Annotated in this window: 49 protein-coding genes and 3 pseudogenes (1 of these 52 cut by a window edge); 24 read left to right on the top strand and 28 right to left on the bottom strand. The window is 71.4% G+C overall.

Features of this window, described 5'->3' with window-relative positions; all coding sequences use genetic code 11:
• Window positions 1–335: 335 nt before the first annotated feature.
• Window positions 336–858 (top strand): annotated as a pseudogene (locus tag ACIBQ1_RS46895) (TetR/AcrR family transcriptional regulator).
• A gap of 126 nt (window positions 859–984) precedes the next feature.
• Here the strand turns inward: ACIBQ1_RS46895 and ACIBQ1_RS46890 are convergent.
• Window positions 985–1839, bottom strand: a complete 855-nt coding sequence (locus ACIBQ1_RS46890) for a polysaccharide deacetylase family protein (RefSeq protein ID WP_397287825.1) — start codon at window positions 1837–1839, stop codon at window positions 985–987.
• Between the two features lie 462 nt (window positions 1840–2301).
• Window positions 2302–2583 (bottom strand): DUF3040 domain-containing protein, encoded by a 282-nt coding sequence (locus ACIBQ1_RS46885; RefSeq protein ID WP_397287823.1) that lies wholly within the window; start codon window positions 2581–2583, stop codon window positions 2302–2304.
• Window positions 2584–2717: 134 nt separating this feature from the next.
• Here ACIBQ1_RS46885 and ACIBQ1_RS46880 point away from each other — a divergent pair, with 134 nt between their 5' ends.
• The 3 genes from ACIBQ1_RS46880 to ACIBQ1_RS46870 all read left to right on the top strand — a co-directional run bounded on the left by ACIBQ1_RS46880 (window position 2718) and on the right by ACIBQ1_RS46870 (window position 6173).
• Complete coding sequence (locus ACIBQ1_RS46880; RefSeq protein ID WP_397287821.1) at window positions 2718–3752, top strand: Rv2578c family radical SAM protein; 1035 nt, start codon at window positions 2718–2720, stop codon at window positions 3750–3752.
• A 408-nt stretch (window positions 3753–4160) separates the two neighbouring features.
• Window positions 4161–4361: a hypothetical protein gene (locus ACIBQ1_RS46875; protein WP_397287819.1), complete on the top strand. Its 201-nt coding sequence runs from the start codon at window positions 4161–4163 to the stop codon at window positions 4359–4361.
• A gap of 258 nt (window positions 4362–4619) precedes the next feature.
• Entirely contained in the window at window positions 4620–6173 is a 1554-nt protein-coding gene (locus tag ACIBQ1_RS46870) for an endonuclease/exonuclease/phosphatase family protein (protein ID WP_397287817.1), read from the top strand.
• Between the two features lie 321 nt (window positions 6174–6494).
• Here the strand turns inward: ACIBQ1_RS46870 and ACIBQ1_RS46865 are convergent, their stop codons facing one another.
• Entirely contained in the window at window positions 6495–6953 is a 459-nt protein-coding gene (locus ACIBQ1_RS46865; protein ID WP_397287815.1) for a hypothetical protein, read from the bottom strand.
• Window positions 6954–7212: 259 nt separating this feature from the next.
• Between ACIBQ1_RS46865 and ACIBQ1_RS46860 the strand changes: the two genes are divergently transcribed.
• On the top strand, window positions 7213–8172 hold the full coding sequence (locus tag ACIBQ1_RS46860; protein ID WP_397287813.1) for a S1C family serine protease: 960 nt from the start codon (window positions 7213–7215) through the stop codon (window positions 8170–8172).
• Between the two features lie 192 nt (window positions 8173–8364).
• On the opposite strand, the gene ACIBQ1_RS46855 is transcribed toward ACIBQ1_RS46860, so the two are convergent.
• The 4 genes from ACIBQ1_RS46855 to ACIBQ1_RS46840 form a co-directional block, all read right to left on the bottom strand.
• A complete protein-coding gene (locus tag ACIBQ1_RS46855) occupies window positions 8365–9870 on the bottom strand; it encodes a glycosyltransferase family 4 protein (RefSeq protein WP_397287811.1) in 1506 nt (501 codons plus the stop codon).
• Window positions 9871–10028: 158 nt separating this feature from the next.
• On the bottom strand, window positions 10029–13154 hold the full coding sequence (locus ACIBQ1_RS46850; protein ID WP_397287809.1) for a PDZ domain-containing protein: 3126 nt from the start codon (window positions 13152–13154) through the stop codon (window positions 10029–10031).
• Between the two features lie 179 nt (window positions 13155–13333).
• Window positions 13334–13459, bottom strand: coding sequence for a hypothetical protein (locus ACIBQ1_RS46845; RefSeq protein WP_355377634.1), 126 nt, complete (start codon window positions 13457–13459; stop codon window positions 13334–13336).
• An 86-nt stretch (window positions 13460–13545) separates the two neighbouring features.
• Window positions 13546–15399, bottom strand: a complete 1854-nt coding sequence (locus tag ACIBQ1_RS46840; protein ID WP_397287807.1) for a GTP-binding protein — start codon at window positions 15397–15399, stop codon at window positions 13546–13548.
• A gap of 279 nt (window positions 15400–15678) precedes the next feature.
• Here ACIBQ1_RS46840 and ACIBQ1_RS46835 point away from each other — a divergent pair.
• The 3 genes and pseudogenes from ACIBQ1_RS46835 to ACIBQ1_RS46825 all read left to right on the top strand — a co-directional run.
• Window positions 15679–15939, top strand: a pseudogene (locus ACIBQ1_RS46835) (transposase); the annotation flags it as partial.
• Window positions 15827–17191 (top strand): reverse transcriptase domain-containing protein, encoded by a 1365-nt coding sequence (locus tag ACIBQ1_RS46830; protein WP_397287806.1) that lies wholly within the window; start codon window positions 15827–15829, stop codon window positions 17189–17191. The pseudogene ACIBQ1_RS46835 and the gene ACIBQ1_RS46830, both read left to right, overlap by 113 nt.
• A gap of 82 nt (window positions 17192–17273) precedes the next feature.
• Window positions 17274–18635, top strand: coding sequence for a transposase (locus tag ACIBQ1_RS46825; RefSeq protein WP_397287804.1), 1362 nt, complete (start codon window positions 17274–17276; stop codon window positions 18633–18635).
• 114 nt (window positions 18636–18749) lie between these two features.
• On the opposite strand, the gene tnpA is transcribed toward ACIBQ1_RS46825, so the two are convergent.
• A complete protein-coding gene (gene tnpA, locus ACIBQ1_RS46820) occupies window positions 18750–19166 on the bottom strand; it encodes an IS200/IS605 family transposase (RefSeq protein WP_397287802.1) in 417 nt (138 codons plus the stop codon).
• Window positions 19167–19193: 27 nt separating this feature from the next.
• Here tnpA and ACIBQ1_RS46815 point away from each other — a divergent pair, with 27 nt between their 5' ends.
• On the top strand, window positions 19194–20567 hold the full coding sequence (locus ACIBQ1_RS46815) for an RNA-guided endonuclease InsQ/TnpB family protein (RefSeq protein WP_397287800.1): 1374 nt from the start codon (window positions 19194–19196) through the stop codon (window positions 20565–20567).
• A 40-nt stretch (window positions 20568–20607) separates the two neighbouring features.
• Here ACIBQ1_RS46815 and crcB read toward each other — a convergent pair whose 3' ends face one another.
• A complete protein-coding gene (crcB, locus tag ACIBQ1_RS46810) occupies window positions 20608–20964 on the bottom strand; it encodes a fluoride efflux transporter CrcB (protein ID WP_397287798.1) in 357 nt (118 codons plus the stop codon).
• Entirely contained in the window at window positions 20961–21422 is a 462-nt protein-coding gene (locus ACIBQ1_RS46805) for a CrcB family protein (RefSeq protein WP_397287796.1), read from the bottom strand. The genes crcB and ACIBQ1_RS46805 overlap by 4 nt, the downstream gene beginning before the upstream one ends.
• 72 nt (window positions 21423–21494) lie before the next feature.
• On the opposite strand from ACIBQ1_RS46805, the gene ACIBQ1_RS46800 reads away from it, so the two are divergent.
• Complete coding sequence (locus ACIBQ1_RS46800; RefSeq protein WP_397287794.1) at window positions 21495–22208, top strand: HNH endonuclease family protein; 714 nt, start codon at window positions 21495–21497, stop codon at window positions 22206–22208.
• An 8-nt stretch (window positions 22209–22216) separates the two neighbouring features.
• Here the strand turns inward: ACIBQ1_RS46800 and ACIBQ1_RS46795 are convergent, their stop codons facing one another.
• Window positions 22217–23050, bottom strand: a complete 834-nt coding sequence (locus ACIBQ1_RS46795) for a GDSL-type esterase/lipase family protein (protein WP_397287792.1) — start codon at window positions 23048–23050, stop codon at window positions 22217–22219.
• Window positions 23051–23266: 216 nt separating this feature from the next.
• Between ACIBQ1_RS46795 and ACIBQ1_RS46790 the strand changes: the two genes are divergently transcribed.
• On the top strand, window positions 23267–24496 hold the full coding sequence (locus tag ACIBQ1_RS46790; protein ID WP_397287790.1) for an isochorismate synthase MenF: 1230 nt from the start codon (window positions 23267–23269) through the stop codon (window positions 24494–24496).
• Here ACIBQ1_RS46790 and ACIBQ1_RS46785 read toward each other — a convergent pair whose 3' ends face one another.
• Window positions 24497–25117, bottom strand: a complete 621-nt coding sequence (locus tag ACIBQ1_RS46785; protein ID WP_355377622.1) for a YigZ family protein — start codon at window positions 25115–25117, stop codon at window positions 24497–24499. It lies immediately after the preceding gene.
• 80 nt (window positions 25118–25197) lie between these two features.
• Here ACIBQ1_RS46785 and ACIBQ1_RS46780 point away from each other — a divergent pair, with 80 nt between their 5' ends.
• The 4 genes from ACIBQ1_RS46780 (at window position 25198) to ACIBQ1_RS46765 (ending at window position 28397) form a co-directional block, all read left to right on the top strand.
• Window positions 25198–25539 carry a hypothetical protein gene (locus ACIBQ1_RS46780; protein ID WP_397287788.1) on the top strand — a complete coding sequence of 114 codons (342 nt, stop codon included), beginning with the start codon at window positions 25198–25200 and terminating at the stop codon, window positions 25537–25539.
• Window positions 25540–25558: 19 nt separating this feature from the next.
• Entirely contained in the window at window positions 25559–26395 is an 837-nt protein-coding gene (locus ACIBQ1_RS46775; RefSeq protein ID WP_397287786.1) for a metallophosphoesterase family protein, read from the top strand.
• Window positions 26396–26517: 122 nt separating this feature from the next.
• Window positions 26518–27105: an ArsR/SmtB family transcription factor gene (locus ACIBQ1_RS46770; RefSeq protein WP_397287784.1), complete on the top strand. Its 588-nt coding sequence runs from the start codon at window positions 26518–26520 to the stop codon at window positions 27103–27105.
• Window positions 27105–28397, top strand: coding sequence for an MFS transporter (locus ACIBQ1_RS46765; RefSeq protein ID WP_397287782.1), 1293 nt, complete (start codon window positions 27105–27107; stop codon window positions 28395–28397). Before ACIBQ1_RS46770 ends, ACIBQ1_RS46765 begins: the two co-directional genes overlap by 1 nt.
• On the opposite strand, the gene ACIBQ1_RS46760 is transcribed toward ACIBQ1_RS46765, so the two are convergent.
• The 11 genes and pseudogenes from ACIBQ1_RS46760 to ACIBQ1_RS46710 all read right to left on the bottom strand — a co-directional run bounded on the left by ACIBQ1_RS46760 (window position 28398) and on the right by ACIBQ1_RS46710 (window position 40983).
• Window positions 28398–30026, bottom strand: coding sequence for a hydantoinase B/oxoprolinase family protein (locus tag ACIBQ1_RS46760; protein WP_397287781.1), 1629 nt, complete (start codon window positions 30024–30026; stop codon window positions 28398–28400).
• Window positions 30023–30544: a hypothetical protein gene (locus tag ACIBQ1_RS46755; RefSeq protein WP_397287829.1), complete on the bottom strand. Its 522-nt coding sequence runs from the start codon at window positions 30542–30544 to the stop codon at window positions 30023–30025. The genes ACIBQ1_RS46760 and ACIBQ1_RS46755 overlap by 4 nt, the downstream gene beginning before the upstream one ends.
• A 60-nt stretch (window positions 30545–30604) precedes the next feature.
• A pseudogene (locus tag ACIBQ1_RS46750) lies at window positions 30605–32086 on the bottom strand (hydantoinase/oxoprolinase family protein); the annotation flags it as partial.
• Between the two features lie 111 nt (window positions 32087–32197).
• Window positions 32198–33715 carry a PucR family transcriptional regulator gene (locus tag ACIBQ1_RS46745; RefSeq protein ID WP_397287779.1) on the bottom strand — a complete coding sequence of 506 codons (1518 nt, stop codon included), beginning with the start codon at window positions 33713–33715 and terminating at the stop codon, window positions 32198–32200.
• The gene (locus ACIBQ1_RS46740) at window positions 33712–34764 is read right to left on the bottom strand and encodes a DUF917 domain-containing protein (RefSeq protein WP_397287777.1); all 1053 of its coding nucleotides are present in this window, start codon (window positions 34762–34764) and stop codon (window positions 33712–33714) included. The genes ACIBQ1_RS46745 and ACIBQ1_RS46740 overlap by 4 nt, the downstream gene beginning before the upstream one ends.
• The gene (locus ACIBQ1_RS46735; protein WP_397287775.1) at window positions 34761–35681 is read right to left on the bottom strand and encodes a hypothetical protein; all 921 of its coding nucleotides are present in this window, start codon (window positions 35679–35681) and stop codon (window positions 34761–34763) included. The genes ACIBQ1_RS46740 and ACIBQ1_RS46735 overlap by 4 nt, the downstream gene beginning before the upstream one ends.
• Window positions 35678–36985 (bottom strand): MFS transporter, encoded by a 1308-nt coding sequence (locus ACIBQ1_RS46730; protein ID WP_397287774.1) that lies wholly within the window; start codon window positions 36983–36985, stop codon window positions 35678–35680. Before ACIBQ1_RS46730 ends, ACIBQ1_RS46735 begins: the two co-directional genes overlap by 4 nt.
• 168 nt (window positions 36986–37153) lie before the next feature.
• Window positions 37154–38110, bottom strand: coding sequence for an alpha/beta hydrolase (locus ACIBQ1_RS46725; protein WP_397287772.1), 957 nt, complete (start codon window positions 38108–38110; stop codon window positions 37154–37156).
• Between the two features lie 103 nt (window positions 38111–38213).
• Window positions 38214–38969 (bottom strand): ATP-binding cassette domain-containing protein, encoded by a 756-nt coding sequence (locus ACIBQ1_RS46720; protein WP_397287770.1) that lies wholly within the window; start codon window positions 38967–38969, stop codon window positions 38214–38216.
• Complete coding sequence (locus ACIBQ1_RS46715) at window positions 38966–39997, bottom strand: ABC transporter permease (protein ID WP_397287768.1); 1032 nt, start codon at window positions 39995–39997, stop codon at window positions 38966–38968. Before ACIBQ1_RS46715 ends, ACIBQ1_RS46720 begins: the two co-directional genes overlap by 4 nt.
• Window positions 39994–40983: a sugar ABC transporter substrate-binding protein gene (locus ACIBQ1_RS46710; RefSeq protein ID WP_397287766.1), complete on the bottom strand. Its 990-nt coding sequence runs from the start codon at window positions 40981–40983 to the stop codon at window positions 39994–39996. Before ACIBQ1_RS46710 ends, ACIBQ1_RS46715 begins: the two co-directional genes overlap by 4 nt.
• A gap of 118 nt (window positions 40984–41101) precedes the next feature.
• Here ACIBQ1_RS46710 and ACIBQ1_RS46705 point away from each other — a divergent pair, with 118 nt between their 5' ends.
• On the top strand, window positions 41102–41740 hold the full coding sequence (locus tag ACIBQ1_RS46705) for a TetR/AcrR family transcriptional regulator (protein ID WP_397287765.1): 639 nt from the start codon (window positions 41102–41104) through the stop codon (window positions 41738–41740).
• Window positions 41741–41780: 40 nt separating this feature from the next.
• Here ACIBQ1_RS46705 and ACIBQ1_RS46700 read toward each other — a convergent pair whose 3' ends face one another.
• Together ACIBQ1_RS46700 and ACIBQ1_RS46695 are read right to left on the bottom strand one after the other, a co-directional pair.
• Window positions 41781–42608: an HpcH/HpaI aldolase/citrate lyase family protein gene (locus ACIBQ1_RS46700; protein WP_397287763.1), complete on the bottom strand. Its 828-nt coding sequence runs from the start codon at window positions 42606–42608 to the stop codon at window positions 41781–41783.
• Window positions 42605–43825: a CaiB/BaiF CoA transferase family protein gene (locus ACIBQ1_RS46695; protein ID WP_397287761.1), complete on the bottom strand. Its 1221-nt coding sequence runs from the start codon at window positions 43823–43825 to the stop codon at window positions 42605–42607. The genes ACIBQ1_RS46700 and ACIBQ1_RS46695 overlap by 4 nt, the downstream gene beginning before the upstream one ends.
• Window positions 43826–43895: 70 nt before the next feature.
• Here ACIBQ1_RS46695 and ACIBQ1_RS46690 point away from each other — a divergent pair, with 70 nt between their 5' ends.
• The 3 genes from ACIBQ1_RS46690 to ACIBQ1_RS46680 all read left to right on the top strand — a co-directional run bounded on the left by ACIBQ1_RS46690 (window position 43896) and on the right by ACIBQ1_RS46680 (window position 46144).
• A complete protein-coding gene (locus ACIBQ1_RS46690; protein ID WP_397287759.1) occupies window positions 43896–44549 on the top strand; it encodes a GntR family transcriptional regulator in 654 nt (217 codons plus the stop codon).
• Between the two features lie 124 nt (window positions 44550–44673).
• Window positions 44674–45414: a hypothetical protein gene (locus tag ACIBQ1_RS46685; protein WP_397287757.1), complete on the top strand. Its 741-nt coding sequence runs from the start codon at window positions 44674–44676 to the stop codon at window positions 45412–45414.
• Window positions 45415–45439: 25 nt separating this feature from the next.
• Window positions 45440–46144 (top strand): HAD family hydrolase, encoded by a 705-nt coding sequence (locus ACIBQ1_RS46680; RefSeq protein ID WP_397287755.1) that lies wholly within the window; start codon window positions 45440–45442, stop codon window positions 46142–46144.
• Window positions 46145–46173: 29 nt separating this feature from the next.
• Here the strand turns inward: ACIBQ1_RS46680 and ACIBQ1_RS46675 are convergent, their stop codons facing one another.
• Window positions 46174–46947 carry an inositol monophosphatase family protein gene (locus ACIBQ1_RS46675; RefSeq protein WP_397287753.1) on the bottom strand — a complete coding sequence of 258 codons (774 nt, stop codon included), beginning with the start codon at window positions 46945–46947 and terminating at the stop codon, window positions 46174–46176.
• A 104-nt stretch (window positions 46948–47051) separates the two neighbouring features.
• Here ACIBQ1_RS46675 and ACIBQ1_RS46670 point away from each other — a divergent pair, with 104 nt between their 5' ends.
• Window positions 47052–47792, top strand: coding sequence for a GntR family transcriptional regulator (locus tag ACIBQ1_RS46670; protein ID WP_397287751.1), 741 nt, complete (start codon window positions 47052–47054; stop codon window positions 47790–47792).
• On the opposite strand, the gene ACIBQ1_RS46665 is transcribed toward ACIBQ1_RS46670, so the two are convergent.
• On the bottom strand, window positions 47736–48383 hold the full coding sequence (locus tag ACIBQ1_RS46665; protein WP_397287749.1) for a DedA family protein: 648 nt from the start codon (window positions 48381–48383) through the stop codon (window positions 47736–47738). The two genes, ACIBQ1_RS46670 and ACIBQ1_RS46665, sit on opposite strands and share 57 nt — an antisense overlap.
• A gap of 69 nt (window positions 48384–48452) precedes the next feature.
• The gene (locus ACIBQ1_RS46660) at window positions 48453–49442 is read right to left on the bottom strand and encodes an aldo/keto reductase (RefSeq protein WP_397287747.1); all 990 of its coding nucleotides are present in this window, start codon (window positions 49440–49442) and stop codon (window positions 48453–48455) included.
• A 211-nt stretch (window positions 49443–49653) separates the two neighbouring features.
• Between ACIBQ1_RS46660 and ACIBQ1_RS46655 the strand changes: the two genes are divergently transcribed.
• The 4 genes from ACIBQ1_RS46655 to ACIBQ1_RS46640 all read left to right on the top strand — a co-directional run.
• Window positions 49654–50013 carry a hypothetical protein gene (locus ACIBQ1_RS46655; protein ID WP_397287745.1) on the top strand — a complete coding sequence of 120 codons (360 nt, stop codon included), beginning with the start codon at window positions 49654–49656 and terminating at the stop codon, window positions 50011–50013.
• A 132-nt stretch (window positions 50014–50145) separates the two neighbouring features.
• Window positions 50146–52059: a glycoside hydrolase family 127 protein gene (locus tag ACIBQ1_RS46650; protein ID WP_397287743.1), complete on the top strand. Its 1914-nt coding sequence runs from the start codon at window positions 50146–50148 to the stop codon at window positions 52057–52059.
• Window positions 52056–53756 carry an ABC transporter substrate-binding protein gene (locus ACIBQ1_RS46645; RefSeq protein WP_397287741.1) on the top strand — a complete coding sequence of 567 codons (1701 nt, stop codon included), beginning with the start codon at window positions 52056–52058 and terminating at the stop codon, window positions 53754–53756. The genes ACIBQ1_RS46650 and ACIBQ1_RS46645 overlap by 4 nt, the downstream gene beginning before the upstream one ends.
• Window positions 53757–54591, top strand: partial view of an ABC transporter permease gene (locus tag ACIBQ1_RS46640; protein ID WP_397287739.1) — the 5' portion only. The gene runs 80 nt beyond the window's last position; the window shows 835 of its 915 coding nt (coding positions 1–835); the start codon lies at window positions 53757–53759; its stop codon lies beyond the right edge, outside the window. It begins immediately after the preceding gene.

The raw sequence follows: 54591 nt of genomic DNA, 5'->3' as shown, positions 1-54591 counted from the left end.
TGTCACCGCGCGACAGGGCGGCCTCGACGAAGTTGCGGCCCAGGCCGCGGGACGAGCCGGTGACGAACCAGACCTTCTGCATGGTGTGCTCCTTGTTGCCGGTTTCAGCTGTTACAACCCCCAGACGAGACAGCCCGGCACGGATGTGAGCTCGGCCGAGTGTGACCTGCGACACTTTGTCACTTTTGTCCGGCAATGCTGATATCAATAGTCGGCGTGACCCGCACTGAGGAGTTCCAGGAGCTACGGCCGCTGCTTTTCGCGATCGCCTACCGGATCCTGGGCAGCATGAGCGACCACCGCGCCCTCGCGCCGACAACCGGACCGAAACGATCATGCGGGCCACGCTGGACCTGGCCCGAGAGGTCGGTTACGCCAAGCTGAGCATCGAGGGGGTCGCGGCCCGCGCCGGTGTCGGCAAGCACACGATCTACCGCCGCTGGCCATCGAAAGGCCTGCTGTTTCTTGACGCGCTCCTGTCACGGAACGAGCCCGTACTCGACTATCCCGACACCGGCGACATCATGGCCGACCTGCGCCGGCAGATCTACGCGGCGGTCGACCTGCTGGGCGCTCCGCCATGGGGCCCGCTCTACCGGGCACTGCTGGGCGAGGCTCAGCATGATCCCGCAGTCGCCGCCGCGCTTCATCGGCCCGCAGACGGAAAAGACCGTCGCCCGCCTCAAGGCGGCCCAAGATCAGGGGCAGATCTCACTCGACTTCAACCTCGACCTGGCCATGTCGATCCTGTCCGGCCCCCTGTACTTCAGATTTCTGATCATCCAGGAGCCCGTGACCCACGACTACGTTGATCGCATACTCCAAGGCCTTTTTGCCGGTATGGGTCCGAGGCCTTGACGCGAAAGCAGCCGCCGTGTCCCGCGGCACGAAAGGCTCCGGCCAGGCCGCGTGCATGGCCTACGCAGCGCTCGATCGGGCGAGCCGGCGGCGGCGCATGACCGGCGTTCAGTGCGTTGTGCGATGTCAACGGGCTCCAGCGGGGCCTCGCCTCACCCAGAACTCCCGCAGGACTCGGTAGTCGAGCACGATGATGCCCTCGCTCCGCAGGGTCTCGCGCGCCTCGGGTGAGGTGAGGAACTCGTAGTCGGTCCGCCGCACGCGCCACCCATCGGGCTCGATCGCTTGCGCGTCCTCGCCGCCCAGCCCCGGGTGGACGGCCCATTCGCTCAGCCCGGCCGGCACCTCGCGCAGCAGCCTGGCGTACGTGGCCGCCTTGTCGTCGAGGTCGAGCCGGAAGCTGTCCAGGAAGTCGTGGTCGACCACCGGCAGCCCGCGCGCCCGAAGTTTCGCGCGTGCCGGGTCGAGCCAGGCCCGTACCGCCAGGCCGTACTCCTGGGCCAGCGCCACTGTCAGATCGAAGATGTCGGCGCGCCCGCCGTCCGCCAGGCAGTGCCAGTCCAGGTGGGTGGGCGCCGGCCCGGCATCCGTCACGGCGGCGATCTGTGCGCGGAACTCCCGCTCCACCTCGTCAAGGCGGGCCTGAGCGAGCAGTTCCGGTATGCGGTCGGGGGTGAACAGCTCGCCCGCCTCGTCGAGCAGTGACGGCACTTCCTCCCTGGCAGCCAGTGGCCCCCACCGGCGGCGGGGCGTGTCGCAGACCAAGGTCAGATGGATCCCGAACGGGATCTCGGGCCGCTCCCGCAGCAGGCCCATGGCGTGCTCCGCGCCCAGGCAGGGCGTCATCAGACTGCACGAGCCCGAGATCCCCTCCTCGATCGAGCGTACGACCGCCTCGTTGACCGCCTGGTGCATTCCGAAGTCGTCGCTGTTCACGATCAGCAGGCGCGCGCCGGGCTCGAACCCGGGGAGATCGCTCATGATCCGAGCCTGCCGGGCACGAAGGGTGGCGTCCAACCGGTTTCCACCCAGGCTGTCACTGTCTGGTTGGGTACGGCCCCGGCCCGTTCATTCGGCACCACATCCCGTCGGATTTCGGGGCAACCAAGCTCGGCAGGGCTCGTCCGTGATCGTCGCGCCGAGCGGTTGCGCCCCCGTTCCGGGCAGAGGTCCATTTCCGGGAGGCAGAACCGCGTACGGGCATAAACGCCCACCTCGACAACCACGGCACTCACCGAAGACAGGCCGCGGCCTTGAAGCTGGTGCCCCCGATGACCGGCATGAGACGGCAGCCGCCCGAATGCGTCCGGCGGGAGCCGCTCCGGAACGGATTGATGGCGGCCTGGAATGCAGCGGGGAAACGGTTCGAGAACGAACCGTGACCCAGCGTGCGGAAGGCAGCGCAAGACGGCGCCGGAAAGGCGCCAACCCGTAACGGAGCGGCTAGAAGGTGGCGGCCAGCGCGAGCGCTGCGGCGGCCTCGTGGCGGAGCACCATGATCAGGAGCGTGGCGACCAGCGTGGCGATGAGCAGCCAGCTGATCAGGATGATGACCGTCGAGCGGCGCGGCCTGCGCCTGCGGCCCGGTTGCCCCTTGACCTTCGCCTCGCTGCGACGCACCCGCTCGTTGAACGACTCCAGTCGTGCGACGAGTCGCGGATCGTCGGCGACGAGGTGCTGCTCGATCTGGGCCAGCATCCGCTCCTCGTCCTGCGACCAGGCCATTGGCGCACCTCCCGAACGCAAGCTCTGCGACGTCTTTCTGCCCAACCCTGAAGATCATTAGCCCCCGGCTGACCAGGTAATTGCAACCTCTTTTCGGTTTGCGATCATGCTCGAACTCTTGTTCTAATCATGGCATGCGCTGGGACAACCTGCGCCTGGCCGGGCCCGGTCAGGACGATCCGGCCGTGCCGCTGTTCGCTCGCGGCGCGGTCACCCGCACGTTCGACACGCCCGAGTTCAGGGGGATGACCTTCTACGAGATCCAGGCCAGATCCATCGTCAACCGGGTCCCGGGGGCCAGCCGGGTCCCGTTCGAGTACACGATCAACCCCTATCGCGGGTGCACACATCGCTGCATTTACTGTTTTGCCCGAAAAACGCATGAGTATCTAGATTTTGATGCCGGAGCAGACTTCGATTCGAAGATCGTCGTCAAGGTCAACGCCGCCGAGCTGGCCCGTAAGGAGGTGGCCTCGCCGCGCTGGGGCGGCCACCACGTGGCCATGGGCACCAACGTCGACTGCTACCAGCGCGCGGAAGGCCGCTACCAGCTGATGCGCGGCATCCTGTCCGCATTGCGCGACGCGCGTAACCCGTTCTCCATCCTCACCAAGGGCACGCTGATCCTGCGGGACCTCGACCTGCTGACGGAGGCCGCGGACGTCACGGAGGTGAGCACCAGCGTGTCGGTCGGCTTCGTCGACCCGGGGATGTGGCGCGCGGTGGAGCCCGGCACCCCCAACCCGCGCAGGCGCCTCGAGGTGTGCGCGACGCTCAACGACAACGGCATCGCCTGCGGCGTCCTGATGGCCCCGATCCTCCCGTACCTCACCGACTCCCCCGCCCAGCTGGAGACCACCGTCAAGGAGATCGCCGCCTCCGGCGCCACCCACATCGCCCCGATCGTGCTCCACCTGCGGCCCGGGGCGCGGGAGTGGTGGCTGGGGTGGCTGTCGCGCGAGCATCCGCGCCTGGTGCCCCGCTATCTGGAGCTGTACGGGCGCGGCGCGTACGCGCCCAAGTCGTACCAGGAGCGGGTGACGGGCCTGGTCAAGGAGCTGGCCCAACGCCACGGCGCAGGCCGCGCGACCCCGGCCATGGCCCGCCGGCTCCCACCCCGGCCCGCGGCACCGGTCCCGGACGAGCCGGAGCAACTACGCCTGCTCTGAGAGCCCCTTTCGGCACCATGACCGCTTCGACCTGATTGGCGCGAGGTCCGATGAGGGGACGGCGACCGCGAGCCGGGGATGCCAAGCATGGTGGCGGCCGAGGGGCACAGCCACCGGGATGAAACCTCGGCCGACTGAGGTGGCCGAGGTGCATGCGCACGGGGTCGCGCTGGAGGGAGCCGGCCCGGGTTTCGTGAGGCCGCGTCGCTCATGCTCAGCCGCAGACCGCTGCGCACCAACCGGTAGGACCCCACGACCATCGCCGCCATCGGCCTCTTGCTCGCGCCGGGTTCGAACCCGTCCTGGCGACTCGTGATCGGCCTGTTGGCTCTGGGCGCGATCGGAACCGGGCTCGCCTACATCTGGAACACCTGGGTGATCGCCGCGTGAGGCACCACCGTCACCTATGTGACGCCGGTCGTCGACGTCGTCCTGGGCATCCTCGTCCTCGTCCTCGTCCTCGGCGAGACCATCCACTGGAACCAACCCGCCGGCGGCGTGCCGGTGATCCTCGGCATCCTGATCAGCCAAGGACGGCTCACCCCGCGCCGTCCTGACCGCAGCGCACGCCACGACGCCGACCGTCGTCCGCAGCGAACCGGCCCTTGATCGACGCCGCCCCCGAAAGGCGGCGTACCGGCTCGTTCGGGCGTGAGGTGGCACGACGAGAAACGCTGTGGCGGCGGGCGATGTACCGGGAAGCGGGGGTGAGTTTCGGCGCCCCACCAGGGTCGGAGACCGGCGCGGACGCCTTGCTCTGCGCTCGTGGCACAGGTTTCCGCCGGCCGCCGGCGGTTTGCCACGGCCCGTTTACATGATCTTCATCAGCCCGCACCACGCTGCACGAGGTCGGTCAAGGAGGCGCGGATGCGTTGGCTCACGTCGCTCGGCATAGCGATGCTCGTCCTGTCAGCTGGAGTGCTCCCGGCGTCGGCGTCGGCGTCCCCGGACGGTACGCTGACGGTCGCCTCGGCGACGGTGCGCAGCGGTGAGCCGATCAAGGCGTCCTACACCACACCCCGCCCCCACCCGACCAACTGGCTCGGCCTCTACACCGATCCTGGCGACGGCCCGGTGGACGAGAAGTTCGTGGGTCCCTCGTTGCGCTGGACCTACATCACCGGGGAGAGCGGTGAGGCCGCCCTGCCGACCGACGGGCTGGAGCCTGGCAATTACATCGTCTTCGCCCTGGCGCAGGACGGCTACCAGTGGCTCGCCTCGCCGGTGAAGGTGCGGATCGCGAGCAACGCACCGCTGCACTTCATCACCGACGCCTTCGACCTGCGCAACGCCCGCGCCCTCACGCCGTACCAGGCGAAGGTGGGGGGCCTGGTCCGCGGGGACACCGACGGGCTCACGTTCCGCAAGGTCAGCGGGCCGCGGTGGATCACCGTGTCGGCCGACGGCGAGGTCACTGGGACGCCGCGCCTGCGCGACTCGCTGCGTCCGGCGCCCCTGCGCGTCGAGGCCCGCAACGCGCGGGGTGAGACCGGCACGGCGATGGTCGGCATCGACGTACGGCGGCCGGGCCAGGACCTGGTGCCCGAGCTCAGGGCCATGAGCTTCAACCTGTGGCACAGCGGCAGCCAGGTCGACGGCGGCCGGGAGAAGGAGCTGCGGTTCCTGCTCAAGTCCGATGTGGACGTCGTGGGTCTCCAGGAGACCTCGGCCGTCTCCACCCGCGAGCTGGCCGAGGCGCTGGGCTGGGACTATCACCAGTCGGGCACCGACATCGGCGTGATCAGCCGGTACCCGATCATCGAACGCAAGGCCCCGGTGGACAGCGGCCCGCTGTCGGTGGCGACGAAGGTCCGGGTTCGGATCGGCGAGCGCCAGGACGTCGTGGTGTGGAACGTCCACCTCGGCTACAACCCGTACGGCCCGTACGACACGTGCTTCGGCAAGCTGACGCAGGATCAGTTGCTGGCCAACGAGGAGCGTTCCGGCCGTACGCCCCAGATCAAGTCCGTGTTGCAGGAGATGCAGCCGGACCTGGACGCGGCGCGGCGCACGCCGGTGCTCCTGACGGGCGACTTCAACGCCCCGTCCCATCTGGACTGGACCAGGGCCACGAGCCGGTGCGGTTACACCACGGTCCCGTGGCCGACCTCGGTGCTGCCCGCGCAGGCGGGGCTGCGGGACTCCTATCGGGTCGCCCACCCGAACCCCGTGACCGCGCCCGGCATCACGTGGTCCCCGATCTATCCGGTGTTCACCGGGGGTTACGGGTACGACTCGCACAAGGGCGAACCCGAGCCGCAGGACCGGATCGACTTCGTCTACTACGCGGGCCCGCTGCGCGTAACCGGCTCCGAGGCCCTGGTCGAGGGCACGCCGGCGGCCGTTCCCAACCATCGCGGCAACGACTGGACCTCGGACCACGCCGCCGTCCTGACCACGTTCCGCACCTCCCGCCTCTGACCGGGCCCGAGTCCCCTCGGTCCGGGTCCCGGACCGGCCGCAGAAGCAGTGGAACGCGGCGGGAGGTGACCTACGAAGGCGCGAAGGAGACAGAAGAAGCGGGCCGCCTCCGGGACGGGCGTACGCGCGGCGGCTCGCCTGCGACCAGCGGGGGCGCGGGCGACATTGACGCGCTCCCCGGCGTGAACTGAAGGCCGGAGCACTGCCGACGATTCCGGTAGCGCTGATCTCGACGTCGGTGACGACCCTGGCCGGTAGTGCGTCCGCGATGGGGCAGGTCGGGCCCGCAAGGGGTGACCGGCCCCGTCGCGGCATCAGCGATCAGAAGTGCGGATCGAGAGCGCTGCCCCACGTGTAATTGCCGTCACCGGGTATCCGGAAATTGCAGCTGATCTTGTATGACACGCCGGCGGTCTTGTGGGAGAGATAGCTGTCGATCCGGTACCACCCGTCCCAGGGTCTCCCAGGCCAGATCTGCGAGGTCCAACTGTACGTCCCCTCGAAAATGGGTCCGGTGTAGGTCTCGCACGGGACACCGACATAGACCTCGGCAGGGGGATTGACGTAGGTGTACCAGCCGTAATCTCCGCGGTTTCCCGCCAGCCAGATATCGCGGCTCACGGTGTCCATCGGCATCGAGCTCAACGCCCATTCCGCCAGCCATTGAGTTCTTACGTTGTACGCCGTTTCGGCGGCGTACGCCGTGCCCGTAGTGATCGGCAACGTCATCATGATGACCGCCGCCGTGACCAGATAAAGCTTCCTGAACGTGGCGCGCATGGAGCCTCTTTTCCTGGCGCGGACCCAAGTCGTGGCTTCGGTACGGGGAGATGGTCGCCCGGCAAGCAAGAGAAATCCAGGGCAGCAACCGGACATTCTGCGGACATTGGCCGGGGCCCGGCTGACGCTCTCCGGGGTGGGCTCTGCGACCGGGTCGATCGCGCCGCCAGGGTGCCTCGCGGCGGCTTCGGCCGGGACGCGATCGCACCTGCCGAGCCTGGGAGTTACCTTGTAAGCAAGTAATCATCTGGAGGGATTGATGGCCGATCCTCTCGACGCCTACTCCCAGGTCGTCTCCTCTGTCGCCGCCCAACTCCTTCCGAAGGTCGCTGCCGTCCGCACAACGAGAGGCAGCGGATCCGCCGTGGTCCTCGATGAGAGCGACTTCCTCACCGGCCGGACCTTCACGCATGGCTCGCCGAGCTTCCTGCTGACGAACGCGCACGTGATCGGCTCCTCCCGGGCCGGCACCGTGGCCTTCGCCGACGGGAGCTCGGGGGACTTCACCGTGGTGGGCCGGGATCCGCTGTCGGATCTGGCGGTGATCAGGGCGCAGGCGGCCATGCCCCCGCCGGCCACACTCGGTGACAGCGACGAACTGGTCGTGGGGCAACTCGTCGTGGCCGTGGGCAATCCGCTCGGGCTGTCCGGGTCGGTGACGGCCGGGGTGGTGTCGGGGCTCGGGCGGTCGTTGCCCGCGCGCAGCGGATCGGCCGTACGACTCATCGAGGACGTGATCCAGACCGACGCCGCGCTCAATCCGGGGAACTCCGGCGGCGCGCTGGCCGACTCGCATTCGCGGGTGGTCGGGATCAACACGGCGGTGGCCGGGGTGGGCGTGGGACTCGCCGTGCCCATGAACGCCACGACCCGGTCCATCATCGCCGCACTGATCAGGGACGGGCGGGTCCGGCGGGCCTTCCTGGGGCTGGTGACCTCGCCCGCGCCGCTGCCCGAGCCGCTGCGGCGGCGGACCGGGCAGGCGGGGGCGCTGCGCGTGGTGGAGGTGGTGTCGGGCTCGCCCGCTCATCGGGCCGGGCTGCTCGCCGGTGACCTGGTGCTGAGTGCGGGCCGCAGCCCGGTGGGGGACGCGCAGAGCCTGCAGCGGCTGATGTTCGCCGACGCCATCGGGCGGCCGTTACCGATCACCGTCTATCGGAATGGGGCGTTGGTCGATGTCATCGCGGAGCCGGTGGAGCTCACCGGCTCCGGAGTCTGACCCGCCATCGGCAAAGCCGCCGATGGCACCGGCCGCCGCAGGTCCAGCAACCGGTGCCACGGGACGGCGCCGGTGGCACAGGTGGAGCGGATCAGCTCAAGTGCAGCGCGCCGCGCCGCCCCGGGACGGAGCCGCACCGTCCGACGTCAGCGCTGGCGCGCCCGGAGCCACGCCGCGCGAGGCCGGAGTGTCCTAGAGCGGTGCCGGGCCACCCGGGGCCGATGACGGTGGCGCTCCGGCTGAGGCTGCTGCCGTCCCGCCCGCTGCCTGAGCCGAGGCCGGGGTCGGAACCGAGGCCCCACCGTCCGCGACCGGAGCCGGGGCGGGGGCAGAGGCCGAACCGAAGGCGTCCGCGGCTGGGGCAGGAGCAGGGGCAGGGGTCGAACCGGAGGCGTCCGGGGACGGGATGTGCGGGTCCTGGGTGGTGAGGGGGCGTTGGGGGCGGACGTAGGTGCCGTTGCGGCGGGCCAGGAGTTCGGACAGCAGCGCGTCCCACTTCTCCCCCACCGCGTCCACGTCATACGTACGCGCCGTCTCCAGCGCCCCCGCCGCCAGGTCCCGCCGCAGCTGCTCGTCCTCGATCACCCGGATGATCGAGGAGGCCAGGTTGGCGTTGGTACGCGGCTTGACCAGCAGCCCGTCGGTCTCGTGGGTGATCATCTCCTTGGGCCCGTGCGGGCTGTTGAAGCTGACGATCGCCAGCCCCTTGCCCATCGCCTCCAGGATCGTCATCGGGAAGCCCTCGTGACGCGAGCTGAGCACGAAGATCGACGCCTTCTCCAGCTCGGCCCCCACGTCGGACGTGGGCCCGGGCAGCTCGATCTTGTCCTGCAGCCCGGCCTCCACGATCTGCTGGGCGAGGTTCTCCTCCTGGGGCCCCGCGCCGAAGATGCGCAGCGTCCAGTCGGGGTGGGCGGCGGCGACCGTCTCCCAGGCGGTGATGAGCCGGTGGAAGCCCTTGATACGGGTCATCCGGCCGACCGCGATGGCGACCTTGGCGTCCAGCTTGGAGACGCCGCCCGTCATCGGTGGCACGGCGTTGGGGATGCGGGTCAGCTTCTTCGGCTTCTTCGGCAGCGTCTCACGGTAGTCGCGCAGGTCGGCCTTGGTGAGCGTGACCAGGGCGTCGAGGCGGCGGTAGCGCCACTTGATGAGCTCCTGCATCGGCTCGGCCTGGGTGCGGAGCGCCACGTGCTCCTGCCCGATCGTGATGACGCCGGGCAGCGCTAACTGGGCCACCGCCAGGTTGAGCCCGGGGCGGGTGGCCATCAGCACGCCGGTCTCGAGCGAGCGGATGTAGCGGGCGAGCTTGAGGTCGGTCCACAGGTTGAAGCGGTGGTAGGCCGACTCCTCCTTGGGGATGATCCGGCTCGGCATCTTCGACAGCACCGCGCGCAGCGGGTCGGCGCTGGGGTTGATCCGGTCGTCGAGGAAACGGAACTTCACCCGCGGGTCGATGGGGAAGAACGGCTCCTCTTCCTCCTTCAGGATGCTCACGATCTCGACGTCGTGCTCCTTGGCCAGGTAGCTGGCCAGGTTGAACACGGTCCTGATCGTGCCCCCCATCCCGTTCGCGTGCAGCAACAGGATGCGGACCTGCCGCGTCGAAGGCGGTGGCGCGTTGAGCATCTTGCGCCGGTTGTACCCCCGATACAGCCGGCGCACCGCCGACTTGCCCTTGCGTGCCAATGCGCGCACCTGACAGATCCCCCTTTGTCGACCGGAAGAAGTCTCAACACACATGGCCGGTGACGAGGAATCTCGCCACCGGCCTATTGTCCCGCTTCAGTGGAGTGCACGTGTTCGTCCCCGATGCGCTTTCCCCCACCTATGATCCTTAGACGCCCGTAACCTCACTAAGGTTGCATGCGCGGCCGATGCCGAGGATCGGGAGTATGTGGGGGACGCTCGGCCAGCAGGCCGAGCGCGGCGTCGATGGCCCGTTCGAGCTGGGTGTCCACGCCCCTGGCGAAGTCCTGCGGAGTGATGTCGACCTCGATGTCGGGATCGGTGCCGTAGTTCTCGACCTGCCAGCCGACGTCGTCGAAGGCGAAGGAGAACTCCGGCTGCGTCGTCACCGTGCCGTCGGCGAGCTGGTGGCGCGGCCAGATGCCGATGACGCCGCCCCAGGTGCGCTTGCCGACCAGCGGGCCCAGCTTCAGCAGCTTGAAGGTGTGGCTGAAGATGTCGCCGTCGGAGCCCGCCCACTCGTTCGTGATCGCCACCAGCGGCCCGCGCGGCGACTCCGGCGGGTACGGCTCCGGGTCGCCCCACCGCGGATAGTCGTAACCGAGCCGCCGCCTGGCCAGCTTCTCCAGCAGCAGCGCCGACACGTGACCGCCGCCGTTGAAGCGTACGTCCACGATGAGCGCCTGCCGGTCGCACTCGGCCAGGAACCCCCGGTGGAACTCCCCGAACCCCTCGGGCCCCATGTCGGGCACGTGCAGGTAGCCCACCCGGCCGCCGGAGCGCCGGTGGCATTCGGCGCGGTTGAGGTTGACCCAGTCGCGGTAGCGGGCCGGCTGCTCGTCGGAGACGGCGCGCACGGTGACGGTGAACACCCGCTCCTCCCGCCGCAGCGTCAGCTCGACCTCCTCGCCGGCCTGGTTGACCAGGCGCTCGTTCGGGGTCGCGGCCTCCCCGATGGGCGCGCCGTTGATGGCCAGGACCGCGTCACCCTTGCGTACGTCGACGCCGAGCCGGTTCAGCGGCGAGGTCGCCGCCGGGTCCCACGGGTCGCCGGTCACGATGGAGCCGATGTGATAGACGCCGTCGCGGTAGTCCCAGTCGACGCCCAGCTTGCCCTGGGTGTAGTCGGGCCCAGGGCGGTATTCGCCGCCACTCTCGAAGGCATGGCTCGTGGCGAGCTCGCCGTGCAGCTCCCACAGCAGGTCGGAGAACTCGCCCCGGGTCGTGACCCGCTCCACCAGCGGCCGGTAGCGGTCGTAGACGGCCGCCCAGTCGACGCCCGCCATGTCCTCGCTCCAGAAGTTCTCCAGCTGCAGCCGCCACGCCTCCCGGAACATCTGCCGCCACTCCGCCTCCGGGCAGACCGAGACCTTGATCCGCGACAGGTCGATCCACCCGCTCTCGCGCCCCGGCGCCTCGTCGTCCTCGGGCGGCTCGCCGGCCTTGACCACCCGCAGCCTGGAGTCCGCGCGGTAGAGCAGCGTCTTGTGGTCGCGGCCCAGCTCGAAGTCGGTGACGCCGTCGGCGAAGTGCTCCTTCTTGCCCTTGGCGAAGTCGAACAGGTGCAGCGAGCTCTCGCCTTCGAGCGGGCTGGTCAGGATCAGCGCCTTGCCCTTGAGCCCGGCCACCTTCTCGTAGCGGCCCTCGGGCAGCGGGAACTGGGTGACGCGCCGGGTCAGCCCGTCGACGTCGACGCGCAGCGGCTCCGGCTCGTCGTCGTCCTCGCCGTCGCCGTCCTTCGCGTCCAGGGGACGCTGGACGGGCATGAACGGGTCGGGCGCGTCCGCCTGCAGCGCCACCGCGTACGGGCGCGTCCCCAGCGGGAAACCCAGGTCGAACTGGAGCTGGTCGTAGACCGGCGAGAACGTGCGCTGGCCGATGAAGTAGAGGTAGCGGCCCTGCGGGTCGAACGCCGGCATCGAGTCCCGCAGCACCGGCTCCGTGGCCTGCAGCGTCCGCCCGGTCTCGGGGTGGTGCAGCCTGATCGCGCTGGACTGCGCGTCGAGCGGGCTCGCGTACGCCAGCCACCGCCCGTCGTGCGACCAGGCCGGGTCCTCGGGCGAGCCGTGCGGGTTGGCCTCCACCAGCTCCGCCCGCCCGGCGGCCAGGTCGAGCAGGTGCAGCTCGTAGCGGTGGTTGACGACGGCCACCCGGTCGTGGACCGGGTCGGGGACGAGCGCCGTGATCCGCCCCAGCCGGGCCACCTCCGTGCCGCCGCCGCCCTCGTGGCCTTCGAGGACGACCAGCCGCTCCTCGTCGCCCTCGTCGCTGGCCGCCGCGATCAGCCGGGTGCCGTCGTTGAGCCAGGTCAGGAACCGGTAGCGGACGCCGTCGGGCGAGCCGTGCTGGGTCACCGGGCCCTCCCAGTCGGCCATCGCGTACGCCTTGCCGCGCGCCGTGACGGCCAGCGCGCTGCCGTCGGGGCTGAGCGTGGCGCTGTCGAGGTATTCGGCGGGGTCGACGAACCTGCGGTTGCGCTGCGTCCTGGAGCTGGCCAGCAGCACGTCCAGCCGGCGCGCCGGCTCTCCCGGGTCGAGCAGGTGGTCGAGCAGGTAGAGGTCGGCGCCCGCGTGGTAGACCAGCCGGTGCCCGTCGCCCGACAGGTTGCGCGCGTAGTAGTCGTCGTGGTGGGTGTGCTTGCGCAGGTCCTGGCCGTCGGGGGTGCACGAGTAGACGTTGCCGACGCCCTCGTGGTCGGAGATGAAGCACACCCGGCCGCCGCTCCAGCAGGGCGAGGCCAGGTTTCCCGGCAGCCGGATCAGCCGCCGGAACTCGCCGTCGCCACGCGGGTCGATCCACAGGTCGCCGACCGTGCCGCCGCGATAGCGCTTCCACCGCGCCGGGTCGGCGGTGTTGCGGCCGAGCACGATCATGCCTTCGGGCCCGTACGCGATCGAGTTCGCCGGGCCGTACGGGAGCCGCTCCGGGACCCCGCCGGGCGCGACGCGGTGCAGCCATTTGCGGCCCTCGAACGGCTGGGCGGCGTCGCTGGCGTACAGGATGCGCCCTTCGGGGTCCCAGCCGGTGACCGTGCAGCGGGCGCCGTGGAAGGTGAGCCGGCGGGCGGCGCCGCCGTCGGACGGCATGACGTACACCTCTTCCGGGCCCTCCTCGCGCCCGACGAAGGCGAGCTGGTCGCCGCGCGGCGAGATGCGCGGATAGCCCGCCTCGGCGAGCCCCGCGGTCAGCCGGAAGGCCCGCCCGCCCTGGGCGGACACCATCCACAGGTCGTCCTCGGCCGCGAAGACGACCACGTCCTGGAAGACAGCGGGAAAACGCAGGTAGCCGGACATGAGCGCCACTCCTGGTCGAGCCGACAGCCGAGGGCCCGCGGCCCCCGGCTGTCAGATCACATCACCCGGGTCAGACAATTCGCCACAGCTGCCCGGCGATCTCGACCGGCGGCCGGAACTCCCCCACGGCCGCCCGGCCGGCCCGCCCGGGCAGCCGGACCACGGCTGCCCCGTCCGGGTCACTCCTCTTCGGAGGTCGACTTCCTGGTCTCCCTCTTCGTCTCCTTGGCCTGCCTGCTGGTCTTGATGGCCTGCTTCTTCGACTTACCGGACTTGGCGGCGGGTTTCTTCTTCGTGTCTGCCATGGGAATCCCCCCTGTACGGACATGGCACCTGTAATGGTGCACTGTGCCACTTAATACCCATCTTCCACCGAAACCCGACATACCACCTATCGGGTGGGCCGGTCGCCGGCCGGAGCGGACCACCAGACGCCCTCCCCGTGCGACAGCCCGGGCAGCCGCCGCTCGAACTCGTGCACCGCCGCCGCCGGGATCTCGCCCTCCAGCACCCAGGTGTCGTCGCGCCTGCCGGTGTCGTGCAGCTCGCCGCCCAGCGCCGCCAGCCTGGCGTTGACCGCGCTGAACGCCTCCAGCGGCACCTCCAGCTCGAACCGGTGGCACGGCTCGTACACGGTGGTGCCCGCCAGGCGCAGCGCCCGCATGAGCACGATCGGGGCGCGGCCGCGGAAGTCGGCCGCGACCGTGACCGGCGCGACGTAGCCGGTCCGGGTCACCGTGACGAGCACGTCGGTGACCGGCCAGCCGTGCGGGCCCTCGCCCAGGGCCAGGCGCACGCTCTCCTCGATGGCCCGGTGGTAGGACAGCGGCAGCGAGCCGAGGTCGACCTCCAGCCGGTAGCCGACGCCGGAGCCCTTCGGGCCCGGCTCGACGCGCAGGCCCACGGTCGCCGTGAACTCGTTGCGGCCCTGGCGCTGGATCTCCTCGACGACCTCCGCGGTGCCCGACGGGCGCTCGAAGTAGACGGGCCGGCTCGGCTCGAACAGCGCCTCGACGCCGAAGTCCCTGGCCAGGGTCTCGCCGATGACCTCTTTCTGCACCTCTCCGTACAGCAGCACCGAGGTCTCGCCGCCGGCCAGGGTACGGGTGCCGATCAGCGGATCCTGCTCGGCCAGCGCGAGCAGCGCGGCATGCAGGCGCGGCTCGTGGCCGGGGACGCGGGGCCGCACCACGGTCTCCAGGCTGGGCGGGGTGAAATGGGCCCGGTGAGCGGGCCCCGGCTCGCCCAGGTGGTCGCCGACGCGGATCTCGGGCACGCCCCACACCTTGACGATGTCCCCGGCCACCGCCCGCCGCCGCCTGGGCGAGCCCGCGACGGCCAGCGCGGTGAGCCTGCCGTCGTAGACCTGCCGGCCCCGGTGGAAGGTCAGGTGCTCGCGCGCCCGCAGCGCGCCCGCGCGTACCCGCAGGTAGGCCACCTTCTCCCCGGAGGGCGCGCGCTCGATCGCGAACACCGCCGCCCGCGCCGCCTCCTCCGGCTCCCCGTCCGGCTGGGTCACGGCGGGCAGCAGGTGGACGGCGTCGAGCAGCTCGCCGACGCCCTGCCCGGTCAGCGCCGAGCCGAACAGCACCGGACAGGCCTGCCCGGCGGCGCACTGCCGCGCCAGCGCCGCGCGTACCTGCCCGAAGTCGGGCATCTTGCCCTCGACGAGCAGCTCCAGCAGCCCGTCGTCCCGCTCGGCCAGCACCTCGGCCGCCTCCTCCGGCGAGGCGACGGCTGCGGTGGCGGCCGCCTTGGAGCCGAGGTGCCGCACGGTGTTCAGGGCGACGCTGTACGGCGAGAGCCGCCGCCGGATGTCGGCCAGCAGCTCCCGCTCCCTGGCGCCGGCCCGGTCGATCTTGTTGACGAAGATCAGCGTGGGCAGGCGCAGCTTGCGCAGGGTCTTCATCAGGACCCGGGTGTGCGGCTGCACGCCCTCGACGGCCGACAGCACCAGCACGGCGCCGTCGAGCACGCCGAGCGCGCGCTCGACCTCGGCCACGAAGTCGGCGTGGCCGGGTGTGTCGACCAGGTTGACCCGCAGGTCGCCCAGGGTGAAGGAGGCTACGGCCGTGCGGATGGTGATGCCGCGACGGCGCTCGATCTCGCCGGTGTCGGTCTGGGTGCTGCCCTCGTCCACGCTGCCGAGCCGGTCGATGACCCCGGTCTCGAACAGCAGCCGCTCAGTGAGGCTGGTCTTGCCCGCGTCCACGTGCGCGAGGATGCCGATGTTCAGGATGTGCACGGTGATGGAAGTCCTCGGGAACTCTCGTGCCAACAGGGCGCTGGGAGATTCCGAGGCACCGCATCTGATGCTCCTGATCGTCGGCGGACAACTGCCGGGCCATCCTGCCATCGCCGGCGGGCCACCGGCCAACCATTTACCGAAGGTCCGCAGAAAGCCTTGGCCTTCAGGACTCCGTTGCCCAATTCGGCGTGTCTTCTCGGAAGCCGATGATGTCCTGAACCAGGATGGTCTGCCGCGCGATTCCTCGTCTGCGAGCGGTGAGAGGATGGTGGGCTGATGTCGATGCAGCCGCGTCCGTGGCCGGAGATTCCCGAGTTGACCGCGCGTGTGGCGCGGGCGGCGTTTCCCAAGGGGACAATGGCGATGCGGGTCCGCGACGCGCTGGGCCCGCTGTTCGCCGATGCGGAATTCGCGGGCATGTTCGGTGTGCGGGGACGTCCCGGCTTGTCTCCCGGACAGTTGGCGCTGGTGTCGGTGCTGCAATACGCGGAGAACCTGTCCGATCGGCAGGCCGCCGACGCAGTCCGCGGCCGCATCCATCCACGAAACGGCCAAAGGCAAGAACGCCAAACGCCTGTGGGTACTCGACGCCGACTTGAAAGCGGCATTTGACCACATCGACCACAACCATCTGCTCTCAGCCCTGGGCACGTTTCCCGGCAGGGGACTCATTGCCGGATGGTTGAAAGCCGGGGTGGTCGAGAAAGGTTGGTTCATGCCCACCGAGGAGGGGACTCCGCAAGGGGGTGTGATCAGTCCCACGCTATTAAACATTGCACTGCATGGAATGGATACGGCCGCCGGAGTCCGCTACCAACAACTCAGCAGCAATGCCTCGTTGGTGGCGAAAGGATCCCCGGTCCTGGTCGTCTACGCCGACGATCTGCTCGCCCTGTGCCACTCGCGGGAACAGGCCGAAGAGGTCAAAGCGAGGCTTGCCAAATGGCTGGCGCCCAGGGGCCTGGCCTTCAACGAGGGCAAAACGCGCATTGTCCACCTCGATGAGGGCTGTGACTTCCTGGGGTTTAACATCCGCCGGTTCCGCGGCAAGCTGCTGACCAAACCGAGCAAAGCGGCCATGCGACGCATCCGGGAACGGCTCAGCACCGAGGCCCACGCCCTGCGAGGGGCCAACGCCGAAGTGCTGATCGCCAAGCTCAACCCGATCATCAGAGGCTGGGCTGCCTATTACCGGATCGGGGTGTCCAAGCGGGCGTTCCGCCTGCTGGACCAGCACGTGTGGAGGCTGACCTACAAGTGGGCCAGGTACTCCCACCCGAACAAGTCGAGGCGCTGGGTGGTCACCCGGTATTTCGGCCAGTTCGACCGGTTCCGGCGGGACAAGTGGGTGTTCGGAGACCGCCACAGCGGCCTCTTCCTGCGAAGGTTCGCCTGGACTCCCATCGTCCGGCACCGGATGGTGCCAGGAACGGCGTCGCCCGACGACCCCGCCCTGGCCGACTTCTGGGCCACACGGCATCGCCGCAGCAAACCCCTGCTGGACCCGGTCACCCTGCGGCTTTTTCGAGCGCAAGACGGCCGCTGTTCGTTATGCGGGGCCCTGCTGCTGCACGCCGACCGCGGACCACAGACCCCAGACGAATGGGAGCAGTGGTTCAAGGTGCTCCGCCACGCGACCCGCAAACACGCGGTTGAGGCGGACCTGGGCACGCCGGACGGACGCGTCGCTCCACGCCTGGTACACACCGGCTGCCGCCGACGCAGAATGCGCGGTGCCGGCGGCAGACCAGCACTTCTGACTGCCCGCGAGCCTTCGGGGCTTGCTTGAGCCGTGTGCTCGGACGACGGGCACGCACGGTTCTTAGGGGCGGGGACGCAGCAATGCGTCCCCGCTACCCGGCGGCCTGGAATTGGAGGATCCGGGGTTCGACTTTTCGGTGCTCAGCGGCTTTCGCGCCCGCCTGGTCGAGCACGGCCAGGAGGAGCATATCTTCGAGCTGCTCGTGGAGCGGTTGAGTGGCCTGGGGTTCTTGCGTGCGGGAGGACGTCAGCGGACCGATTCCACGCATGTGCTGGCCGCGGTGCGGGCGTTGAACCGGGCGGAGTTCGTCGGCGAGGTGATGCGGTCGGCGTTGAACGCCTTGGCGGCCTGTGAGCCGGGCTGGCTGGCGGCGTGGGCTCCGGCCGCATGGCAGGAACGGTACGGGGAGCGGGTGGATGCCTACCGGCTGCCTAACGGAGAAGCGGCGCGGGCGGACTACCTGATCCAGGTCGGAGCGGACGGCTACCGGCTACTGGAGCGGATTTATGACCGCGGCGCTCCGGCCTGGCTGCGGCAGGTCCCGGCGGTGCAGGTGCTGCGCGAGGCGTGGATCCAGCAGTACTACCGGACCGACGGGGAGGTGCGTGTGCGGCAGGGCAAGGATCTGCCGCCGGGAAGATTCCGGCTGGCCTCGCCCTATGACCGCGAGGCTCGGTATGGGGTCAAGCGCGGGACCGGCTGGGTCGGTTACAAGGTCCATCTGACCGAGACCTGCGACGATGACACCCCTCATCTGATCACATATGTGGCGACCACCGACGCCACCGTGGAGGACTCCCAGATGACCGCAGTCGTCTGGGATGACCTGGCACCGCGGGAGTTACTGCCCGCCGAGCACGCCGTCGACATGGGTTACACCTCGGCAGCGCTGCTGGTGCAGGCCATGACCACATACGACGTCACCCTGCTGGGGCCCATGCGGGCCTCCACCAGTCGCCAGGCCGGCCGCGACGACGGGTTCGACCTGAGCGCCTTCACCATCGACTTCGACAACCAGCAGGCGATCTGCCCGGCAGGCCACACCAGCGGCAAGTGGCGCGAGGAGACCAGCCGCGGCACGCCGTTGATCCGCCTCGCCTTCCGCAAACGTGACTGTGGCCCCTGCCCGCTTCGTCCGCGATGCACCACCGCTGCCATCGGGCTACGCCAGCTCACCATCCGTCCCAAGGCTCAGCACGAGGCCCTGGAACGCGCCCGCCGCGAGCAGCTCACCGACGATTGGAAAGAGCGCTACAAGATCCGGGCCGGTGTCGAAGGGACCATCTCCCAAGCCGTCCGCGCCGGTATCCGCCGGACTCGATACCTCGGCCTGAACAAAACCCACCTGGCCAACGCGCTGTCAGCAGCCGCGATCAACCTCATCCGCCTGGACGCCTGGCTCACCGAGACACCCCTCGGCGAGACCCGAGTCTCATACTTCGCGCGCCTCGACTTGGCACTCACCGCATGACCCACCGAATTGGGCAACGGAGTCCTTCAGGCCGGGGATGAATGCGGTCCCCCTTTGGGGGGATGACCCGCCGTAGGCGGGACATCCCTGAGCGCGGAGCGCGGACCTGGAACCTCAGGTGGGGCGGCGCTGCTGTTCGATGTACGCCTTGATGATCGATAGTGGCGCTCCGCCGCAGGAGGCGGCGAAATAGCTGGGTGACCAGAAGTGGCCGTGCATGATGGCGCGGTTGACCCGGCCGGTGAACTCCTTGCGAAGGTAGTGCGAGGAGACGCCCTTCAACGAGTTGACGAGTTTGCTGATCGCGACCTTGGGCGGGTAGTGGATGAGCAGGTGGACGTGGTCGTGTTCGCCGTTGAACTCGCGGAGTTCAGCCTCGAAACTGTCGCACACCTCGATCATGATGTCTTCGCAGCGGCGCAGCATCGCGTCGTCGAACACGTTTCTCCGATATTTGGTGACAAAGACCAGATGGACATGCATCGCGGAAACCACATGTCTGCCTCGTCGATATTCCACTTCCTGGCTCATAGACCAGATGATAATGTGTTCGAGTCGGTGAGACGTGAGCGTCCCGTGGGAGAGGGGGTGTTGCGCATGCTGGCGGGCCGGAAGTACCGCCTGGAATTCGACTTCGGGCAGCGGGCGTTCGCCGAAAGGCTGGGCGGGATCTGCCGGGCCGTGTGGAACACCGGTCTCGAACAACGGCGGGAATACCGGCGGCGCGGGGAGTGGATCGACTATGCCGAGCAGTGCAAGCAACTGGCCGAGGCCAAGAAAGACCCGTACTGCGACTGGCTCGCCGACGCCCCCGCCCAGGTGATCCAGCAGACCCTCAAGGACCTGGACCAGGCGTGCCGCAAGCATGGCACGTGGAAGGTGGCCTGGAAGGCGAAGGCGAAGTGGCGGCCCTCGTTTCGGTTCCCCACCGCGAAACACCTTCCCGTGGAGCGGATCGGCCGCAGGTGGGGGCGGGTGTTCCTGCCCAAGTTCGGGTGGACGCGGTTTCGGATGTCCCGCCCGCTCGGGGGAACCGTCAAGTCCGCGACCGTGTCCCGGGACGGCAGGCACTGGTTCATCAGCTTCCTGATCGACGATGGGATCGCCGAGCGTGAGGAACACGCGTGCCCTCAATGGGCGGGCGTGGACCGGGGGGTGGCCACGGCCGCCGTGACGTCGGACGGGGAGTTCTTCGACCGCCGCCACGCCGGGACCGACGGTGTCTCCTCCAGGCAGCCGCCACAGGACAGGAAACAGGACCGGGAGGACGACCTCGGGTATCTCACGCCCGGCCAAGCGGAACGGTATCTACGGCTGCAACGCCAACTCGCTCGCACGAAGAAGGGATCGAAGCGGCGCAAGACGGTCGTGGCCGCGATGAGTGCGATCATGCGGCGGGTCCGGTGGCGGCGTGCTGACTTCAACGCCCAGGCCGCGCACCGGCTCACCCGCATGTACGGGCACGTGGTCATCGAAGACCTGAACACCAAGGGCATGAGCGCGGCCGTCAAGCCCAAGCCCGACCCCGACCGGCCGGGCAGGTTCCTATGCAACGGCGCGGCAGCGAAGTCCGGGCTCAACAAGGCGATTCTCGGCAAGGGCTGGTACGGCCTGGAAGTCGCCCTCCGCTCCAAGGCCCGCTACACCGGCAGCGCCATCCATAAGATCAACCCCGCGTACACGTCCCAGACGTGCCCGGAACCTGCGTGCGGGAAGGTGGATGAGAAGAGCCGCAAGAGCCAAGCGATCTTCTCCTGCACTTCTTGCGGGCACACCGAGCACGCCGACATCGTCGGGGCGAGGAACATTAAGACCAAAGGACAGGCGGCCGGGCTGGTCGTCTCAGGGCGTGGAGACCCACCCGGGTCCGCGAAACGTCAAGCACCCCGTTCCACGGCACGGGCCGCGCAAGCGGCACGAGCTGCCGCATAGCGGCACGGGAATCCCCGTCCCTTCAGGGGCGGGGAGCAGGTCAAAGGGCTTGAGCCAGGGCCGCGCCGCAGAAGGCCGCGCCCAGCCCGGCCACCACGCCGGCGCCCGCGTTGGCCACCGCGTGGAAGCGGGCGCCCTCCTCGACCAGCCGCACCGTCTCGTACCCGAACGTCGAGTACGTGGTCAGCGCGCCGCAGAACCCGGTGCCCGCCAGCGCCATCACCCCGCCGCCGACCGGCAGCCCGGCCAGGAAGCCCAGCAGCGCCGACCCGGCCACGTTCACCGCCAGCGTCCCCCACGGGAACACCGTGTCGTGCCGCGCCTGCACGGCCCGGTCAGCGAGATACCGCAGCGGCGCGCCGACCGCCGCCCCCAGGACGATCAGCAATAACGTCATCGCACGCCTGCCAGCATCCTGGCGATCCTCCTGGTCAGCCACATGCCCGCCAGCACGGCCGCCAGCGCCGTCACCAGCGTGGCCGCCAGGTAGACCAGCCCCGTCAGCGCCGCTCCAGCCGCCACCGCCCGCTGAATGTCCACCACGTACGTGGAGAACGTCGTGTACCCGCCCAGCACCCCCACGCCCAGGAACGGCCGCACGAGCCGGTGCGCCGGCCGCACCTCCGTGATCACCACCATGAGCACGCCGATCAGCAGGCACCCGGACACGTTGACGAGGAACGTCGCCCAGGGGAAGTCCCCCGGCCCGGACGGCAGCGCCGACTGCAGGCCGTGGCGCGCCAGCGCGCCCAGCGCACCGCCGGCCGCGATCGCGACGAGCACGGGCCAGTGCAGCTCAGCGCGCTGCGCCGGGATGTGGAGATCGACGTCCGGGTCGATCGGACGATCAGTCACATAACCCTCCCCGTGTCAAAACACCGGATGCCGGGAATTTCTCTAGACAACCTTTGATGTTCGGAGGCCTGCTTGAGCACGAAGGACGCCATCGCCCTTCTAGCGGGAGCCATCATCGTCGTTTCCTTCGTCGGCGGCGCCAAGACTCCTCCGGCCACCGCCACCAGCCCCCTGGGCAACGCCGGCGGGACCAGGCCCGGCCTGGCACCCATCATCTCGAACGCCGACAAGGCCAGGGCACGTGCCCTCGTCAAACGGGTGCGCGTCAAGGGCCTCGGCCCCAACACCGGCTACGAGCGCACCCGGTACGGCGGCAACTGGGCCGACACCGCGACCGGGGTGCCGTACGCGCGCAACGGCTGCCGCACCCGCGACGACCTGCTGGCCCGCGACGGCCAGAACGTGAAGTACCGGGCGGGTTCCAGCTGCGAGGTCGTCTCCATGGAGCTGACCGACCCCTACACCGGCAGGACCATCCACTGGCACAAGGACAACCCGGACGCGGTGCAGGTCGACCACGTGGTGCCGCTGAACTACGCCTGGCGCATGGGCGCGCCGCGCTGGCGGATGTCCAAGCGGCTCGACTTCGCCAACGACCCGCTGAACCTGCTGCCCGTGGCCGGCTCCGCCAACGAGCAGAAGGACGCCTCCGGCCCGGCGAGCTGGTTACCGCCGCAGCGGCGCATCCGCTGCGCGTACGTCACCCGCTTCGCGCAGGTCGCGCTCAAGTACGACGTGCCCGTCACCCCGGCGGACAAGAGGATGATGCTGGCCCAGTGCCGGTGACGGATGGGCTAGCGCGGGTCGTCCCAGGTGAAGCCGTGCTCGAACGTCTGCTTCGCCAGGATCCGCTGTCCCTCCATGTTCGGGTGGAAGTAGTCCCACTTGCTGACGTGGTCGAGCGTGAACGGGAACGAGAACACCGCACCCCCGTCGCTGTGGCAGCCTGACCCGAACGCGGCGCACGCCTTGGCCGCGGCGCGGTTGTAGGCCATGACCCGCGCCCGCACCCGCTCGCGGCGGCCGGCGTCGGCGCGCTTGGTCGAGGTGGGGTTGGCGAGCATGCTCTGGCAGACGCGGCCGGCCGTCCAGAACGTCCGGGCGAGCGGCTGGGTCCTGCCCACCTGCCACAGCCGCCGCAGGTCGGGGATGCTGGCGACGAACACGCGGGCCTGCGGCATCCCGGCCCGCAGCTCGGCCAGCGCCGCGTCGATCCGGCTCCGGTAGGTGGTGACGGGCGTCATGTCCTGCTCGGTGGCCACGCACGCGTCCTGGGCGCCGACCAGGATCGTCACGTAGTCGGCCTTGGCGGCGACGGCCTTGCGCACCTGGCCGAGCAGGTCGGCGCTGGTGGCCCCGGGGACGGCGAAGGTGAGGTTGTGCTTCTGGAGCGTTCCTGACATGGCCGACAGGCGCAGGTAGTGGCTGCTCACCTCGTGGTTGTCGCCGGAGGACCACGAGCGCATGGGGCAGGAGACGTACCAGCCGCAGGCGTTGAAGCCGGTGGAGATCGAGTCGCCGAGCGCGGCCATGATCTCGGGGACGGGCTGGGCCGCGGCGGCCTGGGCCGGACCCGTGGCGGAGACGAGGAGCATTGCGGCGAGGACTGAGCCCAGGCGACCGATCATGGACTCAAGGTAGGAAGCGGATCAGCGGCTCACCATGACGTCCGGCGAGGTCTGTGATTTCCGGACCGACTTCATATCGCCGCTTGACAGCCCGACCCCGATGAGGATGGGGCAAATGAAGCTCAATGTCTGGTTTTATCCGGGTTCGTTGACCGTAACCTCGCATTCACGGGGGTCTGAGTCGAACGTGTTCAGTTCCCGCATAGAGTGTCTTGGGTGAGTGTCGCGCTCGGAACAACCCGCCCGCTACCGGTTCGCACCACCTCTGTCGGCGACCCGGGTGACCTGCTGGCATCCCTGCCCAGGACGGCGCCCTACGCCTGGGTCAAGAACGGCGAGGGCCTCGTCGGCTGGGGACAGGCCGCACGGGTGGCCGTGCCACCGGGTCCGGGCAGGTTCGCCTGGGCCCGCCAGTGGCTGGCCGGCGTGTTCGGCGACGCCCACGTCGACGACGCCGTACGCACCCCCGGCTCCGGCCCGGTCGCCTTCGGCAGCTTCACCTTCGACGAGGACGCCCACGGCTCCGTCCTCGTCGTCCCGCGCGCCGTGCTGGCCCGCCGCGACGGCCACGCCTGGCTCACCACGATCGGCGACGCCCCGCTGGAGACGTTCTCCCCCATCCGCGACCCCGGCCGCATCAGCTACGGCGACGGCAGCCTGAGCGCGCCCGAGTGGGAGCACGTCGTGGCCAGGGCCGCCAAGCGCATCCGCGAGGGCGAGCTGGAGAAGGTCGTGCTGGCGCGCGACCTGGTCGCCACCGCCGAGCGGCCCATCGACGTGCGCCTGCTGCTCACCCGGCTGGCCCGGCGCTATCCCGAGTGCTACACGTTCTCGGTCGCGGGGCTGGTGGGGGCCACTCCCGAGCTGCTGATCCGGCGTACGGGCCAGGAGATCGAGTCGCTCGTTCTGGCCGGCACCACCCCGCGCGGCATCGGCCCGGCCGACGACATCGCCCGCGGGGCGGCGCTGTTCGCCTCGCCGAAGGACCGGCACGAGCACGAGTGCGCCATCGCCTCGGTGCGCCAGACCCTGGCCCCGCTCTGCGCCTCGCTGGAGACGCCGGACGAGCCCGAGCTGCTGGTGCTGCCCAACGTCCAGCACCTGGCCAGCCACGTCACCGGGCGGCTGGCCGACGGGGCCTCCGTCCTCGACGTGGTCGCCGCCATGCACCCGACGGCGGCCGTCGGCGGCACCCCGACCCCCACCGCGATCGAGGTCATCCGCGAGCTGGAGGGCATGGACCGGGCCGGCTATGCCGGGCCGGTCGGGTGGATCGACGCCCACGGCGACGGCGAGTGGGGCATCGCGCTGCGCTCGGGGCTCGTCCAGGGCCGCCGGGCCCGGCTGTTCGCGGGCGGCGGCATCATGGGCGACTCCGACCCGGCCGCCGAGCTGGCCGAGGCCCAGGCCAAGTTCCGGGTCATGCAGTACGCGCTGGAGGGCTGATCAGCCGGGGACGTGGATCTCCTCGCCCACGTCCACCCGCGCCCGCCCGGCCGTGAGCGTGGCCACCCAGTCCGCGAACGGCGCCACCTCGTCCTCGCCCACGGAGACGGCGAAGGTGACCTCGCCCGCGTACGTCACCTCGCGCACCGGGTGGCGGGAGGCCCGCAGGTCGTTCTCCACCCGCCCGGCCTGGTCGTGGGCCACCGCGACGCGCACGACCCTGGCCGGCACCATCCGCACCGGCTCGGCCCGGTCGAGGGTCTCGGTCACGGCGGAGCCGTAGGCGCGCACCAGCCCGCCCGCCCCCAGCAGGGTGCCGCCGAAATAGCGGGTCACCACCGCCACCACGTCGCTGAACCCCCGGCCCACCAGGGCCTGCACCATCGGCGTGCCCGCCGTGCCACCCGGCTCGCCGTCGTCGTCGCCCTTCTGGACGCGCTGCCCGACGACGTAGGCGGTGCAGTTGTGGGTGGCGCCGGGGTGCTTCTGCCGCCGCTCGCCGATGAACGCGACGGCCTCCTCGACGCTGCGCGCGGGCGCCAGCGCGCAGATGAACCGCGAGCGCTTCGCCTCCGTCTCGTGCTCGACGACGGAGGTGAGGGTCAGGTACGGCGCAGGCACATTCGACAGGTTATGCCCTTGCCGGACGAACTCCGGAAGCTAGCATCTCGTCATTCCATCAGGACCTACAGGAGGGTCTCATGGACACTGTGAGCGACCTCATGCCCTTCGTCTCCTCGGCGATCGACGCCTACGGCGTGAGCGTGCTGGCCAGGACCCGCGAGCTGGGCGCCGATACGGGCGTGGCCCGCGGCACCCGCATCCTGCAGCGGGTCTTCGGCCGCGGTGACGCCGCGTCCAGACAGGTGATCGAGACGATGGCGAACGCCAAGCCGGACGACGAGCCGAGCCGAGCCGCGTTGAAACTGGCCATCATGGAGGCGTTCCTCGCCGACCCCCATCTGGCGCGCGAGGTCGCGGCGATGCTGCCCAGGAAGACGGATGACATGATCGTCACAGGGGAGAACGCCCCCGTCCCCTAGCGCGAAGGAGGGACACCCCTTGCCCAGCGAAGGCGGGAGCAGGCTGCTGGCCGTCAGCGATCTGCACGTCGGCTACGAGGACAACCGGGCCATCGTCCAGGAGCTGAAACCGGCCGACCCCGGCGACTGGCTGCTGGTCGCGGGCGACGTCGGCGAGCGGCTGGAGGACATCGCCTGGGCGCTGGGCCTGCTGGCCGCGCGGTTCGACCGGGTCGTCTGGGTGCCGGGCAACCACGAGTTGTGGACCCCGCCCGGGGACCCGCCGGAGCTGCGCGGCGTGGCCCGCTACGACCATCTCGTCGCCATGTGCCGCGGCCTGGGCGTGCTGACGCCGGAGGACGCGTACCCGGTGTGGGAGGGAGCGGGCGGGCCGGTCCGGATCGTGCCGCTGTTCCTGCTCTACGACTACACGTTCCTGCCGGCGGGCCATCTCACGAAGGCGAGCGGGCTGGCGTACGCGCACAGCACCGGCGTGGTCTGCACCGACGAGTACCTCCTGCACCCCGACCCGTACCCGAGCCGCGAGGCGTGGTGCCGGGCCCGGGTGCGCCTGACCAGGGAGCGGCTGGCCCGGCTGGACGACCTGCCGCTGGTCTTCGTGAACCACTATCCGCTGGTACGCGAGCCGACCGACGTCCTGCGCTACCCGGAGTTTGCCCAGTGGTGCGGCACGACCGCCACCAGGGACTGGCACACGCGCTACCCGACCGCCGCCATGATCTACGGCCACCTGCACATCCCCCGCGTCACCTGGTACGACGGCGTGCGCTTCGAGGAGGTGTCGCTCGGCTACCCCAGGGAGTGGCGCGCCCGGCCGGGCGGCCGCAAGCTCCTGCGCGACGTGCTCGTCACCTGACGGGGGCCCGCCCGCGCCCCCGCAGGTCGCGGCGGATGCCGTTGTTCGTCGGCCGAAAATCGCAAACACTTCTTCGCGAAGAAGTGTTTGCGAATAAGTGTTTGCGGTTTAGGCTGCGAGCCATGACGTCATCCCCCGACAGCGTGGTCGTCCTCGATGCCAAGGGCCTGCGCGCGCTCGCCCACCCCCTGCGGGTGCAGCTCGTCGACCTGCTGCGCAAGCACGGCCCGTCCACCGCCACCCGCCTGGCCGAGCGCCTGGGGGTGAACTCCGGAACGGCCAGCTACCACCTGCGCCGCCTCGGCGCCGCCGGGTTCGTGGAGGAGGACGCCGAACGCGGCAACGCGCGCGAGCGCTGGTGGCGCTCGGTCCACCGGACGACCCGGCTCATCGACGACGACAACAACCTGTCGGAGCGGGAGCCGGAGGCGGTGCTGGCGTACATGCAGTCCATCGCCGCCCTCTACAACCTGCGCACCCAGCAGGCGCTCAACGGACTGCAGACCATGCCGGCGCCGTGGCGTGGCGTGCTCGACCTCAGCTCCATCCCGTTCCGTCTCACCCTGGAGGAGGCGCGGCGGCTGCGCGCGGACCTGGCGGAGCTCTTCGCCCGCTACCGGCGCGACGGCGACGACGCCCCGCCGGACGCGGTGCTGGTCTACCTGATGACGCAGGTCATTCCCGAACTGGAATCCTCCGGGGAGGCGTGATGGAGCCGCGCGGGTCCTTACGGCCGATCGCCGGGGTGCTGACGTCCATAGCGGTGTCGATGACCGGGACGCGGGTGTCGGCCATCGCGCTGCCCTGGTTCGTGCTGACGACCACCGGCAGCGCGGTGTGGACGGGGCTGGTGGCGTTCGCGGAGATGGCGCCGTACGTGCTGGTCAAGGCGCTGACGGGGCCGCTCTTGGACCGGGCGGAGCCGCGCCGGATCTCGTGGGTCGCCGACGTCGTGAGCGCCTCGGCCGCCGCCGCGATGGTCGGGCTGCACGCGCTCGGCCTGCTGCCGCTGGGCATGATCGTCGCGCTGGTCGCGGTGATCGGCGCGGCCCGCGGGCCGGGCGACCTGGCCAAGGAGATCATGGTCCCGGAGGCGGCCGAACGCGGGCGGGTGCCGCTGGAGCGGGCCACCGGGCTGATGGGCGTGACGGAACGGCTGGCCACGACCGTGGGGCCGGGGCTGGGCGGCGCGATGGTGGCGCTGCTCGGCCCGCTGTCCAGCGTGGGCGTCAGCGCCGCCCTGTTCGCGCTCGGATCGGCGGTCGTGGCCGTGGCGCTGCCGCGCGGCCTCGGGCACCGCGCCCCCGCGCACGGCGAGGAGGAGGGATACTGGCGGCGGTTCGGGCAGGGCTTGGCGTTCCTGCGCGGCGAGCCGCTGCTGCTCGCGATGATCGTCATGGTCACCGCCACGAACCTGCTGGACGCGGCCTGGAGCCAGGTGCTCGCGCCCGTGTGGGCCAAGGAGTCCGGCCACGGGCCCGCCGTCCTGGGGCTGAGCGTCAGCGTGATGGGGCTGGCCGCGGTCGGGGGCAGCCTGGTGGCCGCGACGGTGGCGCACCGGATGCGGCGCAGGCCGGTGTTCTTCGTGGCGTTCCTGCTCGGCGGGCCGCCGAAGTTCCTCGTCCTGGCCGTGGACACGCCGGTGTGGGCGCTGGTGGCCGTGTGCGTGGTGATCGGGTTCAGCAGCGGCTTCCTCAACCCGATCCTGAGCGCGATCTCGTACGAGCGCGTGCCCCGGCACCTCCTGGGCCGGGTGGGCGCCATGCAGGGCGCGGTGATGTGGGCCGGCATCCCGCTGGGCGGGCTGCTGGGCGGGGCGGCGGTGACGGCGGCCGGCCTGGCGCCGGTGCTGCTGGCGTGCGGGGTCGCCTACGCGCTCGTCACGAGCCTGACCGGGCTGCGTCCCGAGTGGCGGGAGATGGACCGGCTGCGCGGCCAGGGCCCTCCCGCCGTACCAGCGCAAGAGGGGAGCGCTGGTACGGCGGGACGCTCCGGCGGGTGATCAGCCGGTGATCAGGCCCTGGGCCAGGTCGGTGGCCGTGGCCGCGTGGGAGCGGCGGCTGGCGGGGCCGTAACCGCCGCCACCGCCCGACTCGCAGCGCAGCACGTCCCCCGCCGTGACCGGCAGCGCGTTCACCTTGAGCATCTCGCGGGCGTCCGGGGTGCCCGGGTTGAGGGTGACGCGGGGCGGCGCGCCCGCCTCGCCGCCCGCCAGCCCCCAGGCCGGGGTGACCGAGCGCTCGAACCAGAGCGACAGCGAGGTGTCCCCGCAGAACTCGTACTCGCGCACCACCCCGTTCCCGCCCCGCCACTGGCCGGCCCCGCCGGTGTCGGGGCGGATCTCGTAGCGGCGCACGCGGACCGGGAACAGCGTCTCCAGCACCTCGATCGGCATGTCCCGCAGCGCGCCGTTGACGTTGTTGATCAGGCAGGTCTCGCCGTCGCCGCCCTCCCAGGCGCCCCAGCCGCCGACCGTGGCCTCCTGGGAGACGTACAGCTTGCCGGTGCGCGGGTCCGTGCCGGTGAACTGCACGATCATCGAGTCCCCGTACGAGGCCGCGGCCGCCTTGTCCGGCAGCACCGGCGCCAGCGCCTTGACCACCAGGTCGATGAGCAGCCCCAGATGCGAGTAGTAGTACTGGCAGGCGGCGGGCGACTCGGCGGCCAGCATGGAGCCGGGCCGGGTCTCGACCGACAGCGGGCGGAACGAGCCGCCGTTCAGCGGCACGTCGCCCGAGACCAGCAGCTTGTAGCCGACGCGGACGGCGGCCACGGCCTGGGCCGCGCCGCAGTTGACCGGGCCGAGCGCCTGGTCGGCGCAGTCGGTCAGGTCCACGTGCATCGACTCGCCCGACACCGCGACCGTGACGTTGACGGGCAGCGGGGCCCCGAGGTCGATGCCGTCGTTGTCCAGGAAGCCGGACGCCTCGTACACGCCGTCGGGGATGGCCGCGATGGCCGCGCGCTCCATGCGCTCGGTCTGGGCGAAGATCTCGTCGCGGGCGGCCAGCACCGTGTCCAGGCCCCACCGCGACACGATCTCCTTCAGCCGCCGCTGCCCCGTCATGGCGCAGCTCACCTGGGCGCGCAGGTCGCCGAGCGTGGCGTGCGGGAAGCGGACGTTGCGGGCGATCACCTCGTGCAGGTCGCGGCAGGGCGCACCGCCCGCGTACACCTTGACCGGGCCCATCCGCAGGCCCTCCTGGAAGATCGACGTGGAGTCCATGGAGCCGCCCGGGTCCTTGGAGCCGACGTCCAGCCAGTGCGCCCGCGACGCCGCGAACCCGGCCAGATCCCCGTCCACGAAGATCGGCCCGTAGACGGTGACGTCGTTGAGGTGGGTGCCGCCGATGTAGGAGTCGTTGAGCACCCACACGTCGCCCTCCTGCCAGACCTCCCGCCCGTACAGGCGCTCGGTCTCGCGGGTGCACACCTCCAGGTTGCCCAGGAAGATCGGCAGCCCGGACGACTGGCCCAGCACGTTGTGGTCGCGGTCGAGCAGCGCGACCGCGCAGTCCTTGGCCTCGTAGATGACGGGGGTGTAGGAGCTGCGGATGAGGGTGGTGTTCATGTCCTCGGCCGCCTGCAGCAGCGCGCAGCGGATGATCTCCGTGGTGACAGGGTCGATCAAAGGTTCACCTTCACGATGAGAAAGCCGTTGGGGTCCACGGTGGCCACGCAGCCGGGCGGGATGACCGTCGTCGCGGTCTCCTCGACCACGATCGCGGGCCCGGCCAGCTCACCGTCGAGGCTGGAGCGCCGCAGCACCGGGGTGCTGTGCACGGCGCCGTCGAAGATCACATCCCGTACGTACGCCGCCCGCTCCTCGGGGGCCTGCTGCGTGGCCGCGGCGGTACGCGGGAACGAGCCGAACCCGGTGCTGCGCAGCATGACGAACTCCACCGGCGCCTCCGGGGTGGCGTGCCCGTAGCGGCCGGTGTGCGCCTCGGCGTAACGGGCCGCGATCGTCTCGAGGAACCCGGGCCCGGCGGGCTCGGCGGCGTCGCGCAGCGGGATGGTCAGCGTGTAGTCCTGGCCCTCGTAGCGCATGTCCACGGCGTGCTCGACCCGGTGCCGTTCGTCGGGCACGCCCTGGGCGGAGAGCGCCGCCAGGGCATCTTCCTCCAAAGTCACGAAATTTCGGGACATGTCGGTGCCGTCGAGCGTGTCCTGCGACCGGAAGTACGGATGCGTCAGATCCCGGCGCACGTCGGCCTCCAGCATCCCCCACGCCGAGAACGCCCCGGGGAAGCGTGGCACCACGACCTCGGAGATCCCCAGCTCACGCGCGATGAACGCGGCGTGCATCGCCCCCGCGCCCCCGAACGCCACCAGCGCGAACTCCCGCGGCTCGATCCCGTGCTCCACGGTCAGCGTGCGGATCGCCTGCGCCATCTTGGCGTTGGCCACGTCGCAGATCCCCTCGGCCAGCAGCAGCGGGTCCATGTCCAGCTCGTCGGCCAGCGTGGCCACCGCCGTGCCCGCCGCCTCCACGTCCAGCGTCATCAGCCCGCCCGCGAACCAGGCCGGGTCCACCCGGCCGAGCGCCACGTTCGCGTCGGTCACCGTGGGCCGCACGCCGCCCCTGCCGTAGCAGGCGGGCCCGGGGACGGCCCCGGCCGACTCGGGCCCGACCCGCAGCGCGCCCGCCTCGGCGTACGCGATCGAGCCGCCGCCCGCGCCGATCGTGTGCAGGTTCACGATCGGCATGAGCACCGGGTAACCCTCGATGCCGGCCTCCGCGCTCACGTCCGGCCGCCCGTTCACCACCAGCGACACGTCGAACGACGTCCCGCCCATGTCGATGCAGATGGCGTTCTCCCCGCGTCCCTGCCCATCGACGCCGGGTCCGCGTCCCTGCCCATCGACGCCGGGTCCGCGTCCCATGAGCCGGGCCGCCGCCACCCCGCCCATCGTGCCGCCCACCGGGCCGGACAGCAGCGTCTACAACGGCCTGCGCATCGCGTACGAGGCGTTCACCAGCCCGCCCGACGACTGCATCACGTGCACCGGCACCGCCAGCCCCCGCTCGGCGAAGCGCCGCTCGATCCTGGCCAGGTAGCGGCGCACCACCGGCCCGGTGTACGCCTCCAGCACCGCCGACGAGGTCCGCTCGTACTCGCGCCACTCCCGCGCCACCTCGTGGGAGAGCACGACCAGCACGTCCTCGCCCAGCTCCGCGCGCAGGATCTCGCCCGCCCGCAGCTCGTGCGCCGGGTTCGCGTAGGAGAACAGCAGGCACACCGCCACCGCGTCGAACCCCTCCTCCCGCGCGCGCCGCGCCGCCGCCCGCACCGACTCCTCGTCGAGCGGCGCGAGTTCGCGCCCCAGGTAGTCCAGCCGGCCGCCCGCCTCCATCACGTCCTGGCGCGGGACCAGCGGCGCGGGCTTGCGGTACCGCAGGTCGAACATGCGGTCGCGGTTTCCCCTGGCGATCTGGTAGACGTCCCTGCCGCCCTGACCGGCCAGCAGCAGCACCCGGGCGCCCTTGCGCTCCAGCAGCGCGTTGAGTCCCTGCGTGGTGCCGTGCACGAAGAACGAGATCTCCGCCGGATCGTCGACGACCCGGCCGAGCGCGGCGAACACCCCCTCGGCCAGGTCTCCCGGGGTGGTGGGCGCCTTCGAGGCGGTGACCGTCCCGCTGCGTTCGTCGTAGCAGACGACGTCGGTGAAGGTGCCGCCGATGTCCATGGCGACGCGATAGCTCATGCGCTGCACCGTACGCCGACGGGGGCGCCGCCCGCATGTGCGGCCCGCACAGGGCGAGGGGTCCGTCAGTGCACCCCGCACGGGCGGGCGCGTTCAGCGGAGGAGGACGTGGCAGGCGAGTTGCAGAGCCAGGCGGGTGGCGGCGTCGTCCAGGTCGAAGCCCACGGATTTGATGCGCTCCAGGCGGGTGGTGATCGTGTTGCGGTGCACGCCCAGCCGTTCGGCCGCCTTCAGCGCGCCGCCCTCGTCCAGGACCGCGGCCAGCGTCTCCAGCAGCGTCCCGTCCTTGTCGACCGCCAGCAGCGGGCGCAGCACGACGGCGGCCGGAGTGCGCAGGACGCCGGTGGGCAGGGCGCCCAGCAGTTCGGCGGGGCCCATCCGGTCCGCGCGCGCCACCGCGCCCGCTCCCGCCACGAACGCCGCCGCCTCGGCTCCCAGCAGCGACTCCCCCACGGACCGCAGGCCCTCCATCCGCGCGCCCACCCCGGCGGCGCACGGCCAGGGCATCGTCCGCAGGCAGCGACCGAGGCGTTCGGCCAGCTCGCCGGGGTCCAGCGGCGACCATCCGGCCCAGCCCTCGCCCCTGGGCAGCACGGGGACCCGGCCCACGGCCGCGATGATGAGCGTCCCGGCCAGCGCGGCGTCGCCCGCCTCCACCGTCGGGCGGACCTGGTAGGCGGTCAGCGCGCCCTCGACGGGCCAGCCCAGCGCGATGGCCTCCGCCCGCGCCCCGCCCTCCTCCGGTCCGGCGGGCTCCTCGGGCTCCTGCCGGGCTTCGGCGAGCAGGCGTTCGGCCAGGGCCCGCTGCAGGGCGAAGTCGCGGGAGGCCCGCAGCCGCTCCTGGGCGGCCCAGGCCGTCAGCGGGGCCACCGCCAGCCCCAGCACGGTGCGCACGGCCGCGGGCCATCCCGGCGACCGCGACGACCCGCCGGCCACGAGCGTGCCCAGCACGCCGCCGTCCAGGTCGGGCACCTCCACCTCGGCCGACCACCGCGCCCCCGTCCCGCCCCCGGACCGAGCGCCCGCGTCCGGCTGGGCTCCCGCGTCGGGCCGGGCGCTCACATCCGCCCGTGCCCCGGCCAGATGCCGCCCGTACCGGTCGAGGAGGGTCACCGAGGTGCCGGGCAGCTCGGCGTTCAGGACGCCCAGCACGCGACGCGCCGAGGGACCGGCCTCGGCCAGGCGCGTGGCGCAGCGGGCCACGAGCTGGGTGCGGGCCGCCTCCGGGCGGGCGGCGGCCGAGGCGATCCGGACCGCGACGATCAGCGGATCCTCATCCACGAAGATCAGCGTGACGCCCAGCCGCTCCGCCAGCACCTCGCCGGAGCCCTCGCTCAGCCCGCCCGCCGGGGCGATCACGCACGCCGCCGCCTGCTCCCACGCCCGGCGGGTGGCCATCTCGACCGCCCACCCGCCGCCGGCCGCCGCCCCGATGAGGACCACCGCCGTGTGCGGCGCCACGGTCCCGAACACCGACAGCTCGTCCACGATGCGCACCTGGTGCACGGGGTTCTCGCCGGAGCCGTACATCCTGGCCCCGGCCAGCGGCCCGGCGTTGACCAGCTCGGCCACCGTGACCGGCGCCTCCCACCCCGCCCGCGGCCCCGTCACAGCGGGATCCCGAACGCGTGCAGCCCGCCCAGCTCCTGCCCCCGATCCGTGTGCCAGACCGGCGCGGCGTTCACGACCATGACGTCCACCTCCAGGCCGGGCACCGCCTTGTCGACGTCCACGACCATCCCGTCGGCCGTGGAGATCATGCAGATCTGGTCCGGCGTCATCGCCACGGCGGCCCCGTCGGCCAGCGCGAGCACGATCTCGTTGTGGGCCTCCAGCCGTACCAGCCGGCGCAGCCCCTCCGACTCCTGCACCACGATGCTGGAGGGCAGCGACGGCAGCGGCAGGTCGGCGCCGTGCCCCGTGCTGCCCTCCACCGCCAGGATGCGTCCCCTGCACAGGGTCCGCACGCCGAACGGCGCCGCGGCCGAGCGGGGCGCCCCTGGCTCGCCCGCCCGCAGCAGCAGGCTCACCGTCCCGGGCACGAGCACCCGCGCCAGGTCACCGGCCGTCATCGGGTAGCAGGCCGCCACCGCCCACCCGCCGACCGACAGCACGACGGGACGCATCAGCTCCTCCACCCGGCCGCCGTCCGTCTCCAGGAGCACCAGCTCGCCCGATCCGCCCGCCAGCGCCACCGGGGCCGGGCTCATCCCGCCCAGCGCGTACGTCGTCTGCTCCAGCAGCGGGAAGACCCGCCCCGTGCCGTCGCCGTCCACCAGCGGCACCCCCAGCTGGGCCGCCGCGATGAGCGGGACGAGGGCGTTCTCGGCGGCCAGGTTGAGCGCGACCACGGCCCCGGCCCGCCGCTCCAGCCTGCGCTCCAGCGCCCGCACGGCACGGGCGGGCTCGTCGCCCCTCGGCAGCTGCTCCCCCAGCGCGGTCGTGGACCCGACCAGACTGATCGCCACGCACAGGGTGTCCGGCGCCAGCTCTCCGGCCGCCACCAGCCCGACGCCCGCCCCGATCACCGAGCCCGCCCAGTCGAGGGCGAGGGCGTGCGCCGACTCCGCCGCCCCCGTCGCGAACATCCTCGCCCCCGCCGAGAACCGCCCGAGCCCGGCCTCGTCGATCACCACGGCCTCGTCTCCCCGCGGGTTCACGGCATCGTCCCCTCGGCCGTCACCCGCACCCGGTAGAGCCCGTCCGGCAGGTACGACAGCGGGTTCACGGTCGTCTCCGCGATCCTGGCCGACCCGGGCAGGGCGCCCGCGCTGACCACGCGGGTGAGCGCCTCGTCCCTGGCGTCCTGGAGCACCCGGTCCAGCTCCGCCCGTCCCCGCGCCTGCACGATCCGCTCCACCTGCGCCTCCGGCCGTCCGATCGCCGCCCCGTACGCCGCCGCCACCTCCTCGGGCACACCGGGCAGCACCACCCGCCCCCGCGCCAGGCTCGCCGTCCCGCCCAGGTCGCAGGCCAGCGGGTAGCGCCGGAAGTAGTGGGCCGACACCAGCCCGCCGCCCGACCTGGCGAAGAACACCGGCACCCCCGGCAGCTCCCGGGCCGCCTCGTCGGCGATCCGCCCCGCCTCGGGGCCGAGCGCCGCGTTGCGGATCGTGCTCTCCTCGCGCTCGCGCAGCCCCGGGAACCCGAACTCGTACGACAGCGTGATCCGCGCCTCCGGCACCGTGGCCGCGATGATCGCCGCCACGGCCAGCTCGTGATCGGCCAGCATCGGCGAGCCGGTCGCGGTGACCGCGAAATCGGTCAGCCCGCACGTGGCGGCGAAGCTCCGGACCGCCTCGGTGTCCAGCGGCGCCAGCACGCGTCCGGTGAGGCTGTGGCCGCCGCGCACGATCGTGGCCGCCCCCGAGCCGACGCGCGGGCGCAGCGCCTCCGGGCACGGCCCGCCCACCCGGATGGCGGCCACCGGGGCGGTGGCCACGTCGCCCAGGTCCACCGCCACGCACGCACGCGCCGCCGCGCGGGCGGCGGCGCGGCTCACCGGCCATTCGGGCGCGCCGTCCCTGACGGCCACCAGCACCGGTGCGGGCCGTGCGAGGGCGACGCCGAGGATCACTCCAGCTCGCGTCCTTCCGTCTCCGGCAGCGGCACGGCCAGCAGCGCCGTGGCCACCATGAACGCGTTGATGATCAGCATGGTAGCGGTGAACCCGGTGGCGTGGGCCAGCAGCGCCCCCACCGCCGACGGCGCCACGGTGGTGGCCACGAGCTGCGCGGCCGTGGCCCACGAGTAGCCGGTGCCGCGCAGGGCGGTCGGGTAGAACTCGCCGTTCCAGGTGTTCCAGACGCCCCAGGCGCCGAGGCTGAAGAACGACAGCACGAAGTTGCCGAGGTAAAGGCCGGTGGTGGTGGAGGCGGTGGCGAACCAGATGCCGCCGAGCAGCGCCGCCACGACGTAGACGAGGAAGACCTTCTTGCGGCCGAACCGGCCGGTCAGCAGCGAGGCGCTCACGTACCCGGGGATCATCATCAGGGCGCTCAGCGCCGCGAACCCGAGGGAGGCCGACAACGTCAGCCCCTTCTGCTGCAGCAGCGTCGGCAGCCACGTCTGCAGGCCCCAGTAGCCCCAGTTGAAGACGAAGTTCAGCAGCAGCATGACCACGGTGATCCGGGCCAGCCCGCCGCGGAACAGGTCGAGCGGCCGTCCCACCCGCTCGCTCGCCACCGTGAAGGTGGCCTCGGAGTCGGGGCTGTCCAGCGCACGCAGCACCGCGCGCGCCTCCTCCTGGCGGCCCCGGGCGGCCAGCCAGTACGGCGACTCCGGCACCCACGCCCTGATCGCGAACGCCCACAGTCCCGCCGCCGCGCTGGCGATCACCACGACATGCCAGCCCAGGCCGCCCAGCGTCGTCGACGCCCCGATCGCGGCCAGCATGCCGATCGGCCACCCGATCGACAGGTAAACCGCCGCCCGCCCGCGCGAGCGGGTCGGCAGCAGTTCGAGGAAGTACGGGAACGTGATCGTGTAGACGCCGGCCAGCGCCAGCCCGGAGGCCACCCGCAGCCCCACCAGCGCCGCCAGGTTCGGCGCGAACGCCGAGGCGAACGCGATCACCCCGTACGCCAGCAGCGACCAGAACGCGACCGGCTTGCGCCCGGCGCGGTCGGCCACCGGCCCCCACACCAGCACGCCGGGGATCATGCCGAAGGCGACCGCCGACAGCACGACGCCGACCCCCGTCTCGTCGATCCCGAAGGCGGTGCCGAGGTCGCCGGAGACGTAGACGAGGGCGAGCTGCTCCCACGACTCGATGACGAACGCGATGAACAGCGCGAGCGCGATGAGCACGTGCCTGCGGGTGAACGGCATCCGATCGAATGCCGCGCCGATGGGGATCGTTCGGGAGTCGACGGCGGTCATGGAAGCTCCTCGGAGGGGGGCGCTGAGTATGGCCGCACCATAGGGCCGCCCTGGTCCGGCGCTCCTGTGCAGGCCGCACTGGCGGGCCGCCCGATCTGTGCGGCCCGCCCTGCGTCGCCGGCCGGCGGCGTAATAACGGCCCCGGGGGAACCGCCGCGGGCGCGTAGATCAAGACTCGATCCAGCGCCGCAGCATGCTCGTGGCCAGTGTCATGGCCGCCCGGCAGGCGTGCGTGCCGCGCAGTTTGTCGAGCATGACGAAGTCGTGCACGATACCGGCCATCCGCACCGCCGTCACGTCGTTGCCCAGCTCGCGCAGCCGCGCCGCGTACAGCTCGCCCTCGTCGCGCAGCACGTCCGCCTCGCCCGTGATGATCAGCGCGGGCGGCTGGCCGCGCAGCTCCTCCGATCGGGCCCGCAGCGGCGAGGCGTGGCTCTCGGCCCGCTGGGAGGACTCGGGGGTGTACTGGTCCCAGAACCACTTCATGCCGTCGCGGTTGAGGTAGTAGCCGGAGCCGAACTGCCGGTAGGACTCGGTGTCGAAGTTCGCGTCGGTGACCGGGTAGAACAGGCACTGCCCGCGCAGCCGCACGAAGTCGAGCTTCCTGGCCATCATGGCCAGCACGGTCGCCATGTTGCCGCCGACCGAGTCCCCGCACACCGCCATCCGCGCCGGGTCCAGGTCCTTCTCCTTGCCGTGCTCGGACACCCAGCGGGCGGCGGCGTAGTTCTGCTGGATCTGCGTCGGGTACTTCGCCTCGGGAGCGCGGTCGTACTCCGGGAAGACGACGGCGGCCCCGCAGCGCACGGACAGCTCCCGCACCAGCCGGTCATGGGTGTGGGCGGAGCCGAACACCCAGCCCGCGCCGTGGATGTAGAAGATGACGGGCATGGTCCCCTTGGCGCCCTTGGGCCTGACGATCCGCACCGGCACCAGGCCTGTCGGGCCGCCCTGGACCTGGATCCACTCCTCGTCGATCTCCGGCTTGGGCACGTCCGGGTCGGACTGGAGCCGCTCCAGCGCCTCGCGACCCTCCTCGGGCGGCAGCTCGTAGATGAACGGACGCCGTGCGGTGGCGTCGGCGAACTCCTGCGCCGCCGGCTCCAGCACGACCCGCTTGATCATTGTGGTCACGATGACCCCCCGGGGTGAATGTCACACCTAGGGGTTTGTGCCTGCTCGTACCTCCAGACCACCGCCCAAAAGCGTCAAATTCCCCCTAAAACGGTCAGTCCCGCTCCAGCTCGTGCGCCAGCTCCTCCAGCTCCGCCCCGCCCGCCATGAGCGAGGTCAGCTCCTGCGTGGTGATGTCGGCCTTGCCGTACTCGCCCAGGCTGGCGCCCCGGTTGAGCAGCAGGAACCGGTCGCCCACCGGGTAGGCGTGGTGGGGATTGTGGGTGATGAAGACCACGCCGAGCCCCCGGTCGCGGGCCCTGGCGATGTAGCGCAGCACCACTCCGGCCTGCTTGACGCCCAGCGCGGAGGTGGGCTCGTCGAGGATGAGGACGCGGGCGCCGAAGTGGACGGCCCTGGCGATGGCCACCGACTGCCGCTCGCCGCCGGACAGCGTGCCGACCGGCTGGTCCACGTCGCGGATGTCGATGCCCATGGCCCGCAGCTCCTCCCGCGCCACGCGACGCGCCTTGGCCACGTCGAAGGCCAGGCCCTTCTTCGGCTCCGAGCCGAGGAAGAAGTTCCGCCAGACCGACATGAGCGGGATCATCGCCAGGTCCTGGTAGACGGTCGCGATGCCGCGGTCGAGCGCGTCGCGGGGGCTGGCGAAGCGCACCTCCTGGCCGTCCACCAGGAGCGCGCCGACGTCGTGCTGGTGCACCCCGGCCAGGATCTTGATGAGCGTGGACTTGCCGGCGCCGTTGTCGCCGAGCACGCAGGTCACCTGGCCGGCCCGCACGCCCATCGACACGTCGCGCAGCGCCAGCACCGACCCGAACGTCTTGCCGATGCCCCTGGTCTCGAGAATCAATGCTTCACCTCCTCGGCGTACCGCCTGACCAGGCGGTTGGCCAGCGTCGCCAGCAGCAGCATCGCGCCCAGGAAGAACTTGAACCAGTCGGCGTTCCAGCCCAGGAACACGATGCCCTTGTCGGCCATGCCGAAGATGACCGCGCCGATGGAGGCCCCGATCGCGGAGCCGTACCCGCCGGTGAGCAGGCAGCCGCCGATGACGGCGGCGATGATGTAGATGAACTCCTGGCCGATGCCGATGTTGGCCTGCACGGACGTGTACCGCAGCGCGAGGATCGAGCCGACCAGCCAGGCGGCGAACGCCGTCGTCATGAACAGCGCGATCTTCGTACGGGCGGCGGCCACGCCGACCGCGCGGGCGGCCTGCTCGTTGCCGCCCACCGCGAAGATCCAGTTTCCGGCCCTGGAACGCATGAGCACCCAGGTGGCCACGACGGTCACCAGGATCCACCACAGGATCGCCACCCGGAACGAGGTCCCGCCGATCTGGATCGTCCCGGCGAGGATCGCGTTCGCGGTCTCGAAGCCGGAGGCCCGGCGCAGGCCGCTGACCTGCACCGTCCCGGTGATGGCCTTGGTGACGCCGAGGTTGACGCCCTGCAGCATGAGGAACGTGCCCAGCGTGACGATGAAGCTGGGCAGCTTGGTCCTGGTGACGACCAGCCCGTTGGCGAACCCGACGGCCAGCGCCACGACCAGCCCGACGAGCATGGCCGCCCACACGCTGAACCCGTAGCGGGTGGCCAGCGTGACGAGGATGAGCCCGCTCGTGCCGGTCAGCACGCCGGCCGACAGGTCGAACTCGCCGCCGATCATGAGCAGCGCGACCGCGACGGCCATGATGCCGAGCGTGGCGGCCGGGTCGAGCCAGTTCGCGATGCCGTCCAGTGACCGGAACACCGGCGACTGGGAGGCGAAGAACACGAACACCACGACCAGCCCGACCACCGCGCCCAGTTCGGGCCTGATGAGCAGGCGGCGGGCCAGGCCGACGTCGGTGACCCGCTCGTCGGCCGCCAGGGTCATCGCGTGCCCGCCTCGGCCAGCTTGGCCACCTGCTCGGCGTTGTCCTTGGTCACGAAGCCCGGCCCGGTGTTGACGGGCAGGCCGCCGCCGACCGTGTTGAGGTTGTTCTTGTACAGGTTGAGGAACGTGATCGGCAGGTAGCCCTGCAGGTACTGCTGCTGGTCCACGGCGAACAGGATCTCCCCGTCCTTGATCGCGGACACCACGTCGCCCGACAGGTCGAACGTGGCCAGCTTGGCCTGCGAGCCGGAGTCCTTGATGGCGTCCCTGGCGGCGACCGCGACGGCCGGGTTGAGCGCGAGCACGCCGTTGACCTGCTTGTCCGACTGGAGCTTGGCGGTGACCTTGGAGGTCACGTCGGCCAGGTTGCCCACGTCGACCTGCAGCCGCTCGACCGTGCCGCCCAGCGTCTGCTCGGCGCCCTTGCAGCGCTGGTCGAGGCCGACGTTGCCGGCCTCGTGGATGACGCACAGCAGCTTGGTGACGCCGGCGGCCTTGAGCTGCTCGCCCGCGCCGCGCCCGGCCACGTCCTCCGACTGCCCGACGTGCGTGATGGCGCCGAACGCCTTGGAGGAGTCGGCGCCGGAGTTGATGGTGACCACCGGGATCTTCGCCGCGACGGCCTTGCCGATGGCCTCCTTGAGCGCGTCGGGGTTGGCCATGGAGACCACGATGCCGTCCACCTTCTCCGAGACGGCCTGGTCGATGAGCTGCGACTGTTTGGCGGGGTCGCCGTCGCCCTGGTAGGTCACCTTGACGCCGTACTGTTTGCCTGCGGCCTCGGCGCCGTTCTTGACCACGTCCCAGAAGGAGTCGCCGGCGCCTCCGTGGGTGATGACGGCGAAGCCGGCGCTCGCGGCGGCCGAGCTCCCGGCGGGGGCGGCGGCCGCCGAGCTCTCGGCGGGGGCGCTCTGCCCTCCGGAGGAGGAGCAGCCGGTCACGGCGAGCGCGCCCAGCAGGGCCAGCACGATCGGGGTACGTCTCATAGGACACCTCCAAGACCAACGGGCTCGCCCCGGTTCTACCCCAATATCATCTCTATGTATAGACATGCGGACTTATCCACCGTAGAACGGAACCTTACGTTCCGATATGCTGAAGGGTATGACGAGCGCACCCATGAGCGGCCGCAAGGCGCAGGCCGCGCGCAACGACGAGTTGATCCTGCGAGCGGCCAGGGCGGTCTTCACCGCCGACCCCGGCGCCCCCATCGCGGCCGTGGCCGAGAAGGCGGGCGTCGGGATCAGCGCGCTTTACCGCCGCTACCCCAGCAAGGAAGCGCTGCTGCAGAAGCTGTGCGGCGACGGTCTCCAGCTCTACATCGAGGTGACCGAGCGGTCGCTGGCCCAGGAAGGCGACCCGTGGGAGGCGTTCGCCGCCTACCTGCGCGGCATCGTGGAGGCCGACACCAACTCCCTGACGATCAGGCTGGCGGGCACGTTCACGCCGACCGAGGAGCTGGGCCGCGCCGCGTTCCTGGCCTCGTCGCTGGCCACCGAGGCGCACCGCCGGGCGGTGGAGGCCGGCGTGCTGCGGCCGGACGTGACGGCGACGGACATCGCGCTGCTGTTCGAGCAGATGGCCTCGATCAAGCTCGGCGACGAGGAGCGCACCGCACAGCTGCGCGAGCGCTACCTGACGCTCCTGATGGACGCGCTGCGGGTGCCGCCCGCGCACCGGGAGCTGCCGGGCCCCGCTCCCGCGGACGAGGAGCTGTCGGCCCGCTGGTACCCGTCGTCCTAGCCCGCTCCCGGCCCGCGCCCGGTCCGCGCCCGGTCCGCTCTCAGTCCGCCGGATCGGCCGGCCGCCGGGCGAGCGCGACCGTGCGGCGGGCCCTGGCGACGATGGGGGCGTCCACGAAGCGGCCGTCGGGCAGCGCGACCGCGCCCAGGCCGGACCGCTCGGCCTGCTCGGCCGCCTCGACGATCTCCGCGGCCCTGGCCGCCTCCTCCTCCGACGGGCGGAACGCCCGCCTGATCACCGGGATCTGGCGGGGGTGGATGGCGGTCCTGCCGAACAGGCCGAGCGCGCGGCCCGCCAGGCAGGAGGCCAGCAGGCCGGCCTCGTCCTTGACGTTCGGGTAGACGGCCATGGGCACGGGCGGCAGGCCGGCCGCCGCCGCGGCCAGCACCACCTGGAGCCGCAGGTGGTCCATGGCCCGTTCGTCGGCGATGGCCAGCTCGGCGGCCAGGTCCTGCTCGCCGAGCGCGACGCCGGCGACCTTCGGGTGCGCCGCGATCTCGCGGGCCGCCAGGATCCCGGCCGCCGACTCCAGCAGCGCGTACGCCGGCGCGGCGCCGGTGATCGCGTCGAGCACGGCCACGGACTCGACCTTGGGCAGCCGCACGGCGTCGGCGAGCTCCCCGACCGCTTCGAGGTCGGCCAGCCCGCGCCCGGTGGCCAGGTCGTTGACCCGGACGTGCAACTGCGCGGCCGGGGAGGCGTCCCGGCGGGCGCGGAGGTAGGCCACGGCGTTGGCGCGGGCCTCGTCCTTGCGGGCGGGCGCGACCGCGTCCTCCAGGTCGATGATGACGACGTCCGCCCCGGAGGCGACCGCCTTGTCGAAGCGCTCGGGCCGGTCGCCCGGCACGTACAGCCAGGTGACGTTCACGCGATCACGCCCGCTTCGCGCAGGGCCGCGATCCGCTCGCCGGTGTAGTCGAGCTCCGCGAGCACCTCGTCGGTGTCGCGCCCGAGCGGCCGTCCCGGCCAGCGGATCTCGCCGGGTGTGTCGGACATGCGGAACATGACGTTCTGCAGGGTCACCGAGCCGAGCTCCTCGTCCGGCACCTCCACGAACGTGCGCAGCGCCGCGTACTGCGGGTCCTCGGCGATGTCGGAGACGTCGTAGATGGGCGCGACCGCGGCCTGCGCCTCCTCGAAACGGGCGATGACCTCGTCGGCGTCCCGCTCGGCGATCCAGGAGGCGACGGCCTCGTCCAGCTCGTCCACGTGCTGCACGCGCCCGCTCCCGCTGGCGAACCAGGGCTGCTCCACCAGGTCGGGCCGCCCCACCAGGGTGACCACGCGCTCGGCGACGGGCTGGGCGCTGGTGGAGATGGCCAGCCACCGCCCGTCGCGCGTCCGGTAGGTGTTGCGCGGCGCGTTGCTGCTGGACCGGTTGCCGGTGCGGCGCGGCACGACGCCCAGGGCCTGGTACGCGGTCATCTGCGGCCCCAGGATGCCCAGGATCGGCTCGATGATCGCCAGGTCGATGACCTGCCCCCGCCCGCTCTGCTCCCGGGCGCGCAGCGCCACCATGATCGCGTACGACATGGCCAGGCCCGCGATGCCGTCGGCGAGGGCCAGCGGCGGCAGCGTGGGCGGCCCGTCGGGCTGCCCGGTCATGGCCGCGAACCCGCTCATGGCCTCGGCCAGCGTCCCGAACCCCGGCTGCTTGGCCATCGGCCCGAACTGCCCGAACCCGGTCATCCGCGCCACGATCAGCCGCGGGTTGAGCTCAAGAAGGTCTTCGGGGGCGAGATTCCAGCGCTCCAGGGTGCCGGGGCGGAAGTTCTCGATCAGCACGTCGGACCGCTCGGCCAGGCGGCGCAGGATCTCCTGGCCCTCGGCCCGCGACAGGTCCACCGCCGCGGCGCGCTTGTTGCGCGCGAGCGTCTTCCACCACAACCCCACGCCGTCCACGGGCTCGTCGGTGCCGGCCCGTTTCCGGGGCACGGACGCGCCGTGCCCGCGCGAGGGGTCGCCGCGCCGGGGGTGCTCGATCTTGATCACGTCGGCGCCGAAGTCGCCCAGCATCATCGCGGCGGAGGGACCGGCGAACAGGGTCGCCGCGTCGATGACCCGGAGGTCGGCGAGGCTCGTCATAGGTATGTAACTTATAAGAAATATGTCATAGGTCCAACCAGAGTGACTGATCTACGAGAAACTTGGGGACATGTCGCCTACGGAGCCCCGGCCGCCGATGAGCAAGGCCGAGTACGTCTACAGCGTGCTGCTCGACGAGATCCGCACCGCGCGGATCCCGGGCGGCACGGCGCTGCGGGCCGGGGAGGTGGCCCGCCGGCTGGGTGTGTCGGTCACCCCCGTGCGCGAGGCGCTGCGCAGGCTGGAGAAGGACCGGCTGATCAGCTACGAGGCGCATCACGGCGCGACCGTCGTGGACCTGGGAGACGAGGCCGTCGCCGAGTACTACGGCCTGCGCGCGGTGGTCGAGGGCCTGGGCGCGCGCCTGGCGGCCGGCCGCATCACCCCGGAGGAGCTGGCCGGGCTGCGCGACCTGCACGCCTCGATGGTCGAGGACGCCGCGCACGGCAGGCACGACCGGCTCGGGGAGCAGAGCAGGCGGTTCCACCTGCGCATCGTGGACATCGGCGGCCCGGCCTTCCTGGCCGCGCACGCCAGGTCGGTGCGCAACAGCTTCCCGGTGCCCGCCGAGGCGTCGCTGTGGCTGGACGAGGCCCAGGTGCGGGCCCAGCTCGAAGCGCACGAGGGCATCCTGGCCGCGCTGGAGTCCGGCGACGCCGAGGCCGCGGAACGCATCATGATCGACCACGTGCGCCGGGCCGGGGATTACCGGCAACAGCACTGACCAAATACGTACGTCACGGTCGCCGATGACAAAAATCAGCGTTCGGCCCTGCTCTATTGCAACTCGATTACGGCTGTTGCACGATGGCCACTCAAGTGGTCTGGCACCCGAGGGGGCAGGGACTGTGGCGAGCCGACGTGCTGGACACGCGTGGACACTGCATCCCGACTACCGGACTCCTCCCGTCCCCGCAGGCACGACCGTCGCCCCAGGCCCCTGGCGGCACCCCGACGGCGGCCAGATCATGAACGGCACCTACGAGCGGCCCCTTCCCGACCGGCGGGTCGAGGTCGTCACCATCTGGTACGGCTACGCGCTCAGCCACTGGAACGGGCCGCGCATGCCGCGTTTCACCAGCCCGCTGGTGTCGGCCTGGAACCCGGTGCTGGCCCAGGGGCTGGCCGTCGACCCGCGGGCCCCGGCGCCGTACCACGACGAGCTGTGGTGCGACCGGTGGATCGCCGACGCCCTGCTGTACGGGCGCAAGCCGTACGGGGCGTTCACCCTGCCCGCCGCCGAGGCGCTGCGCTGGTTCGCCAAGAGCGGCGGCACGGGCCTCGTCTACCACGCCGAGCCGGCGGACGGGCTGATCAGGGTCGTGGCGGGCACGGCGGAGCGCTACGCGCAGCTGTTCGACCTGGACGCGCTGATCGCCGACTACCGCGGCGCGCTGCCGCCGGAGCTGGCCGAGCCGGAGGTGGCGGCGCTGGAGGCGCACCGCGGCCACTCCCCCGCGCTGCGCTACATCCTCAGCGAGAACGGCGAGGCCCGCTTCGCGCAGGCGCCGCTGTCGGTGCGCGGTCTCACCCTCGGATACCCTCCTCGGGAGACGGCCGCCCGCATCGCCGCCGCGACCCTCTCCTGACCGCACCCATCACCGGAGCCACGCCGTGACCGCGAGACCCATGCCGGGCGTCAAGGGCGTCCTGTTCGACCTCGACGGCACCCTGTTCGACCACCGGAGCGCCGCCGACGCCGCGATCATCGGGTGGGTGACAGCGCACTCCCCCGGCCACCCGCGCCTGGACGAGGTGTGCGCGCTCTGGGCCGGCCTGGAGGCGGTGTACCTGGCGATGTGGCAGGCGGGCGAGTGCACCGTGCAGGAGCAGCGGCGCCGCCGCCTGAGCGCGCTCTGCCGGGAGCTGGCCGTGCCGGTGCCCGGCGACCTCGACGCCGCCTACGCCGACTTCGGCGAACGCTACCGGCAGGGCTGGATCGCCTACCCGGACGCGGCGGGGGCGGTGGCGGAGCTGGGCGGGTTCGCGCTCGGGGTGCTGACGAACGGGGTGCAGCAGATGCAGGAGGCGAAGATCCGCGCGATCGGGCTCACCGGCGCGGTCGGGCCGGTGCTGACGGGCGAGACGCTGGGCGGCCACTTCAAGCCGTCGCCCGCCTCCTACACGGGGGCCGCCGCGGCGCTCGGGCTGGCGCCGGAGCAGGTGCTGCTGGTGGGCGACGACGTGGGCAATGACGTGACGGGGCCGGCGGCGACCGGCATGCGCTCGGTCTGGCTCGACCGGCTCGGGGTCGAGCCACCGCCCGCCGGCTTCCCCCGCATCACCTCACTGGCCGAGCTCCCGCGACTCCTCCACTAGCGCCACCCGGGGCCCGGCCTCGGCTCGCCTCACCGGGGCGCCAGCTCTGCCAGCACGGAGCCGGCCAGGTCGAAGCCGCCCACATGCGCCAGGTAGGCCCCCTGCCGCAGCGGGTCGCCGAGGTAGACGCCGCCCGCCTGGCGCACCAGCAGGGCCCCCGCGGCCACGTCCCAGGGGTGGGCGCGGGTGCCGTACGCGGCGTCCGACCAGCCGGCGGCGACGTGCGCGAGCTTGAGCGCCGCGCTGCCCGGCTTGCGCACGGCCGAGAAGGACTCCAGGAACCGGCCGTAGCGGCGCAGCGCCGCCTCGCCGTCCGCCTCCAGGTCCGCGGGCGTCGGATAGCTCGACAGCAGCATCGCCTCCCGGTCCCGGGAGGCTCCCGCGCTCTTCAGCGGCGCGCCGTTGCACCAGGCGCCCTCGGCGGAGGCGCTGAACTCGTCCTCGCGTACGGGGTCGTACACCACGCCGGCGACCAGCTCCCCGCGCGCGGCCACGGCGACGGACACGCAGAAGAACGGCAGCCCGGCGGCGAAGTTGGCGGTGCCGTCGATGGGGTCGATGTACCAGACGAGGTCGCCGGACCCGGTCGTGCCGGCCTCCTCGCCGACGATCACGCTCTCGGGCGCGCGGGCGGCGATGACCGCGCGGATGGCCTCCTCGGCGGCGCGGTCGTGCTCGGTCACGGGGTCGTGGAAGTCGCGTTTGGTGGACACCTCGGGCCGGGACCTGAAGGCCTTGCGCAGCCGGGGCCCGGCGGCCCGGGCCGCCTCGGTGGCGATGTCCAGCAGGTGCGTCACGTCCATCTTCACTCCTGAAGCAGGGGAAAAGTCATCAGGACCCTCTATGCCCACTCCGCACGGCCTTTGTCATTTGTCAGGACATTCTGACCTGGGTTAAGCTGATCGGCATGACCGCGAACCTCGCCATCGACCTGGACCGGTCCAGCCCGGTGCCGCTCTACTTCCAGGTGGCCGAGCAGATCGCCGAGGCCATCCGGCGAGGTGACCTGGCGCCCGGCGCCCGGCTGGACAACGAGATCCTGCTGGCCGACAAGCTGGGCCTGTCGCGGCCCACGATCCGCCAGGCGATCCAGTATCTCGTGGACAAGGGCCTGCTCGTGCGCAAGCGCGGCGTCGGCACCCAGGTCGTCCACGGGCAGGTCAAGCGCTCGGTGGAGCTGACGAGCCTCTACGACGACCTGCGCAGGTCAGGCCAGGAGCCGGCCACGCAGGTGCTGGCGCTGGAGCCGCGCCCGGTCGACGAGGAGGTGGCCCAGATCCTGAGCGTGGAGGCGGGCACGGAGGTCCTCTATCTCGAGCGCGTGCGCTTCGCGGCCGGGGAGCCCCTGGCGCTGCTGCACAACTGGCTGCCGCTCGGCCTGGCCCAGCTCACCGCCGCCGACCTGGAGAGCCGGGGCCTGTACGAGCTGCTGCGCGGCGCGGGCGTGCGGATGCGGGTGGCCAACCAGCGGATCGGCGCGCGGGCCGCCACCCAGGCCGAGGCCAGGCTGCTGGAGGAGCGCCGGGGCGCGCCGCTGCTGACCATGATCCGCACCACGTACGACGACCAGGGCAGGGCCGTCGAGCACGGCTCACACGTCTACCGGGCCTCGCACTACTCCCTCGAGGTCACCCTCATCGAGCGCTGAGGCGGCCCGCCGCTTCAGGTAGAGCGTGGTGCAGATCCCGAACACCACGGCCACCACCAGCCCCACCCACGAGAAGCCCTTCAGCCACTTCTCGGCGACGAGCCCGAGATAGAAGATCACCGCGGTGGTGCCGCCCGCCCACACGATCCCGCCGAGCACGTTGGCGACGGCGAACTTCCAGTACGGCATCCGCAGCGCCCCCGCCAGCGGCCCGGCCAGGATGCGCAGCAGCGCGATGAACCGCCCGACGAAGACCGCCCACACCCCGAACCGCTGGAAGTACCCCTCGGCCTTGGCGACGTGCCGCGGCCCGAAATGCTTGGGGAAGCGCCGCCCGAGCCGGTCGAACAGGGGCGCGCCGCCCCTGCGCCCGATCGCGTACCCGGCGGAGTCGCCCAGGATGGCCCCGGCGCTGGCGAACGCGCCGACCCAGAAGGGGTGCACCACGCCTTTGGAGGCCAGGATCGAGGCGCTGACCAGCACGATCTCACCGGGCAGCGGAATGCCGAGGCTCTCGAACCCGATCACCAGCGCGACCATCGCGTACAGCCAGCCGGCCGGGATCGCCTGCAACCATTCGTCGATATGCACGCGCGCAACCCTAGCGCCGTCACATCACCACAAGACCCGCGTTCGAGACCTTCCTTCCGCGCCGGACGGTCAGCGTTCGCTGTCGAGCATGGACATCTGCGCCTCGGCGTACCTGGCACCGGCGGCGGCCCCCTCGGGGACGGCCGCCTCGACGGCCGCCAGGTCCTCGGCGGACAGCCGCACCTCCAGAGCGCCCAGGGCCTCGGCCAGCCGCTCGCGCCGCCGCGCCCCGACGAGCGGGACGATGTCCTCGCCCCGGGCCAGCACCCAGGCGACGGCCAGCTGCGCGACCGTGACCCCCTTGGCCTCGGCGAGCGCCCGCAGCGCGGCCACCAGCGTGAGGTTGTGCGCCAGGTTGTCGCCGGAGAAGCGCGGGCTGACGGCGCGGAAGTCGCCGGCGCCCAGCTCGCGGTCCTTGGACCAGTGACCGCTGAGCAGGCCCCTGGACAGCACGCCGTACGCGGTCACGCCGACGCCCAGCTCGCGGCAGGCGGGCAGGACGTCCCGCTCGATCCCCCTGGACAGCAGCGAGTATTCGAGCTGCACGTCGGCGATCGGGTGGACGGCGTGGGCCCGCCGGATGGTCTCGGCCCCGGCCTCGGACAGCCCGACGTGCCGCACGCGCCCCTTCGCGACCTCCTCGGCGATGGCGCCGACGGTCTCCTCGATCGGCACGTCCGGATCGACCCGCGCGATCCGGTAGACGTCCACGTGGTCGGTGCCCAGGCGCCGCAGGGTGTAGGCGAGCGAGGTCTTGACCGCCGCGGGCCGGCCGTCGTAGCCGAGCCAGTTGCCGTCGTGGTCGCGCTGCGCCCCGAACTTCACGCTGATCAGGACGTCGTCGCGCGAGCGGCCTTCGAGCGCCTGGCGGATGAGCAGCTCGTTGTGGCCCATGCCGTAGAAGTCGCCGGTGTCGAGCAGCGTGATGCCGGCGTCGAGGGCGGCGTGGATGGTGGCGATGGACTCGGACGTGTCGGCCGGCCCGTAGAAGTCGGACATGCCCATGCAGCCCAGCCCGAGGTCGGACACGGCGGGTCCACCGGTTCCCAGAGTTCTCATACGGTCAGCATGCCAGTTGGACTGACAGATTTCAATTTTTGTCAGCACATACGAGCCGATCGTCACCTGCCGAGACCCCGCCCGGTCCTCTGTGTAATCGGCGCTCAAGCGGCGTGCAATCCGGCCCGCGTACAACGGCATCCGGCAGATCGGGAGAAACGCCTCCGGCGGGCGGGGAGAGGGCAGGGAAACGATGGGCACGGGACTGTGGATGTCAGTGGCGATCACGGGAGCGACGATGCTGATCCTGGCGTGCGTCGGGCTGCCGTTCCTCATCGCCGCGCGGAACGGCCGGCAACTCCTCGCCACCGGCATCGCCGCGCAGGCGGTGATCGAGTCGATGGCCGACACCGGCGTGACGATCAACGGGCAGCCGCTCGTCAGCTTCGTCCTCGGCGTGCGACTGCCGGGCGGGCAGGTGCACCGGGTCACGCACCGGCAGTCGCTGCCGCGCCTGCCCATGGGCATGGTCGTGCCCGGCGCGGTGGTGCCGGTCAAGGTGGACCAGCAGCGGCGCGACCGGGTGCGCATCGACTGGGCGTCCTGGCGCCCGGCTCCGTACGGCGCCTGAGCGCCATGATCTGACCCGTCCGGTGGTTTCCGGACGGGTTACGTTCTTTTTTCCATCCGGCCCCAACCCTTGGCAACTTACCTCCCAGACACCTAAGGTTCAGTGCAATGCCACACATTACTGGGAAGGTTCATGACGTCCAAGCAGGTCAGGCCCCTGGACGGCGCCGTACGCACCGCCGCCGGGGCTGTAAGGCCGCTGTCAGGGATTCGTATCACCGGCGGTCTGCTCCATGACTGGCAGCGCCGCAACAGCAGGGCCACGATCCCGCACACCATCGAGCAGCTCCGGGCGGCGGGCAACGTCGCCAACCTGAGCCGCCTCCTGGAGGACGACCCCGCCCCCTACCGGGGCCGGTACCCGTTCCTCGACACCGACCTCTACAAGACCCTCGAAGGTCTGGCGTACGAGCTCGGCGACGGCGACACCTCGGCCAGGGAGTTCTTCGACGAGGTGGTCGGCCTGCTGGAGCGGGTCCAGGCCGGCGACGGTTATCTCAACTCCTTCTTCCAGGACCCCGAGGCGGCCAAGAAACCGTGGGAGGACCTGGCCTGGGGGCACGAGCTGTACAACCTGGGCCACCTCATCCAGGCGGCCGTCGCCGCGAACCGGCGGATGGGCGACGACCGGCTGCTGCGGGTGGCCACGCGCTTCGCCGACCTGGCGGCGGACCGGTTCGGGCAGTCGGGGGTCTGCGGCCATCCCGAGGTGGAGATGGCGCTGGTCGAGCTCTACCGGGAGACGGGCGAGCGCCGCTACCTGACGCTGGCGGCGGCGTTCGTCGACCGCAGGGGCACGGGACAGATGGAGCACCGCATCTTCCCCGCCGAGTACTTCCAGGACCACGTGCCGCTGCGCGAGCTGCCGTCGGTGACCGGCCACGCGGTGCGCATGGCCTACCTGGCGGCGGGCGCGGCCGACGTCTTCCTGGAGACCGGCGACCGGTCGCTGTTCGAGACGCTGGAGCGGCTCTGGGACGACATGGTGGCGACCAAGCTGTACGTCACCGGCGGCCTGGGCAGCCGCCACTCCGACGAGGCGATCGGCGACCGGTACGAGCTGCCCTCCGAGCGCGCCTACACCGAGACCTGCGCGGCCATCGGCGTCATGCAGTGGGCCTGGCGGATGTTCCTGGCCAGCGGCGCCGCGAAGTACCTCGACGTGTTCGAGCGCGTGCTCTACAACGCCTACGCCGTGGGCCTGTCGGCCGAGGGCACGGCGTTCTTCTACGACAACCCGCTGCAGCGCCGCCCCGACCACGCGCAGCGCAGCGGCTCGGAGGACGGCGGCGAGCCGCTGCGCCGGGCCTGGTTCACCTGCCCGTGCTGCCCGCCCAACATCGTGCGGTGGATGGCCCAGCTCGCCGACTACGTGGCGGCCGAGCGGGACGGCGCCGTGCTGATCACCACCTACACGCAGGCCGAGATCCGCACGGCCGAGCTGGACCTGGCGATGGAGACGGCCTACCCGTGGGACGGCGACGTGCGCATCGCCGTCGAGCGGGCGCCGGAGGGGCCGTACGGGCTCGTGCTGCGCGTCCCCGGCTGGGCCGGGAACGTGACAGTGACCGTCAACGGCGAGCCCTGCCGGGCGCCGGAGTCCGGCGGCTGGCTCACCCTCCACCGCACGTGGTCGCCGGGCGACGAGGTGCGCCTCACCCTGCCCATGCCGGTCCGGGCGCACGGCTCGCACCCCCACCTGGACGCCACCAGGGGCGCGCTGAGCCTGGCCCGGGGGCCGATCGTGTACTGCGTCGAGCAGCACGACAGCCCGCAGGCCCCCGTCGACGACCTGCTCGTCGGGGCCCACGACGTTGTTAACGCGCACACCGAGCGGCGCGACGAGGCCGTCGTGCTGCGTCTGGAGGCGGACGCGGCTCCCCCGCCCTCCGCCGAGCTCTACCCCGAGCTCCCTCTGCACGAGGCGCTCCCGGAGACGAGGGTCGTGGCGACCTTCGTCCCCTACTTCCTGTGGGGCAACCGCGGCCCCCAGGCCATGCGGGTCTGGGTCAGGACCCCCTGGACCAACGGAAAGAAGGCATCATGAGGAGATCGGCGGCGCTCGCGAGCGTCACCATGACCACCGTCCTGGCGCTCACCGCGTGCGGCGGGGGCGGCGGCACGGGGGCCACGGGCACGGGCACCGGCACGGGCGCCTCGGGCGGGCCGGGCGCGCCCGCCGCGACGGGCGGCACCGTGCGCATCCTGGCCAAGGCGGACTTCTCCCACCTGGACCCGGCGCGCGGCTGGGACGGCGGAGTGAACAACTTCTACCGGCTCATCTACCGGGGGCTGACGATGTTCGGCGCGGGTCCGGGCGCCGAGGGCACGAAGGTCGTGCCGGACCTGGCCACCGACACGGGCACGCCGTCGGACGGCGCCAAGACGTGGACGTTCAAGCTCAAGGACAACCTGTTCTTCGAGGACGGCACGCCGATCAACAGCGAGGCCGTGAAGTTCGGCTTCTCGCGCACGTTCGACCCCGAGGCCGGGATCGGCTCGCCGTACGGGAAGCTGCTCCTGGACGCGCCGAAGGACTACAAGGGCCCGTACCTGGACGGCGATCTGAAGACGATCGAGACGCCCGACGACAAGACGGTCGTCTTCCACCTGAAGAAGCCCTTCGCCGACTTCCCGAGCGCGCTGGCGCTGGCCAACTTCACGCCCTTCCCCAAGGGCACGGGGGCGGGCGCGGCGTTCGACACCAAGCCGATCGCGAGCGGGCCGTACAAGCTGGCCGGCTACCAGCGCGGCGCCTCGCTGAAGCTGGAGCGCAACCCGCAGTGGAAGCGTGAGACCGACAGCGTGCGGGCGGCCAAGCCGGACGCGTTCGAGTGGACCTTCGGCCTGGACTGGGCCACGATCGACGAGCGCATGCTGGCCGGGCAGGGCACCGACGCCGACGCCATCGGCCCCTCGATCCAGGCGGGGACCGTGGCGCGGGTGCAGGCGCCGCAGATCAAGCAGCGCACGCTGTCCGGGCTCAACGGCTGCACCACCTACATGGGCCTGAACACCACCAAGAAGCCCCTGAACGACGTGCGGGTGCGCCAGGCGATCAACTACGCGGTCAACAAGGACACCGTGGTCGCGGGCATGGGCGGCGGCGCCCTGGCCGCCAAGGGCACCACGATCCAGCCGCCCACGATCGCGGGCCGGGTGGACTACGACCTGTACCCGTACAACCCCGAGGAGGCCAAGAAGCTGCTGGCCGAGGCCGGCCTGGCGGACGGGTTCACCCTGACGCTCGACACCCGCCCGGACCCGAAGATGGCCGCGGTGGCGGTGGCGATCCAGGACGCGCTCAAGCAGGTGAAGATCGACGTCAAGATCAACAACATCGACACCTCCACGTACTACGAGGTCATCGGCACGCCGGCGCAGCAGCACGACGCCGCCGTGACCGGCTGGTGCCCCGACTGGGCCTCCGGCGCGACGTTCCTGCCGCCGCTGTTCGACGGCCGCAACATCACCGAAAAGGGCAACTCCAACCTCGCGCAGATCAACGACAAGGGCATCAACCAGCGCATCGACGAGATCGCCGCGATGGCGGACGTGCAGGCGGCCAACGCGGCCTACGGCGAGCTGGACAAGCAGATCATGAAGGAGGCGCCGATCGTCCCGCTGGCCTACGAGAAGCTCATCCTCCTGGCCGGCTCGAACATCGCGGGCGCCTACCAGTCCAACTCCTTCTCCGGCGGCATCGACCTGATCTCCGTCGGCCTGGCGAAGCCGACGAAGTAGATGGCCGTCGTCGCTTACTCCCCGAGCACGTCGAGGGCCCGGGTCACGAGCGCGCTGCTGCGCGACCGAGGCGCGGTGCTCAGCACCGCGTTCCTCGCGCTGATCGTGCTGATGGCGATCTGCGCGCCGCTGATCAGCGCGATCACCGGCCACGGCCCGAACGACTTCGACACCGCCGCCGTCGACACCGACCTGGGCGGGGTGCCGCGCGGGTCGCTCGGCGGGATCAGCGCCGACCACCTGCTGGGCGTCGAGCCGCAGAACGGCCGCGACATCCTGGCCCGCATCGCGTACGGGGCGCGCGTCTCGCTGCTGATCGCGGTCTCGGCCACGGCGCTGACGACCCTGCTGGGCGTGGTGCTGGGCATGCTGGCCGGGTTCTACCAGGGTTGGGTGGACCAGGTGATCTGCCGGGTCATGGACTTCCTCATGGCCTTCCCCGCGCTGATCTTCATGATCGCGATCCTGTCGTCGCTGCCGCAGGGCAACAAGCCGGTGCTGCTGGTCGTGGTGATCAGCGTGTTCGGCTGGCCGTACCTGGCCCGGGTGGTGCGCGGGCAGACGATGACGCTGGTGAACAGGGAGTTCGTGGAGGCCGCCCGCGCGTCGGGCGCCTCCACGGGCGCGCTGGTGTTCAAGGAGATCCTGCCGAACCTGCGCAGCTCGCTGATCGTGATGACCACCCTGGCCGTGCCCGGCTACGTCGGCACCGAGGCGGGGCTGTCGTTCCTGGGCGTCGGCGTGGCGCCGCCGACGCCGTCGTGGGGCCAGATGATCGCCGGCTCGGTCTCCTGGTACTCCGTCGATCCGATGTACTTCGCGATCCCCGGCGGGT

It is taken from the genome of Nonomuraea sp. NPDC050153, assembly GCF_044460125.1.
Classification (GTDB): Bacteria; Actinomycetota; Actinomycetes; order Streptosporangiales; family Streptosporangiaceae; genus Nonomuraea.
This window is presented reverse-complemented; position numbering and strand designations above follow the sequence as displayed.

Coding starts and splice junctions, on each gene's coding strand:
- ACIBQ1_RS46890 (WP_397287825.1), bottom strand. CDS start 1,839: ATGAGCGATCTCCCCGGGTTCGAGCCCGGCGCGCGCCTGCTGATCGTG.
- ACIBQ1_RS46885 (WP_397287823.1), bottom strand. CDS start 2,583: ATGGCCTGGTCGCAGGACGAGGAGCGGATGCTGGCCCAGATCGAGCAG.
- ACIBQ1_RS46880 (WP_397287821.1), top strand. CDS start 2,718: ATGCGCTGGGACAACCTGCGCCTGGCCGGGCCCGGTCAGGACGATCCG.
- ACIBQ1_RS46870 (WP_397287817.1), top strand. CDS start 4,620: ATGCGTTGGCTCACGTCGCTCGGCATAGCGATGCTCGTCCTGTCAGCT.
- ACIBQ1_RS46865 (WP_397287815.1), bottom strand. CDS start 6,953: ATGCGCGCCACGTTCAGGAAGCTTTATCTGGTCACGGCGGCGGTCATC.
- ACIBQ1_RS46860 (WP_397287813.1), top strand. CDS start 7,213: ATGGCCGATCCTCTCGACGCCTACTCCCAGGTCGTCTCCTCTGTCGCC.
- ACIBQ1_RS46850 (WP_397287809.1), bottom strand. CDS start 13,154: ATGTCCGGCTACCTGCGTTTTCCCGCTGTCTTCCAGGACGTGGTCGTC.
- ACIBQ1_RS46845 (WP_355377634.1), bottom strand. CDS start 13,459: ATGGCAGACACGAAGAAGAAACCCGCCGCCAAGTCCGGTAAGTCGAAG.
- tnpA (WP_397287802.1), bottom strand. CDS start 19,166: ATGAGCCAGGAAGTGGAATATCGACGAGGCAGACATGTGGTTTCCGCG.
- crcB (WP_397287798.1), bottom strand. CDS start 20,964: ATGACGTTATTGCTGATCGTCCTGGGGGCGGCGGTCGGCGCGCCGCTG.
- ACIBQ1_RS46795 (WP_397287792.1), bottom strand. CDS start 23,050: ATGATCGGTCGCCTGGGCTCAGTCCTCGCCGCAATGCTCCTCGTCTCC.
- ACIBQ1_RS46780 (WP_397287788.1), top strand. CDS start 25,198: ATGGACACTGTGAGCGACCTCATGCCCTTCGTCTCCTCGGCGATCGAC.
- ACIBQ1_RS46770 (WP_397287784.1), top strand. CDS start 26,518: ATGACGTCATCCCCCGACAGCGTGGTCGTCCTCGATGCCAAGGGCCTG.
- ACIBQ1_RS46765 (WP_397287782.1), top strand. CDS start 27,105: ATGGAGCCGCGCGGGTCCTTACGGCCGATCGCCGGGGTGCTGACGTCC.
- ACIBQ1_RS46755 (WP_397287829.1), bottom strand. CDS start 30,544: ATGTCCCGAAATTTCGTGACTTTGGAGGAAGATGCCCTGGCGGCGCTC.
- ACIBQ1_RS46730 (WP_397287774.1), bottom strand. CDS start 36,985: ATGACCGCCGTCGACTCCCGAACGATCCCCATCGGCGCGGCATTCGAT.
- ACIBQ1_RS46725 (WP_397287772.1), bottom strand. CDS start 38,110: ATGATCAAGCGGGTCGTGCTGGAGCCGGCGGCGCAGGAGTTCGCCGAC.
- ACIBQ1_RS46715 (WP_397287768.1), bottom strand. CDS start 39,997: ATGACCCTGGCGGCCGACGAGCGGGTCACCGACGTCGGCCTGGCCCGC.
- ACIBQ1_RS46710 (WP_397287766.1), bottom strand. CDS start 40,983: ATGAGACGTACCCCGATCGTGCTGGCCCTGCTGGGCGCGCTCGCCGTG.
- ACIBQ1_RS46705 (WP_397287765.1), top strand. CDS start 41,102: ATGACGAGCGCACCCATGAGCGGCCGCAAGGCGCAGGCCGCGCGCAAC.
- ACIBQ1_RS46695 (WP_397287761.1), bottom strand. CDS start 43,825: ATGACGAGCCTCGCCGACCTCCGGGTCATCGACGCGGCGACCCTGTTC.
- ACIBQ1_RS46690 (WP_397287759.1), top strand. CDS start 43,896: ATGTCGCCTACGGAGCCCCGGCCGCCGATGAGCAAGGCCGAGTACGTC.
- ACIBQ1_RS46675 (WP_397287753.1), bottom strand. CDS start 46,947: ATGGACGTGACGCACCTGCTGGACATCGCCACCGAGGCGGCCCGGGCC.
- ACIBQ1_RS46670 (WP_397287751.1), top strand. CDS start 47,052: ATGACCGCGAACCTCGCCATCGACCTGGACCGGTCCAGCCCGGTGCCG.
- ACIBQ1_RS46660 (WP_397287747.1), bottom strand. CDS start 49,442: ATGAGAACTCTGGGAACCGGTGGACCCGCCGTGTCCGACCTCGGGCTG.
- ACIBQ1_RS46655 (WP_397287745.1), top strand. CDS start 49,654: ATGTCAGTGGCGATCACGGGAGCGACGATGCTGATCCTGGCGTGCGTC.
- ACIBQ1_RS46650 (WP_397287743.1), top strand. CDS start 50,146: ATGACGTCCAAGCAGGTCAGGCCCCTGGACGGCGCCGTACGCACCGCC.
- ACIBQ1_RS46645 (WP_397287741.1), top strand. CDS start 52,056: ATGAGGAGATCGGCGGCGCTCGCGAGCGTCACCATGACCACCGTCCTG.